This window comes from Luteimicrobium sp. DT211 (assembly GCF_049844995.1).
Classification (GTDB): Bacteria; Actinomycetota; Actinomycetes; order Actinomycetales; family Cellulomonadaceae; genus Luteimicrobium.
The window spans coordinates 1-55142 of sequence record NZ_JBNCMC010000001.1; the positions used below are offsets into that span (position 1 = coordinate 1).

The window sequence follows — 55142 nt, forward strand, 5'->3', positions numbered from 1 at the left end:
CGCACTTCCATCCTGCCGCCAGGACCTACCCCTTCCTCACGCCCGGCCCCGTGTCACCAACGTCATGAACCACAACAGCTAGGGTCGCGCCGTGCGGTTCCTCGCGGTGACCCAGCGGTACGACGACGTGGACGTGCTCGCGCACGTCGACGTCGAGCTCGCGGGGCACGTCGTCGTCCGCGGTCCGAACGGGTCGGGGAAGTCCACGCTGCTGCGGATCGCGGCGGGCGCGCTCGAGCCGACGGCCGGGCGGGTCGTGGGGCGTCCCCGACACGTGGGCTACGTCCCCGAGCGCTTCTCGCCGCCGCCCGGGATGCGCGCGGACGCCTACCTGCACCGCACGGGCCGCCTCCTCGGGCTCGACGCCGACGCCGCCGCCCGACGCGCGGGGGTGCTGCTCGAGCGGTTCGCCGTCCGGCCGCGGCGGGACGCGCGGCTCGGCGACCTGAGCAAGGGCAACCGACTCAAGGTCGGGCTCGCGCACGCCTTCCTGGCGCCCGTCGACCTCGTGGTGCTCGACGAGCCGCGGGACGGGCTCGACGACGACGCCGCGGCGGTCCTCGACGAGCTCGTGGGCGAGGCGGTCGCCCGGGGCGCGACGGTGCTCCGCGCCGCTCACGACGACGTCGCCACCGGCGCGACGGTCCTGTGGGTCGGCGGCGGCCGGGTGGTCGTCGAGCCCGCCCACGGTGACGCCGGGGCCGCCGACGGTGACCTTCCGTTCGCCGACGGCGAGGTCGCGGCGCTCGTGCGCGAGCCGGGCGGCACGACGCGGACGCTCGTCCTCGCGGCGGGCGAGCGCGACGCCGCGCTGCTCGACGTGCTGCGCCGGGGCGGCTCCGTGCTCGCCGTCCGCCCGACAGCCGCCCGGGCCCCGCACCCGGCGGACGAGGACGCCCGGTGAGCGCCGTCGTCGGCTACACCGTCGCGCGCTGCGGCCGTGGCCAGGTCTGGGTGGCGCCGTGGCTGACGTTCGTCGTGGCGGCGGCCCTGCTCGACGCGCCGTCGGGCCGGGCGAGCGACGCCCTGGCCCTCAGCACGGTGGTGCTCGTCTTCACCTCGGCGTGGCTGACCGTCGCGACGGCCGGGTCCCAGCCGCCCGAGCAGGCGGGGGTGCTCGCGGCCGCGGTCGGCGGCGCCCGGCGCGAGCGGCTCGGCACCCAGCTCGCCTCCGCGGTCGGGGGTGCCGTCGTCGTGCCGGTGTCGTTCCTCGTGGCCTGGGTGGAGTCGCGCGACCCGGCGCACCCGGCGTCGCTCGCCCACGGCCTGACGGCGACGCTCGTCGTGACGGCGCTGCTCGCGCACGTCGTGGCGCTGGTGTGCGGGACGGTCGTCGGTGCCGCGTTCGCGCGGCCGCTCGTCACGAGCCGCACCGTCACGCTGCTTCTCGTCCTGCTCGCCGGGGTGCTCCTCGTCATCGTGCCGGGCGCCCCCGTCTCGGTGGCCGTCGACCGGACGGCGCACCCGACGCCGGCCGGTGCGGCCGTGGTCGCGGCGACGGCCGCGGCGGTCGTCGTCGTGGGCGCCGGGATCGCCTGGTGGGCGGCGGGCCGGGCCGCACGCCGCGGCTGAGCTGCACCAGCCTGTCGGGCGATCAGGATCCGAAGCAGCGCGGTACGTCCTCCGTGTTCGGGAAACCCTCAGGCTCCGCGGACAGCGGAACTGGCGGGTTGGACGAAATGCACCTACCGTGTTCGTGAAACGTGCTGGTTCCGCTGCCGACGGAACAACGCCGACAGTCGAACGGAGGCGCAGAAGTCATGGCAACCGACGAGATGCCGACGACGGCCGACGTAGGGCGCCGAGTCGTCGACCTCCTGCGTGAGCGCCTTCCGGAGACCTGGAAGCTCAGGGACACGACTGCACCGGACCGGAATTCGCCACGATTCGATCTCTCGATCCGCCTCGAGGGCCCCGACGGACGAGCGGTCCGCCTCCTGGCAGATGTCAAGCAAGTGGTCGAGCGCCGCGACGTCGCACACCTGGCTGGCCAGCTCCGCTCCAGGGCCGCGGGCTCCGAAGACACACCCGTCGTGGCGGCGCGCTACATGTCGGCGTCCGTGCGAGAAGCCCTGGCACAGGCTGGACTCTCCTACGTGGACGCTACCGGGAACATGCGCATCACCGTCGACTCCCCCGCCCTCTTCATCTCCGATCGGGGCCAGGAGCGCGACCCGTGGCGCAAGGGGCGCCCGAGGGGCACCCTCAGCGGAGAGCCCGCCGCCCGCGTCGCCCGAGCCCTGCTGGACTACGACCGTCGTTGGTCGGTCCGTGAGCTCACCGCCACCTCGGGCGCGTCCACGGGCGCGGCATACCGGGTCCTGGAGTACATGCAACGCGAGGCGCTCGTCGTCAAGGGGGACAGGCGCTACCGCGTCACCGACTGGGAGCAGCTGCTGCGTGCGTGGAGCAGGGACGCGTCCTTCCAGAAGACGACCCGGGTGACGACGTACATCGAACCGCGCGGACTGGACGCCTTCTTGACGAAGGTCGCCCAAGGGTCGCCCTTTCCCGTGGCGGTGACAGGCTCCGTCGCCGCCACGGAGTGGGCGACGTACGCACCTGCCAAGGCCGCCTACGTCTACGTGTCCTCGATCCACGAGGCCTCCGAGCGGTGGGGTCTGCGGCCCAACGCGGCTGCGCCCAACGTGATCCTTCTGGAGCCCCGGACGATCGGCGACGTCCCGTTCCGGAACACCACGCCGGCCGAGGGCGGCTATCCCGTCGCCGCCCCTGCCCAGGTGGCGGCCGACCTGCTGAACGGCCCAGGGCGCGAACCCGCCGAAGGCCAACATCTGATCGACTGGATGAGGGCAAACGAGGAGCGCTGGCGTCATGCCTGACGAGCTCACCCTGGCCCGGCTGGGCCTGCTCGACGCGCTGGAAGCGCTGCAGCTCCACCTCGACGCGCTGGTCATCATCGGCGCGCAGGCCGTCTACCTTCACACGGGGACGACCGAGATCGCCCTCGCTGAGTTCACCACCGACGGCGACATCGCCGTCGATCCTGACCTGCTGAGCTCTGACCCACACGTCGAAGAGGCGATGAGCGCGGCAGGCTTTGCGCCCGATCCGCGTCCGAGTGCGGTCGGCTCGTGGATCTCTCCACGCGGTGTACCGGTCGACTTGATGGTGCCCGACGCCGTCGCGGGAGCGGGGCGTCGCAGCGTCCGCGTGCCACCGCATGACTCGAAGGCGATGCGGAGGGCGCGAGGAATCGAGGCTGCATTGATCGACCACTCCACGATGGCGATACGGGCTCTCGACCCTGCTGCCGACCCTCGGGAGTTCGAGGTCTCCGTTGCCGGACCCGCTGCGCTCCTGGTAGCCAAGCTCCACAAGATCCGCGACCGGATCGAGGCGCCGGCGAGGCAGGACAACAAGGACGCTCACGACGTCTACCGTTTGCTGCGCGCGGTCGAGACCCAGGACTTCGTCGATGCGCTCCACCGGCTTCTGGCAGAGAACGTCAGCGCCACCGTGACCCGTGAGGCCCTCGTCCAGCTCGACCAGCTCTTCGCGCACGGGGCACGTGCGCGGGGCGCCCTGATGGCAGGCGCTGCTGAAGAACTGGTGGGCGACCCGGTTCTGGTATCCGAGAGTGTCGCGCTGCTCGCACAAGACCTGCTCGAGGCCATGGGGTCCTCATAGGCGCCCGCTGCTCCGGCGCGCGGCCGAGGACTCCCCAGCAGTCGCCCACGTCATCCGACGGCGGCGCGGCCTCCGGGGCGTGCCGCGACCAGCTGCCGGACGCCGTCGGCGAACGCGACGCCCGGCGCCCAGCCGGTCTCGCGGCGCAGGCGCTCCGACGACGCCGTCACGTGCCGGACGTCGCCCAGCCGGTACTCGCCGGTCACGACGGGCGACGGGCCGCCCGTGGCGGCCGCGAGCTCGGACGCCAGCTCCCCCACGGTGTGCACCTCGCCGCTGCCCACGTTGAAGGCGCGGGCCGACCCGGGCGCCTGGTCCCCGGTCCAGCCGACGGCGACAAGGTTGGCGGACGCGACGTCGTCGACGTGGACGAAGTCGCGGCGCTGGCCGCCGTCCTCGAAGACGCGTGGCGCCCGGCTCCGCGCGAGCGCGTCGAGGAACAGCGCCGCGACGCCCGCGTACGGGGTGCCGGCGGGCAGGCCCGGCCCGTACACGTTGTGGTACCGCAGCAGCGCCACAGTCCCGCCCGTCACGCGCGCCCACGACGACGCGAGGTGCTCCTGGTGCAGCTTGGTCGCCGCGTAGACGTTGCGGGGGTCGAGCGCCGCGTCCTCGGTCACGAGGACGGGGACGAGCGGACGCCCGTCCGGCCCGAGCGGGTCGAACACGCCGCGCTCGAGGTCCTCGGTGCGGCGCGGCGGCGGCTGGCACGGGGGTCCCGACGGGTCGGCGGCGGTCACGTACCGGCCCTCCCCGTAGACGACCATCGAGGACGCCACCACCAGCCGCGCGACCCCCTGGCGGGCCATCGCGGCCAGCACGCACGCCGTCCCGGTGCCGTTGCTGGCCGCGTAGTCCGGCGCGTCGTCGAACGACACCCCGAGCCCGACCTTCGCGGCGAGGTGCACGACGGCGTCGGCGTCCCCCACGGCGGCGTCCGCGACGCCCGGGTCGCGCACGTCGGCGACGACGAGCTCGACGCGCGGGTGGTCGGCGAGCGCCGCGAACGCCTCGGACGCCCGGCCCGCGGCGTGCACGTCGGGCCGCAGCGAGTCGACGACGCGGACGGACCACCCGTCCTCGAGCGCCGCACGGACGGTGGGCGTGCCGACGAACCCGGCGCCGCCGGTCACGACGAGCAGCCCGCTCATGCGGCACCGCCCGCCGGCTCGAGCGCGAGCACCCGCCGGCTCGCCTCGCGCGGGACGAGCTCGCGTGCCTCGTACCCGTCCGGGACGGCGGCGACGACCGCGGCGAGCAGGGCGAGCAGTCTCGGCTGCGCGGCCGCCATGCGCTCGAGGACGAGGGCCGCGTCCGCCGCGTCGGCGTCGCCGGGAAGCACGCCGGCGTCGGTGTCGGTGACGAACGACAGGTTGACGAGCCCGAGCCCGAGCTCGGCGGCGAGCACCGTCTCGGGGTACTGGGTCATGTTGACGATGTCGGCTCCCGCGGCGCGGTACCAGAGCGACTCCGCCCGCGTGGAGAACCGCGGCCCCTGCACGACGACGGTCGTCGCGGTCTCCCGGACCTCCTCGCCGGCGGCGCGCAGGGCCGCGAGGGCGGCGGACCGCAGCACCGGGCAGAACGGGTCGGCGGCGGCGAGGTGCTGGACGCCAAGCGTCGCCTCGCCGTCGAAGTAGGTGTCCGCACGGCCCGACGTCCGGTCGATCAGCTGGTCGGGAACCACGAACGAGCCGGGCACGAGGGCCGGGTCGAGCGAGCCGACCGCCGTCGAGGAGACCACGGCCCGGACCCCGAGCGAGGCGAGCGCCCACAGGTTCGCCCGCGCGTTCACCCGGTGCGGCGGGAGGGTGTGGCCCGCGCCGTGCCGCGCGAGGAACGCGACGGTCCGCCCGCCGAACGTCCCGACGCTCAGAGGACCCGACGTCGGGCCGTACGGCGTCGGGACGTCGAGCTCGGTGGCGCTCCCGGCGTCGAACAGCCGGTACAGGCCGGAGCCCCCGACGACGGCGACGGTGGGCTTGGGGTCGGGGGCGGTCATGCGGTCCTCCAGGTGAGAAGCGGGACGGTGCGAGAGGTGGGTGCGAGCCGGCGGGCGGCCGTCACGCCGAGCACGACGACGAGCGCCACGCCCATCGCGGGTCTCACGACCGCCATGCGCGGGTAGAGCTCGCCGGCGGCGAGCGCGGCGGGCACGACGAGCCACTCCCACCGGTGGCTCAGGGCCACGAGCGGGACGAGCAGGAGCGCGTACCAGGCGTTCGACGGGCTGACCAGCAGCAGCGTCCCACCGACGAGCGCGACCTGCGCGTGCCAGGGCGCGTCGGGGTCGGCGCGCCACCAGCAGACGACGGCGAGCGCCCCGAGCAGCCCGACCGCGACGACGGTGGCCGCGGTCCCCGGGAGGAACCCGAGCAGCGCGAACCGGTTCCCGCTGCCGTAGCCCTCCTCGTCGAGATAGCCGGGCAGGAACCCGAGGACCCCCGTGCCCGCCCCCGCGACGTACGGCACGTAGACGAGCGCGAACGTCGCGACCGCGACCGCGGCCGTACGCCAGCCGTCCCGGCGCAGCAGCGGCGGCCCCGCGATCGCGGGGACGAGCTTGGTCGCGACGGCCAGGCCGAGCAGCGCGCCGGTCGTGACGGCGCGTCGCACCCCCGCCGGCCGGGTCGACGCGAGCGTCGCCGCGAGGACGAGCGCCGCGCCGAGCACGTCGACGTGCGAGTTCGTCACCGCCTCCGACGCCACGAACGGGCACCACCCCCACACCGCGGCCCAGCGCGCGCCGAGCCCGCGCCGCCGCAGCGCGACGAGCAGCCCGCCCGTCACGCCGAGGCTCACGGCGAGCCCGCCCACCTGCAGCGGCCAGTACGCCGCCGACGACGGCACGGGCGCCCGCACGGCGGCGAACCACGCCTCCGCGACGGGCGGATAGATGGTGGGGACGTGCGACCGGTTGATCGCGGTGCACAGCGGCTGCCCGGACGGGACGGTCGTCGTCGGGTCGATCCGCTCCTCGGGGCAGATCGCGACGCCGTCGGCAGTGGTGCCCGCCGGCGCCGGGAAGAGCCAGTCGGTGCGCAGCGCGGCGAGGGCGTCGTCGGTGGGGACGTACGCGTACGGCGAGATCCCCGCGTCCTGGACGATCCCGTCCCACGCGTAGCGCGCCGAGTCGGTGCTGAGGTTCGGCGGGCCGGCGAGCGCGGCCAGGCCGACGGCGAGCGAGCCCGCGACGACGAACGGCACGACCGCGCGCTCCGGGACGCGGCGCAGCGCGAGCAGCGCGACCACGAGGACGGCCCAGCCCGCCCCGACGGCGACCAGCGCGTGCGGCCGGTCGGCGTGCACGAAGCCGTGGACGCGCGTGCCGACCACCGTGACGACGGTCAGCAGCGCGACGGCGACCGCCGCGAGGACGGCGGCGAGCGTCGTCGAGCGGGGGGACGAGGTGCGCACACCACGATCGTGCCGCGCGGCCCGGGGCGAACCGGCCGGAACCGGCCCCTCGTTCGTGGACCGTAAGATCTGGCGGGCCTCGCGGCCCACGGCCCGCCGCACGATGAGGGCATGAGGTTCGAGCGGCTCCGCACGACCGCCGGCGCGCACGGCCGCGCCGCGTCCGCGCGGGCCCAGACGGCCCTCGCCCACCCCGCGAGGTCCGCCCGCACGACGGTCGTCGTCGGGCGCCTGCTCGGCGCCGCGTTCCTCGTGTGCTTCGCGACCGGGCTGTACAGCCACTTCCTGCAGGACCCGCAGCCGTGGATGTGGTTCCCCACCTGGCCGTCGAACCTCTACCAGCTCACGCAGGGCGTGCACGTGGCCACGGGGATCGCGAGCATCCCGCTGCTCCTCGCCAAGCTGTGGACGGTGTACCCCCGGCTGCTGCAGTGGCCGCCCGTGCGCGGCGCGCTGCACGCCGTCGAGCGGCTCCTCGTCGGGCTGCTCGTCGCGGCGGCGCTCGTCGAGGTCGCCACCGGGCTGCTCAACACCTACCAGTGGTACCCGTTCCGGTTCCCGTTCCGCGGCACGCACCTCGCGCTCGCGTGGGTCGTCGTCGGGGCGCTCGCGATCCACGTCGCCGCGCAGCTCCCCACGATCGTCCGCCACTGGCGGCGCGAGCGCGCCGTCGCGGGGGGCGCCGTCTCACGCCGCGGCTTCCTCGTGGTCGTCGGGTCGAGCGTGGCCGCCGTGGTGCTGCTCACGGCGGGGCAGTCGTTCGGCGTCCTGCGGCGCGCCAACCTCTTCGCGCCGCGCGTGCAGGGCCTGGGCCCGCAGGGGCTGCCGGTGAACAAGACGGCCGCGGCCGCGCGCGTGCACGACGCCGCCACCGACCCGGCGTGGACGCTCACCGTCGCGCACGGCGGCCGCTCCGTCGCCCTCACCCGGTCCGAGCTCGCCGCGCTCCCGCAGACCGAGGTCGAGCTGCCGATCGCCTGCGTCGAGGGCTGGACGACGTTCGCACGCTGGCGGGGCGTGCGCGTGGCCGACCTGCTGGCGCTCGTCGACGCCCCGCCCGGCGCCGCGGCGCGCGTCACCAGCCTCGAGCCGACCGGGCCCTACCGCACCAGCGACCTCGACGCGGCGTTCGCGCACCACCCGCGGACCCTCGTCGCGCTCGACCTCGCCGGCGAGCCGCTCGACCTCGACCACGGCTACCCGGCTCGCCTCATCGCGCCAGCGCGGCCCGGCGTCCTGCAGACCAAGTGGCTCACCCGGATCGAGACGACGTGACCGAGACCCCGCCCGCCCCGACGCCCGGCCGTGCCGTGCGGGTCGCACGCGTGCTGCTCTGCGCGGCCGGTGCCGCGTGCCTCGCCGTCGGCGCCTGGAAGCTCACGGCGCTGCACGCGTACCAGCTCCGCTCGCTCGCCGCCTGGCTCGTGGCCGCGGTCGTCATGCACGACGGCGTCCTCGTCCCGCTCGTCACCGTCGCCCTGGTCGCGGGTGGCGTCGCGCTCCGGCGGCTGGCCACCCGCGGCATCGCCGGGCACCGGTGGCGGGCGCCGCGTGGCTCGGGCGTGCTCGTGGCCGGGTGCCTGGCGGTGGGCGGTGTGCTCACGCTCCTCGCGCTGCCCGAGCTCTACGCACAGTCGCTCGGGCCCGCCAACCCGACCGTCGTGCCGGGCGACTACGGGCGCCGGCTCGCCCTGACCTGGCTGGTCCTCGGGCTCGTGGCCGCGGCCGGCACCCTCGCGCTCATGGCGCGCGGGCGGGCTCGACGGCGCCGTCGGTCCGCCGGCGGCCGCGCACGACCATGATCACCAGCCCCAGCACCAGCCATCCGGCGGCGACCTCGAGCGCGAGGTGGCTGGCCAGGACGAGCACCGCGACGACGATCACGGTGCCGACGACCGGCACGACCGTGTGGAGCACGCGCCGCTCGGTGCGGCGGCCGACCACGTAGTACCCGACGACGGCGGCGTGCAGGAACACGAAGGCGGTCAGCGCGCCGACCGTGACCATGGACGAGAGCAGGTCGAGGCCGTCCGACCTGAGGGAGGCGGCGACGGCGATGACGAGCGTCGCGACCGCTGAGACGAGGATCGCCGGCAGGGGCACGCCGGTGCGACGGCTCACCACGCCGAGCCGGGCCGGCAGCTGCCCGTCACGCGCCATCCCGTACATGAGGCGGCTCACCGCGGCCTGCGCCACGAGCGCGGACAGCACGGGCCCGATCGCGCGGACCGTGGTGACCGTCGTGCCGAACCACGACCCGATCGAGTCGCCCAGCATCGTGTAGAAGATCGTGCCCTGCTGCTCGGGATGGGCGGCAAGCTCCGCGGGCGTCGTGGTCGTCAGGAGCGCGCCGAGGTACGTCTGGAGGACGAAGAGGGAGCCGGCGAGGACGAGGCAGAAGATGAGCGCCTGGCCGACGCGCCGCGGCGAGCCGGTGCTCTCCTCCGCGAACGTCGCGATGGCGTCGAAGCCCAGGAAGGCGAGCGCCGCCACCGACACGGCGCCGAGCACGCCGGTGAGCGTGAACCCGTCGAGCCCGGTCAGCGGCGACAGCCACGGCCTCGCCGGGCCGTCGTGCACCAGCACGACGACGGCGCCCACGCAGAAGGCCGCCAGCACGAGGATCTCCACCGCCAGCGAGACGAGCCCCACGGTGGCCGCGAGCTTCACGCCGCTGAGGTTCAGCGCCGTGATGATGAGCACCGCCGCCGTGGTGAACACCCACACGGGCACCGCCGGCACGAGGGCGTGGGTGGCGATCCCGCTGAACAGCGCGGCCAGGCTCGGGATGAAGAGGTAGTCCAGGCCGATCATCCAGCCGGCCATGAAGCCCGGCCGGCGCCCCAGCCCCGCGGTCGCGTAGGCCGAGACGGACCCCGCCCGCGGGACCGCCACGGACATGCGCGCGTAGGACCACGCCGTGAACGCCATCGCCAGGGTCGCGACGAGGAACACGAGCGCGACCGCGCCGTTGCTGCGCGCGTCGAGCACGCCGAAGGTGCCCATCGGCGCGGTGACGCCGATGAACAGGAGCCCGTAGATGATGAGGTGGCGGAGGGAGAGGCTCCGGTGGAGCGTTCCCTCGGGCGCGGCGGCTGCGGTCGCCTCGGGCACGGGACGGGGCTCGGTGGACGCGGTGCTCAGCTCCTCGATCGTTCACGGTGGGCGCGCTGGCGCGCCGCTCGGACGGCGGCGCGGACGACCGCCTCGCCCGATCGTCGCGCACCGCGTCGCCCAACGCGCGCGAGCCGTCCCGGATTCCCCTCCCCGTCAGCGGACGGGACGGAGCGGGACGAGCCCGACGAACGTCCGCCCGTCGCGCACCCACCGGGAGCCGCCCGCGAGGCCGGCGGCCGCGGCGTGCCCGACGAGCGCGTCCGCCCCGACCTCGGCCCACGCGAACGGCAGGCTCCGGCGCCCGGCGTCGTCGGTCACGACCGCCTCGAAGGCCCGGTCGCGCGCCGCGTCCGGGTGGGTCTCGACCACCACCGCGCCCCACGGCGCGACCAGCTGCGCACAGCGCGACAGCAGTCCGGACGGGTCACCGCCGATGCCCACGTTCCCGTCGAGCAGCAGCACCGTCCCCCAGCCCCGCGCCACGGGGACGGGCCCGAACACCGACCGGTGCAGCACCGGCAGCCCGCGGTCCCGCGCGACGGCGACCGCGGCCGCCGCCACGTCGATGCCCAGCGCGGGCATCCCCTCGCGGAGGGCCGCGTGCACCATGCGTCCCGGGCCGCAGCCGACGTCGAGCACCGGCCCGCGGGCGCGGCGCAGCACCTCGAGGTCGACGGCGTCGGCGGGCCCCGCGTAGCGGGCGACGTCCAGGACGCTGTGCCCGGTCGGGACCGGGAGCGCGGAGGCCGGGGGCCGGTGCCCGCCCGTCGGCGCCAGCCGGAGCCGGCCCGCACCCGCGGCGAGCGCCGCCTCGTACGGCCGCCCGCCGCCGGCAGCGAACTGACGTGGGTCGGGGCGGGCCGTGCCCGCTGGGTGCACGGCGGCGTCCAGCGCGGTCACGACGCCGCCTCCGGCGCGAGCTCGAGGCACCCCAGCTCCTCGGCCGCCCGCGCGACGCGCCCGCCGGGGGCCGCGCGGGCGACCGTCCGCAGGTCGTCGACCGTGTCGACGTCGACGAGCTCGTCGAGCAGCCGGACGCGCTGGCCCGCGCGCTCGAGCCGCTCGCGCTGGCGCGCGCCGGTGTCGTCGCGCGACATCGGGACGCCGCGGACGAGGTCGCCGCGCCGTGCGCCAGCACCGAGCCCGAGAGCCCAGTACCCGCCGTCGGCAGCGGGCCCCAGCCAGGCGTCGGGCTCGTCGGCGGCTCCCGCGAGTCCCGCGAGCGCGGGGGCGAGGTGCGCCACCGTGACCTGCGGGGTGTCCATCCCCACGAGCAGCAGCGGGCCGCGGACGTGGTCGAGGAGCCAGCCGATCCGCGCGTCGAGCAGGCCGGGCGCCTGGGGGACGACCTCGTAGCCGGCCGCCTCGTCCGGCACGTCGGCGGCGGACCCGTCGAAGTACAGCACCCGCCGCCCGACGAGGGTGTCGCCCGGCGAACCCGCGCCCGGCCCTGCGTCGCCCAGGGCCTCGAGGGTGTCGGCGAGCGCGGCAGCGGCGACCCGGGCGGCGCCGGCGAGGGTCAGCGGAGGGTGCAGCCGCGTCTTGACCCGGCCGGGCACGCAGGCCTTGGCGATCACCACGAGGGTCGTCACGCGGGCACCTCCCGCAGCAGCCGCGACATGTCGCGCACGGCCGTGACCGTCCCCCGCACGGTGCCGGTCACCTTGGACCGGCCGACGCGCGGCCGGTAGCCCACGTCGACCTCCGCGATCCGCCAGCCGGCGTCCGCGGCCCGGAGGAAGAGCTCGAGCGGGTAGCCGCTGCGGCGGTCGACCAGCCCCAGCGCCAGCAGCGCGTCGCGACGGGCGGCCCGCATGGGGCCGAGGTCGTGGACCCGCCGGCCCGTCCGACGGCGCAGCTCGGCCGCGAGGACGGCGTTCGCGAGCCTCGCGTGCGCGGGCCAGGCGCGGCGCGCGTCGGGCCGGCGACGACCGAGGGCGAGGTCGGCGCCGCCGTCGCGGACCCGGTCGACGACGCGCGGCAGCTGCGCGAGGTCGAACGAGCCGTCGGCGTCGCAGCAGGCGACCACGTCGGCCGTGGCGGCCAGCAGGCCCGCGTGCACGGCGGCGCCGTAGCCGCGGCGCTCCTCCCGCACGACGACGGCGCCGTGGGCGCGGGCGACGGCGGCCGAGCCGTCGGTCGAGCCGTTGTCGACGACGATCGCCCGGTAGCCCGCCGGGAGCCGGCGCAGCACGCCGGGGAGCGCGGCGGCCTCGTCCAGGCACGGCAGCACGACGTCCACCGACGGCGGCGGAGCGAGGGGGGACGGCCCAGGTTCGGTCACGAGTTCGACGCTACGGACGGTCGGCTCCCGGCGGCCCGGCCAAAACCTTACGAACCGCGGACGGTCGGGCCGGTGTGCCGCCCGGGCCCCGTCGGGACGCTGCGCCGTGCCTACGCTGGGCTGGTGGTCCCGCCCCCCGTCGCCCCGCGCGACGACCCGTTGACGGACCGTCGCGTCCTGGTCGTCGAGGACGACCCGACGGTCCGCGAGGTCGCGTGCTCGTACCTGGCGTCGGCGGGCTTCCTCGTCGACGAGGCCGCCGACGGCGTCAGCGCGCTGCGCGTGGCGGCCCGGGTCCGGCCCGACCTGGTCGTGCTCGACCGCATGCTCCCCGGCATCGACGGGATCGAGGTGTGCCGCCGGCTCCGTGCCGAGCGCGCGACCCCCGTCGTGATGCTGACGGCGCTCGGCTCCACCGAGGACCGCATCACGGGCCTCGAGGCGGGTGCGGACGACTACCTCGCCAAGCCGTTCTCGCCGCGCGAGCTCGTCCTGCGCGTCCAGTCCGTGCTCCGGCGGACGGTCGACGACCTGACCCCGGAGTCGGCGTTCGACCTCGGCCCGTTCCGGCTCGACCCCGCGCGGCGCACGGTCACGAAGGACGGGCGCCCGCTGTCCCTGTCGGTGCGCGAGCACGACCTGCTGGCCTTCCTCCTCAAGCACCCGGACCAGGCGTTCAGCCGCGACCAGCTCCTGCGCGCCGTCTGGCGGTGGGACTTCGGGGACCTGTCGACCGTGACCGTCCACGTCCGGCGGCTGCGCGAGAAGATCGAGGACGACCCGACCCGCCCCACGTGGCTCACGACCGTGTGGGGCGTGGGCTACCGGTTCGGCGCGTGACCGGGGACCGGAGGCAGCCATGATCCCGCTCGGCGACCTGGGCGTCATCGTCCTGACCGCGCTGGTGTGCGCCGTCGTCGTGGGCCTCGTCGGCCTGGGCGTGCTGCGCCTCGTGCGCGGCGCCTCCGTCGCGACCCAGCTGTGCGTCGTCGTCCTCTCCGCCGTGGTGGCGGTGGTCGCCGGCATGGTGGCGGTCGCGCGTGCCATGTACCTGTCGGGCCACGACCTCGTCGTCGCCATGTGGGTGGCCGGGGTCGCGGGGCTGGTGGCGGTGCTCGTGGCGCTCGTCCTCGGCCGGGGGCTGGTCCGGGACGTCGCCCGCGTCCGAGCCCTGGCCCGCGAGGTCGGCGACGGGCGCACGGTCCACGCCGACCGTGGCGCCGTGAGCTCGGAGCTCGCCGCGCTGTCGGGAGAGCTCGCCGCGACGAGCGAGCGCCTCGCCCGCGCCCGCGCCGAGGCCGAGCAGGCCGAGCGGTCGCGCCGCGACCTGGTGGCGTGGATCTCGCACGACCTGCGCACCCCGCTCGCGGGGCTCCGCGCCATGGCCGAGGCGCTCGAGGACGGGCTCGCCGAGGACCCCGACCGCTACCACCGGCAGATCCTCACCCAGGTGGACCGGCTGTCCGGCATGGTCGACGACCTGTTCGAGCTGTCCCGGATCCACGCCGGGACGCTCGCCCTGTGCCTCGAGCCGGTCGCCCTCTACGACCTGGTGAGCGACGCCGTCGCCGAGGTGTCGCCGCTCGCCCGGGCCCGGTCCGTGACGCTGCGCCAGTCCGGCACGACGGACGTGACCGTCGTCGGCGACGCGCGCGAGCTGGCCCGCGTCGTCGGGAACCTCCTCATGAACGCGCTGCAGCACTCGCCCGCCGGCGGTGAGATCGTCGTGTCGACGACCGCCGAGCCGCAGGGCCGCGCGTCGGTCAGCATCGTCGACGGCGGCGGCGGGATCCCCGAGGCCGACCTCACGCGCGTGTTCGAGGCCGGCTGGCGCGGGTCGGCGGCGCGCACCCCCGCCGGCGCCGACGCCGCCGACCACGTCCGCGCGACGGGCGCCGGGCTGGGGCTCGCGATCGCCCGCGGCATCGTCGAGGCGCACGACGGCGGCATCCTCGTCCGCAACGTGCCGGGGGGCTGCCGCTTCGACGTGCTGCTGCCGCGGCTCGCGCGCGAGACGATGGCGGGGTGACGACCTCCCCCGACCCCCAGCTCGTGCTCGTCCGCCACGGCGAGACCGAGTGGTCCCTCAGCGGCCAGCACACGGGCACGTCCGACATCCCGCTGACCTCGCACGGCGAGGAGCAGGCCCGCGCCGCGGGCGCGCTGCTCGCCTCGCGGGTCACCGCGGGCCAGCGCTTCAGCACCGTGCTCACGAGCCCGCGGGTGCGCGCGCGGCGGACGGCCGAGCTCGCGGGGTTCGCGGACGCCGTCGTCGACGAGGACCTCACGGAGTGGGACTACGGCCCGGTCGAGGGGCGGACGTCCGCGCAGGTCTCCGCGGAGACCGGCACGGACTGGGAGATCTTCCGCGACGGCGTGCACGTCGTCGGGCCCCTGCGCGCGGCCGTGCCGCACCCGACCGCGGGCGAGACGCTCGACGACGTCGCGGCCCGCACGGCGCGCGTCGTGCAGCGGGTGCTGCCCACGCTCGAGGCAGGCGAGAGCGCGCTCGTGTTCGCGCACGGGCACGTGCTCCGCGTCCTGGCGACGACGTGGCTCGGCCTGCCGGCGACGACGGGCGCTCTCCTCGAGCTCGGCACCGCCTCGGTCTCGCTGCTCGGGTTCGGGCACGGCGTCCGCACCCTCGAGGGCTGGAACCTCCCGTCAGCCCCGTGAGTGCTCAGGCGACGCCGAGGTAGGCGGACTTGACCGCCGGGTCCGCGAGCAGCTCCTGACCCGGCCCCGTCGTGGTGACCTCGCCCGTCTCGAGGATGTACGCGCGGTCCGAGCGGGACAGCGCCTGCTGGGCGTTCTGCTCGACGAGCAGCACCGTCGTCCCCTGCGCGTGGATCTCGCTGACGATCCGGAAGATCTGCTGGATCACCATCGGCGCGAGGCCCATGGAGGGTTCGTCGAGGAGCAGGAGCTTCGGCCGCGCCATGAGCGCGCGCCCGATCGCGAGCATCTGCTGCTCGCCGCCCGACATGGTGCCGCCCACCTGCGTCCTGCGCTCGGACAGCCGCGGGAACAGCTCGAACACGCGGTCGAGGGTCTCGTCGTGCTCGGCCTTGGTCTTGAAGGTCCGGGCGTACGCGCCCATCTCGAGGTTCTCCATGACCGTCATCCCGGGGAAGACGCCGCGGCCCTCGGGCGCCTGCACGATGCCGGCGATCACGCGCTCGTGGGCCTTCATGCGCGTGATGTCGCGGCCGTCGAACCGGATGGTTCCCGTGGACAGCGGCCGGATCCCGGAGATGGCGCGCATCGTCGTCGTCTTGCCGGCGCCGTTGGCGCCGATGAGCGTGACGAGCTCGCCCTCGTCGACGGACAGCGAGATCCCGCGGACCGCCTCGATCCGCCCGTACGCGACGGAGACGTTGTCGAGCTCAAGCAGTGGCATCGTCGGGCACTCCCAGGTAGGCGGCGATCACGGCGGGGTTCTCGCGGATCTCGGCCGGCAGGCCCTCCGCGATCTTCCGGCCGAACTCGAGCACGACGATCCGGTCCGTCACGCCCATGACGAGCCGCATGTCGTGCTCGATGAGGAGGACGGTGAAGCCGTCGTCGCGGATCTTCCGGACGAGGTCCTGCAGGTCCTCCTTCTCCGCCGGGTTGAACCCCGCGGCCGGCTCGTCGAGGCACAGGAGCTTGGGCTCCGTCGCGAGTGCACGGGCGATCTCGAGGCGCCGCTGGTCGCCGTACGGGAGGTTGCGCGCCTGGTGGGTGGCGCGCGCGCCGATCCCGACGAACTCCAGCAGCGCCATGCCGCGGTCGATGGCGTCGCGCTCCTCGCGGCGGTGCCGCGCGCTCCGGAAGATCGCTCCCGGCACGGACGTGCGGTGCCGGGCGTCCGTCCCGACGACGACGTTCTCGAGCGCCGTCATGTCGCTGAACAGGCGGATGTTCTGGAACGTGCGGGCGATGCCGAGCCGCGTGATCTCGTTGCGCTTCACCCGGACCAGCGGGCGGTCGTCGAACACCACCCGGCCCGACGACGGCCGGTACACGCCCGTCATCGCGTTGAACGCGGTCGTCTTGCCCGCTCCGTTCGGGCCGATGAGCCCGAGGATCTCGCCGCGCCGGATCTCGAACGACACGTCGTCGAGCGCCGTGAGGCCGCCGAACGTGACGCTCACGCCCTCCATGCGGAGCAGCGGCTCGCCGACCTCCGCGTGGACCGTCCGGTCGGCGGCGACGATCCCCGCGACCGTCGCCTCGTCCGCGAGGTCCGCGTTGACCGTGGCGAGGTCGACGTCGATCTCCTCGACCTCGCCGTCGGGCAGGTCCGCCTCGCGGGTGTCCTCGGCGGTCATGATCTCGTCGTCGGGCGCGAGGTACTGCTCGTTGCTCTCCGCGCCGGCCCGGATGCTCCCGGGCCCGTTCGGGTCGCTCATCGGTCGCCTCCCTCGATCGTCCCCGGGCCGTCCGGCACGGGCTTCGCGCCCGACGCCGGACCGTCCCCGCCCCCGACCGGCGCCAGGGCCGCGCGTCGGGCGGCCTGGTAGAGCTGCCGCGAGTACGCGAGCAGCTTCTGCCGGGCCGGAAGCAGCCCTTGGGGCCTGAAGATCATCAGCACGATGAGGGCCAGCCCGAAGAAGAGGTACTTGTAGCTCGCGATGGCGTCGCCGTCGATCGAGATGCCGAACAGCTCGGTCCGGCCGAGGAAGAAGTTCGGCAGGTACACGATGAGGAACGCCCCGAGGATCACGCCGAGCTTGTTCCCCTGGCCGCCCAGCACGACCGCGCAGAGGAAGAACATCGAGTTGATGACGTTGAAGCCCTCGGGCGAGACGAACTGCACCTGCCCCGCGTAGAGCGCCCCGGACAGGCCGCCGATCCCGGCTCCGATGACGAACGCCCAGAGCTTGAACTTGAACGTCGGCACGCCCATGATCTCCGCGGCGTCCTCGTCCTCGCGGATCGCGACCCACGCCCGGCCGACGCGCGACCGCTCGAGGTTGCCCACGACCAGCAGCACGATGACGATCAGGACGATCGACACCCAGAACCACCACAGGCCGGAGTTCCACGGTGCGTCGCTGTTGCCGGCCGAGAAGACCCCGGTGGGGTGGGCGTCGCTCGACCCGGCACGGGGGTATGCGACCTTGGTCAGCCCCTGGCCGCCGCGCGTGAGGCTCGTCAGATTGTCCGCGAGGAGGCGGACGATCTCGCCGAAGCCCAGGGTCACGATGGCGAGGTAGTCGCCGCGAAGCCGGAGGGTCGGGGAGCCGAGGATCAGTCCGGAGATCGCCGTCACGGCGATCGCGATCGGGACGCAGAAGAGCCACGCCCAGCGCTCCGAGAGCCACTGGTCGGTGAGGTTCCAGGGACTGTCGGGGCTGGTCAGCAGCGCGACGGTGTACGCGCCGATGGCGTAGAAGCCCACGTAGCCGAGGTCGAGCAGCCCGGTCTGGCCGACGACGACGTTCAGGCCGATCGCGACGAGCGCGATCATGCCGAACTGCGCCATGACGCCGCCGAAGTCCGTCCCCACGGTCGTGAGCACCGGGATCCGGAGCACGGGGAGGAACGCGACGAAGACGATGAACGGGATCCCGATCAGCCACTGGGTCGGCCGCGCCTGGGCGTCCCACCAGAGCCTGAACCGGTCACCCACGCCGTGGTAGGGACGGCTGCCGCCCGTCGTCGTGGTCCTGCTGGTCGTGGTCGTCATGCGCGCGCCCTCCCGAGAGACTCGCCGAGGATGCCGGTCGGCCGGAACAGGAGCACCAGGACCAGGACGACGAACGCCACGACGTCGCGCCACTCCGTCCCGAAGAGCGCCTGCCCGTAGAGCTCCATGACGCCGAGCAGGAGCCCGCCGAGCAGGGCGCCCCGCAGGTTGCCGATGCCGCCGAGCACCGCGGCCGCGAACGCCTTGATCCCGAGGATGAAGCCCCCGGAGTAGATGATCCCGTTCGGGATCTTGAGGCTGTAGAGCATCGCGGCAGCGCCCGCGAGCACCCCGCCGAGCAGGAAGGTCAGCATGATGACCCGCTCCCGCGAGACGCCCATGAGGGTCGCCGTGACCGGGTCCTGCGCCACGGCGCGGATCCCCCGGCCGAACTTCGTCGCGTTGACGAACCGGTCGACGAGGAACGCGAGCACGAGCGCCGCGACGACGACGACGATGTCGACGTTGCTGACGTCGGCCCCGCCGAACGTGAAGACGGTGACCTCCTGGACGAGGCGGATCGGCTGCTGCGCGGTGGTGCCGCCGAAGTTGCCGCCGGTGAGCTTCGGGAGCACGAAGTGGACGAACTCCTGGAGCACGAACGACGCGCCGATCGCGGTGATGAGGAAGGTCAGCGACGGCGCGCCGCGCTTGCGCAGCGGTCGGTAGGCGACGCGTTCCAGGCCGACGGCCGCTCCGCCCGAGACGGCCATGCCGCCGATCATCGCGATCAGCAGGTACATCACGGTCAGTGCGGTGCCCTGGGCGTAGGCGTCGCCCTTCGGGACGAACCCGAGCGCCCACAGGACCGCGTACTGCCCGAACATGCCCAGCATGAAGATCTCGGAGTGCGCGAAGTTGATGAGTCGCAGGACGCCGTAGACCAGCGTGTAGCCGACGGCGATGAGGGCGTAGATGGCGCCGTACGTGAGTCCGTCGACGGTGAGGGACCAGAAGTTGGAGAACAGGCGGTGGGTGTTGAAGTCGATGACGCCGTCCGCGGCGAGCACGGAGTGCGCGGTGTGGGCGGAGGCGAGGACGTCAGGGAGCAGAAGGGCGCTCATGGAGCTCCTCGGGATGGATCCGGTGCAAGGTCACGACGCCGCGACGGCCGGGCCCTCGCGGACCCGGCCGTCGCGATCGGTCACTTGACCTGGTAGATCCAGATGAGTGCGGAGGACAGCTCGCCCGTCGAGCTCCACTGGTAGTGGCGGGCCAGCCCGTCGCCCGAGTAGCTCTTGACGTAGTCGACGAGCTTCGCGCGGTCCGTGATCCCCGAGTCGATGCCCTTGAGCATGATCGTCGCGAGGTCGTAGCCCTCGACCGAGTACACGCCCGGCGTCGCGCCGCTGTTGGTCGTCTTGTAGTCGGCCGCGAACTGCTCGGGCGCCGGCCCGCAGGGGCAGGAGAGCAGGGCGTCCTTGGATGCGCTGCCCGCCTGCTTGACGAACTGCGGGTCGTTCGTGCCGTCAGCCGAGACGAACGTCGCGGTCACGCCCGACGAGCGGAGCTGGGACGCGAACGGCGCCGCCTCGGCGTAGTAACCGGCGTAGAAGATCGCGTCGGCGTCGGCGCTCTTGATGCTCTGCACCGTGGCGGAGAAGTCCTTGTCACCCGTCTTCACGCTCGCCGCGCAGTCCCTGTCGGCCGACGAGCCGAGCGCTTCGGTCACGGCCTTGGCCAGCCCGACGCCGTAGTCGGAGTCGTCCTGGACGACGCAGACCTTCGTGAACTTCTTGGTGTCGACGAGGTAGTGCGCCACGGCCGGGCCCTGGACGCCGTCGTTCGCGAGTCCGCGGAAGAAGTTGGTCCAGCCGTTCTTGGTGAGGTCGACGTTGGTGGCGGACGCCGTCAGGGACAGCAGGTTCGCCTGGTTGAAGACCTGGCCGACCGCCGCAGTCTCGCCCGAGAACGCCGGGCCCAGTAGGCCGATGACGTTCTTGTTAGACACGATGGTCGGCGCGACCTGGGTGGCCTTCTGGGGCGTGCCCTCCGTGTCGTAGCCCTTGAGCTGGACCTGGCAGTCGGCGTTCGCCTTGTTGTGCGCCTCGACGGCCACCTTCGCGCCGTCGATGATGTTGATGCCCAGCGCGGCGTTCGGGCCCGTCAGGGCCCCCGCCATGGCGATCGTCGTGGTGGCGGCGCACTTCGCCTTGCCGTCACCGGCGGGGTCGGCCGCGTTCGACGAGTCCGCCGCGGGGACCTCCTTGCCGGACTCGTCGATCTGGACGATCGGCTGGATCGAGAGGTCCGCGGAGCTCGTGGTGCTCCCGCCCGTCGAGCCGCCCCCACCGCCCGAGTCGTCCTTCGAGGCACACCCTGCGACAAGCAGGGCGGACGCCATCGCCATGGCGACGGCGGCGGTGGGAAGACTGCGACGCATCTGGTTCCTCCAAGGTCGTGAACCTCTGTCGGGCGGAGCTCGAATCGCTGACGACGGGCAAGCCGACGTGCCGAGCAAGTTACTCCCGCCTCGGCGCGAAGAACAGACATCTGCGGCCGCGTGTCGAAATCGTGATTGAGCGGAAACAACGCAGAAACCGCTCTGCCGGAATCCCGACGCGTTCGCCCGGGCCGCCGATCCGCCGAGTGGCGCAGGTCACAGCGGCGTGGTGCCCGATCCGCGCTCGAGACGGGCGACGACTCCCCAGCATCACCGGCAGGACGCCGGTGCGCGTCGTCGTCGACCCGGGCGGTCGTCGTCTCACGTGGTGGACGACACGGAGCCCGATCACTCTGGGCCTGTCGAAGGCAGGCGACCTCCGGTACAGTGTTCGGCGAGTGCTTGCTTGTCTTCTTCACCGGAGTCGACGACGAACACCGTGCATGCGCCCTCGAAGGTCGAGGGCGTGTACCGACTCCTGAAGGAGATCCCCATGGCTACTGGCATCGTGAAGTGGTTCAACGGCGAAAAGGGCTACGGCTTCATCGCCCCCGACGACGGCTCCGCCGACGTCTTCGCGCACTACTCGGCCATCCAGTCGACCGGCTTCCGGTCGCTGGACGAGAACCAGCGCGTCGAGTTCGACGTGACGCAGGGCCCGAAGGGCCCGCAGGCGGAGAACATCCGCCCGCTCTGATCTGAGCACCGGCGCCCGCAAGGGCACCACGAACGAGCCCGGCATCCCCTTGGGGGTGCCGGGCTCGTCCCGTCTCCGCACCTCAGCGGACCGAGACGGTGCGAACCCGCTGCCGCCAGGGCGAGCGAGGACGCGGGCCAAAGGCGGCATGGAACCGCCGGAGGCAAGCCGAACGCCTGGGCCCCCGGGGGCGAGGTGCGCCGCGCCGTGGGCCGAGCTGAGCCGAGGGCACCGGGGGGCTCGGGGAGACCTGAGGTCGGGTCGCGCCGCGGAGGTGAGCCGAGAGCGCCGGGGCTCGGGGGAAGGGGCGCGCGGTCGTGGCTGGGTGGGCGGGAAGCCGAGCGAGGAACGAGCGAGGCGGATGGAAGACCGCGCGCCCTTCCCCCGAGCCCCGGCCCCAGCCACGAACCGACCACCCCTACAGCACGCTCGCCAAGAACTCCCGTGTCCTCGCCTCGCGCGGATCGTCCAGCACCTCCGCCGGAGTCCCGCGCTCGACGACGACGCCCTCGGCCATGAACACGACCTGGTCGGCGACCTCGCGCGCGAACCCCATCTCGTGCGTGACCACGACCATCGTCATGCCGCTCTGGGCGAGGTCGCGCATGACGGCGAGGACCTCGCCCACGAGCTCGGGGTCGAGCGCTGACGTGGGTTCGTCGAAGAGCATGAGCTCGGGGTCCATGGCGAGCGCCCGGGCGATGGCGACGCGCTGCTGCTGCCCGCCGGAGAGCTGCGCGGGGTAGTGCTCGGCACGGTCGGACAGCCCCACGCGGCGGAGCAGCTCGTCGGCGCGGGCGCCGGCCTCGGCCTTGGAGCGCCGCAGCACCTGGATCTGCGCTTCCATGACGTTCTGCCGGGCGGTCATGTGGGGGAACAGGTTGAAGCGCTGGAACACCATGCCGATGCGGGCGCGCTGCCGGGCGATGTCGCGGCTGCTGAGCCGGAAGAGCGCGGGCTTGCCGCCGCGGGTGCCCTCCCGGTAGCCCATGAGCTCGCCGTCGACCCGCACCCGGCCGGCGGTGATGTCCTCGAGCTCGTTGATGCAGCGCAGGACGGTCGACTTCCCGGACCCGGAGGGCCCGAGGACGACGCACACGCTGCCGCGGGGCACGACGAGGTCGATGCCGCGCAGGACGTGCAGGTGCCCGAACTCCTTGTGGAGGCCGTCGATCTCGACCATGGGACCGGGCCCGCCGGCCGCCGGCGCGTCGGCCTGGCTCATCGCGCACCTCCCGCGCCGCCGCCGTGCGGTCGGCCCATGTCGTCGAACACCGCGATCTCGGGCGTCGTGCCGGCTTCCGCGATCGCTTCCTGGCGGAGCGCGCGCCCGCCCGGGCCATGCCCACGTCGGCCGCCACCGCCACGACCGTGCTCGTCGAACCCGCGCCCGTAGTACCGCTCGAGGTAGTGCTGCCCGACCATGAGGACGCTCGTGATGGCGAGGTACCAGATGGCGGCGACGACGAGCAGCGGGATGGCCTGGAACGTGCGGCTCGCGATGGCGTTGGTGGCGAACTGCAGGTCGAGGGTGAAGGGGACGGCGAGGACGAGCGACGTCGTCTTGAGCATGGAGATCGTCTCGTTGCCGGTGGGCGGGACGATGACGCGCATGGCCTGCGGCAGGACGATGCGGCGGAGGATGGTGGAGTCCTTCATGCCGAGCGCACGCGACGCCTCCTCCTGTCCACGGTCGACGGACTGGAGACCTGCCCGCACGATCTCCGCGAGGTACGCGGCCTCGTTGAGCCCGAGCCCGAGGATCGCGGCCCGCGACGCGGTCACGAGCTCCGTCGTCGTGAAGTGGAACCATTCCGGGCCGAACGGCACGCCGAGGGAGATCTTCGGGTAGAGGACGGAGATGAGGCCCCAGAACACGAGCTGCGTGTAGATCGGGGTGCCGCGGAAGAACCAGATGTAGACCCAGCTGGTGTACCGCATGACGGGGTTCTCGGACCGCCGCATGATCGCGAGCAGCACCGCGAGGACGATGCCCAGGACCATCGACGCGACCGTGAGCCACAGCGTCCAGCCGACGCCCCGGACGACCTGCTCGTTGAAGAGGTACTTCCCGACGGTCGGCCAGTCGAACTTGTCGTTGGTGACGAGCGCGTGCACGACCATCGCGGCGAGCACGAGCACGACGACGGCGGAGACCCACCGGCCGGGGTGACGGACGGGGACGGCGTGGATCCGGTCGGGGACCGGGTCGCCGGAGGGCGGGACGGCGGGGCCGGGCAGCGCTGCCCGGCCCCCTGCGAGGTCGCTCATGGGACTCAGTCTGCCCCGGTCGTCAGCCGACCGAGGGGTTGAGCTCGGCGGTCGTCACAGCGCCGGCCTCGTTGCCCCAGGCCTTGAGGATCTTGCCGTAGGTGCCGTCGCCGATGAGCTTCTGGACCGTCTTCTGGATGACGTCGGTGAGCGGCTGGTCCGACTTCGAGACCACGATGCCCTGCGGCGCGGTCGCGAACACGTCGCCGAGCTGCTCGAGCTGGCCGTTCGTCTGCGAGAGCGCGTACGCGACGATCGGCGAGTCCGCGTACATGGCGTCGAGCTTGCCGCCGACGAGGTTGGTGGTGACGTCGGCCTGCGAGTCGTAGCTCAGCCCGTCGATCTTGGACTTGCCGGCCGCGGTGCACTTCTTCGACAGGTCGCCGAGCTCGTCGGCCTCGACCGTGCCGGTCTGCACGCCGACGGTCTTGCCGCACAGGTCGTTCTGGTCGACCTTTTTGGGGTTGCCCTTCTGGACCGCGAACGCCTCGCCGGCCTGGAAGTACTCGATCATGTTGACCTGCTTGGCGCGGTCGGGGTTGATCGTGAACGACGAGACGCCGATGTCGTAGCGCGAGCCGATCGACGGGATGATGTTGTCGAACTTCGACGTCTGGATGTCGGGCTTGAGGCCGAGGGTCGCCGCGATCGCCTTCACGAGGTCGACGTCGTAGCCGACCGGCGTCTTGCCGTCGTCGCCGATGTACTCGGCGGGCGCGTACGTGGTGTCGGTCCCGACGCGCAGGGTTCCCGCGCTCTTCACCGCGTCCGGCACGGCCGACGCGAGGGTGTCGTCCTTGGCGACCGAGCTCGGGTCGAACGTGGAAGCGGCGCCCGAGGGCTTGCTGCCGGACCCGCCGTCGTCGGAGTCGGAGCAGCCGGCGAGCACGACGGCCAGGGCCGCCGTGGCCACGAGGGCGGTGCTGATGGTTCGAGTGCGTCGCATCGTTCCTCCTGAGGTCGCGCCGCAGCGCGTACGGCCCGACGCCGCACCTCGCGGCGTCGCGCGTCACAGTATGCGCGTCTTGTTACCGCCGCGTAACCACGGTCCGCACCCCGGGAACCTCGCTCACGAGGACGCCAGGTGCTCGAGCGCGACGCCCTTTCCGGTCGCGGTGGCCCGGATCCCGCCCTCGGACCCCCCGCTCGCGGGAACGACGTCCGCGCCGGTCAGCGTGACGCCGTCGGGCAGGTCGAGAGGGACCTTGAGCCCGTCGACCGTGCTCGCGAGACCGCCGGGCAGGGAGTCCGCGGACACGGTGGCGCCGGCGACCTTCGCGGCCTTGACGTCGACGGCGAGCGCGCCGTCCGTCACCTTCGGCTCGAGGACCAGCCCGACGCCGATCCCGAGGACCTTGGTGGTGGCGACGAGGCCGTCGTCGGTGGCCTCGATGGTGACGTCGGCCTTGCTGCGCGCGGCGACCTGCTGCTCCAGTGCGGAGACGGGGACGGTCGCCTCGACGGTCCCGTCGTCGACGACGTAGGGCGAGGTGAGGCTGACGCCGCTGCCCTCGACGTCGACGTCGGTCACGGTGGTCCCTCCGAAGCTCGCGGAGCCGGCGCGCACGGTGACGTCGTCGAGCGAGCCGCTCCAGAGCTGGGTGAGGAACGGGAAGCCGTGGATCTTCGCGGAGACGTCGCGGGCGTCGGACTGGGCCGTCGCCTCGTGCGCGAACGAGCGCTCGAAGGCCCACGCGGCCACGCGGTCCGCCGCGACGGCGAGGAGGGCGAGCACGACGACGGTGATCAGAAGCCTGCGGAAGAAGCGCACCCCCGGTACGGTACGGGGCCCGGCCGGGTGGGACGATCGGCGGGTGGCCGCCTCCGTCGACCCTTCACCGGACTCCCCCGCGCGCAACCCGACCCGCGCCCCGGGCGCGCGGGACCTCGCGGCGCTCGACGCGCTCGTCGTCGGGTGCACGGCGTGCCCGCGGCTGGTGGCCTGGCGCGAGCAGGTGGGCCGGGAGCGCCGGGCGGCGTTCGCGGACGAGGAGTACTGGGCGCGGCCGGTGCCGAGCTTCGGGGACCCGGCGGCGCGGATCCTCGTGGTCGGGCTCGCGCCCGCCGCGCACGGCGGGAACCGCACGGGCCGGATGTTCACGGGTGACAGGTCGGGCGACTTCCTGATCGCGGCGCTGCACCGCGCGGGGCTCGCGTCCCAGCCGACGTCGGTGTCCCGCGGCGACGGCCTCGAGCTCACGGGTGCGCGGCTCGCGGCACCGGTCCACTGCGTGCCGCCGGAGAACAAGCCCACGCCCGAGGAGCGCCGCACGTGCTCGCCCTACCTGGCGCGCGAGCTCGAGCTCGTGGCGCCGAGGGTCGTCGTCACGCTCGGGGCGTTCGGCTGGAACGCGACGCTCGACGTGCTCGCCGGCAACGGCTGGGCCGTCCCGAGGCCCCGGCCGCGGTTCGGCCACGGCGCCGAGACGGTGGTTTCACGTGAAACGTCGGAAGAGGGTGTCGGCCCAGGTCAGCTCACACTTCTGGGCTGCTTCCACCCGAGCCCGCACAACACGTTCACGGGTCGGCTCACCCCCGACGACATGGACGCGCTGCTCGCCCGCGCGCGAGCGCTCGCCGCGTCATAGGTTCGAGACGTGCCGATGACGCCGGACGCACCACCCGTGAGCGTGGGGGTCCTGCGCGAGCACGACGGCGCGGGCGGGCCCGCCTCGTCGGGCGCCGGCGAGCGGCGCGTCGCCCTGGTTCCCGAGGTGGCAGGCAGGCTCGTGCGCGAGGGGTTCGCGGTCGTCGTCGAGCGCGGCGCGGGATCCGCGGCCTTCTTCCCTGACGCGGCCTACGAGGCCGCGGGCGCGGTGCTCGGCGACCGGTCCGTGGTGCTCGCGGCGGACGTCCTCGCGTGCCTCCGCGTGCCCGACGCCGGTCTCTCGCCCTCGCTGCACCCCGGCCAGGTGGTCGTGGGTCTCCTCGCGCTCGGTGGCCACGCCGAGGAGGCGCACGCGCTGGCCGCTGCCGGGGCGGTCGCGCTCGACCTCGCCCTCCTCCCCCGCACGCTGTCGCGGGCCCAGGCGATGGACGCGCTGACGTCGCAGGCGTCGGTCGCGGGATACCGCGCGGCGATCGTCGCGGCAGAGTCGTTCGGCCGGTTCTTCCCGATGATGATCACGGCGGCCGGGACGGCGAAGCCCGCGCAGGTGCTCGTCCTCGGGACGGGCGTCGCGGGCCTGCAGGCGATCGGCACGGCCCGGCGCCTCGGCGCGCAGGTCACGGGCTACGACATCCGGCCCTCGTCCGCGGACGAGGTCCGGTCGCTCGGCGCCACGTTCCTCCGGCTCACGAGCGCGCCCGAGGGTGCCGGCGAGGGCGGGTACGCGCGCGAGCTCACCGAGGACGAGCGGGCCGCCCAGCAGGCCGAGCTCGCGGGCCACGTGGCCCGGTTCGACGTCGTGATCACGACCGCACAGGTCCCGGGCCGCCGACCGCCCGTCCTGGTCACCGCGGAGACGGTCGCCGCGATGCGGCCGGGCAGCGTCGTCGTCGACCTCGGCGCGAGCGCCCTCGGCGGCAACGTCGAGGGGTCCGTCCCCGACGAGCGCGTCGTGACACCGGGCGGCGTGACGCTCCTCGGCGCGGGCAACCTCGCGTCCGAGCTGCCGACGGCCGCGTCGTCCGCGTACGCGCGGAACGTCGCGGCGGTGCTGCGCGCCGTCGTGCGGGACGGGCGGCTCGACCTCGACGCCGACGACGACGTGATCCGGGCCATCCGCGTCCCGGCCCTCGAGGAGGTCCGCGCATGACGCCGGAGCTCGCCTCGTCGATCAGCATCTTCGTGCTCGCGCTGCTGGTCGGCTTCGAGGTGATCAGCAGGATCCCCACGACCCTGCACACCCCGATGATGTCCGGTGCCAACTCGATCCACGGCGTCGTCCTGGTCGGCGCGATCCTCGTCGCCGGCCTGGCGAACGACCCGCTGGGCTACGTCCTCGCCTTCCTGGCGGCCGCGTTCGCCGCCATGAACGTGGTCGGCGGCTACGTCGTCACGGACCGCATGCTCGGCATGTTCCGCGGCAGGACGTCACCGTCGACGGACGGGGCGTCACCATCGGCGGAGGTGAGCCGGGCGCGCGAGGAGTCACGGCGGGTGGACCCGGCGCCCGCTGATGGGGACCCGAAGGCGACCCGGACGCCTGAGGCGGGGCGGGATGCGGCTGCGACCGACGGTGGGAAAGCTGTCGTGGCGGACTCTGCTGACACCTCGGGAGCCGAGCGAGGAACGAGCGAGGCGGATGGAAGGCCGAGCACGTCGGGCGCAGCCGCATCCCGCCCTGCCGTCGGCCCCTCCCGCCGCCGCCCCGACCCGAACGAGAACGAGAACGAGAGCGACCGATGAGCACCACCCTCACGATCACGTGGCTCGTCTACCTCGCCGCCGCGGTCTGCTTCGTCCTCGGTCTCCACCTCATGCGCTCCCCCCGCACGGCGCGCCGCGGGAACCTCGTGTCGGCGTCGGGCATGGGGGCGGCGGTGCTGGTGACGGCCCTGCTGCTGCTGGACGAGGACGGCGGCGGGGTCGGGTGGCACGGGGGCGTGTGGGCGGGGGTCGCGCTGGGCGGCGGGATCGTCGTCGGGGGCGGGTACGGGCTGTTCGCGGCGCGGCGGGTGCGGATGACGGCGATGCCACAGCTGGTCTCGCTGTTCAACGCGGTCGGCGGCGGGGCGGCGGCGACCGTCGCGCTGGCCGACGCCTCGCGGGAGCTCGCGGCGGGCGGTTGGGACGGGCTGTCGGCGGCGTTCTCGGTGCCGGTCGCGCTGGACGTGCTCATCGGGGCGGTGACGTTCTCGGGGTCGCTGGTGGCGGCGGGCAAGCTGCAGGGCCTGGTGCGGGGGGCGCCGATCACGTTCCGCGGGTCACGGTCGCTGGCCCTGGTGTCCGCGGTCGCCGCCGTCGGGGCGGGCGTGGTGGTCGTGGTGGCGGGCGCCGGCTCGGGCGACGGCGCACGCACCGCCACGACCGTGGCCCTCGTGGTGGCTCTCGTCGCGGCGCTGGCGTTCGGCGTGCTCATGGTGCTGCCGATCGGCGGTGCGGACATGCCGGTCGTCATCTCGCTGCTCAACGCGTTCACGGGCCTCGCGGTGGCGATGGCGGGGTTCGTCGTCGACAACGAGGTGATGATCGTTGCGGGCGCGCTCGTGGGGGCGTCCGGGTCGATCCTCACCAAGCTCATGGCGGACGCGATGAACCGGTCGGTCGGGTCGATCCTGCTGGGCGGGTTCGGGACCGGCGACGCGCCGTCGGGCGGGCCGGTCCCGGGCGGCGGGGCCGGCTCGGCCGTGCGGACGGTCGACGCGGACGACGTCGCGATCCAGCTCGCGTACGCCCACCGCGTCGTCCTGGTCCCGGGGTACGGGCTGGCGGCGGCCCAGGCGCAGCACGAGCTCGCCGACCTCGCGAACCTGCTGTCCGCCCACGGCGTCGCGGTGTCGTACGCGATCCATCCGGTGGCGGGGCGCATGCCGGGCCACATGAACGTGCTGCTCGCCGAGGCGAACGTGCCGTACGAGCAGATGAAGGAGCTCGAGGAGGCCAACGCGGAGCTCGACCAGTGCGACGTGGCGCTCGTGGTGGGCGCGAACGACGTGACCAATCCCGCCGCCCGGCGGCCCGGCACAGCGATCTCCGGGATGCCCATCCTCGACGTCGACCACGCGCGCTCCGTCGTCGTCGTGAAGCGGTCCATGGGCCACGGGTACGCCGGGATCGACAACGAGCTCTACGCGGACCCGCGGACCGGGATGCTGTTCGCCGACGCGAAGGACGGCCTCGGTCAGCTCGTCGCGGCCGTCAAGGAGTACGTCACCGCGGCGTGACCCGCCTCGCAGCCAGGCGGACCGCGCGGTCGGGCGCCGCACGGCGCGCCGCCCTCACCGTCTCCAGCCGGGCGAGCACCTCCATGCGGCGCAGCTCACGCTCCCATGGTCCCGGCAGCGCCGGGTGTGCTCGGTGCCTTGTCATGGTGGTCATCCGTTCCGTCCCCTGCCGACGCCGGCTCGCCCCGGCGCCTCGTCCCGTTCGTGTGGGACGGCGCCTTTCGGGGGCGCCGTCACAGCAAGGGAGCGTCGGGCCCGTCCGCTCGTGACGGCGTCGACCAGGTGAGACGTGGGTGAATCAGTGGATCAGGTCCCGCCAGTTCTCCGGCACACGGTCCGCCGGCCCGGGCGTGCCCTGGTCCGACGGGTGGGCGAGCGGCGGCGTGAGCTCCGGTCCCGAGGTGTAGTCGTCGGTCCGGTAGTCCCACCACCAGTCCTCGCCCGGCTCGTACGACCGCATGATCGGGTGCCCCGTCTCGGCGAAGTGCCGGGAAGCGTGCTGCGCGGGCGAGCTGTCGCAGCAGCCGACGTGCCCGCACTGCGCGCACCGTCGCAGGTGGACCCACCAGCCGCCTGCCGGGTCGCACTCGGCGCAGCCGGGACCGGTCGGCGGCGCGGTCGGGTCGATCCCCGTGTCGTGCGATGCGCTCGACGATGCCATGGGCTTCTCCTCTCGACCGTCCCTACCGTAGGCCGGGGCGCGCGTCCCGGCAGCGCGGGAGGTCAGCCGTTCGCGAGGACCGCGATCCGCTCGACGTCGCGCCGGTACATCGCCGCGTGGGCGGTGAGGTCGTGGCGGCCGGTCGTGGCGGCGCGGTCCTCGGTGAACGCGGCGAGCTCCTCGAGCCGGGCGACCATCGTCCGCAGGACGTCCGTCGGCGTGATCGGGTCCCAGCCGTAGACCTGGACGATCCGGTTGAGTCGGGCGCTGCGCTCCGCGTCGTCCCCGCTCCAGCCGGCGTCCTCGACGAACGGGGCCAGGCGGTACGCGAGGTACGCGAGGTCCCAGACGCGCGGGCCGGGCGACGCGGTGTCGAAGTCGATCAGCCCGACCATGCGGCCGCCCCGGAACACCATGTTGTAGGGCGCGACGTCGTTGTGGCAGACCACCTCGACGGGCTCGTGGACCGGCAGGCGCCAGCCGGGCGAGGACGCCACGAAGCCCTCCGACGCGTCGTGCAGACGGCGGAGGAAGAGGACCGCGTCGTCGAGCACCTCCGCGCTCCACAGCCACGCGGGGCCGTCGTGCGGGACGTCGCCCTCGAGGTAGGAGACGATCTCGCGCCCGCGGTCGTCGACCCCGAACGGCTCCGGGATCCCCCTCATGCCCGCGGCACGCAGGTGGCGCAGGTAGGACTGGATCGTCGTGGTCCACGGGCCGGCGGCGCGGCGGACCGTGTCACCGATCCGCAGGACGGGGGTCGTGTTGCCGCCGGGCAGGTGTTCTTCGATCATCGCGTCCATCGTGCCTGACGAGACGGCATTCGCGAATTCGCGTCTCGCCCTGAGGCGCCCGAGGCGACGGGGGTCGACGCCGCTCCTGGGGACGGTCGCCGCGGTGCACAGGGCGCGCACCTGTCAGCCCGGGGCGGGGCCACGCTCGGGCACGCTCGCCGGGTGACGCCTCCCCCACCCCGCCGCCCGGCTCCCCGCGCCCGACGACGGACCCGCACGGCCGGCGCGCTCGTCGCCCTCGCGGCGGTCGTCGCCCTCGCGTCGGGGGTGCCCTACGTGGTCGCGCACGCCCGGGCGGCGCACTATCCCGTGGCGGCCGCCGAGCTCGTGCGGGCGGAGCGCGAGCTCGCGGCCCTGCCGGTGCGGGAGCGGGCGTCGTCCGACGGCTACACCCGGGAGCAGTTCGGCCAGGCCTGGGAGGACGTCGACCACAACGGCTGCGACACGCGCAACGACATCCTCCGCCGGGACCTCGAGGAGCCCACGTACAAGTCGGGCGGCGACACCTGTACCGTCGAGTCGGGCGTCCTCCGCGACCCGTACACCGGGCACACCATCGACTTCCGGCGCGGCCCTGACTCCGGAGCCGTCCAGATCGACCACGTCGTCGCCCTGGCCGACGCCTGGCAGACCGGCGCCCAGGACTGGCCCGCCGACAAGCGCCTCGCGCTCGCCAACGACCCGGCCAACCTCCTCGCCGTCGACGGCCCCGCCAACCAGGACAAGAGCGCCGGCGACGCGTCGACCTGGCTCCCCCCGAACGCCGGCTACCGGTGCGCGTACGTCGTCCGGCAGCTCCGCGTGAAGGCCGCCTACGGGCTGTGGGTCACGCGCGCCGAGCACGACGCGATGGCCCGGACCCTGCGCGGTTGCGTGCCCGCCACATGACCCGGTCAGCGCGTCAGTCGGACCGACGCCTCCGCCGTGTACGAGAGGAAGGTGATCGACTCCTGCAGGTAGAGCTCCACCGTCTCCGCCGTGTGCGAGGTGTAGCCGATCGACACGTCCTGGCCGATCACGAGCTCGTGGTCGCCGCCGCGGGTCGAGACCAGGTAGGCGCCCCGCAGCGCCGGCGCCCAGACGATCTCGCGGTCCACCATCCGCTCCAGCTGGTCCCGGATCGGGAAGCCGTGGTCGCGCGTCTCCGACACCGCCGTGTACAGGTCCGCGTCCAGGACCAGGGCGTACGGGCCCTCGACCCCCGCCAGCCGCAGCTCCGTCACCGCGTGCGCCACGGCGTCGGGCAGCTCGCGCGGGTCCTCCGGCACCGGCACAGGCGCGTTGTCCGACCCGGGCCCCAGGCCGCCGATCCGCGCCGCCTCGTAGCCCTCGAAGATCGCGCGGTCCTCGACCCGGGCCAGCACCGTCGCCGCGTCCTTCACCGGCTGCCAGTCCGAGTCCCGCGACCCCCGCAGCACGTCGTCGACCGCCTGGCGGTCCACCGAGAACGGCACCCGCAGCTCCACGAGCGGCGCGACCTCCCGCAGGCGCGACCGCGTGCCCTCGTGCGGGGCGTCGATCGCCGTCACGTGGCCCGTGTTCGCCGCCGCCGTCTCCAGGCCCAGCGGACCCGACACGTCCACGACGCGGCGGCCGGCCACGTTGCGGCGGAACGTGCGCGACGCCTCCTCCGCGATCTCCGACCAGGCCGCGTCGCTCACGGGGGCCAGCCAGCGGTGGAGGTTCGACGCCCCCACGACCTGCGCCACCGGCTGGACCGTCACCTGGGGGTCGTTGCTCGTCATTGGGGTTCCTCTCTCAAGCTGCCGATGCGGAGGTCGTCTTCGCGGCGGTCCGTCTCGCCGCGGATGCCTTCGGGGGCGGGCGGGACCGGGCTGCTCAGCCCACCGTCCGCCTCGCTCGCGCTCGACGGGCCGTCGGCGGCGATGCGAGTCAGGTCGGTGGACGCGACGGTAGGCGCATCGCCCTCGGCCATCGACTCCAGGAGCTCGAGCGACGGTACGAAGAACAGGGAGCCCGTGACCGCCGTGGAGACGTCGAGGATGCGGTCGTAGTTGCCGGGCGGGGCGCCCACGAACATGCGCTCCAGCATCAGCTCGGTCACGGACGGGTCGTCGGCGTACGCGATGAAGAACGTGCCGTACTCGCCGGTGGACGGGTCGCCGAAGGCCATGTTGTCGCGCAGGATGTCGTGCTCGACACCGTCCTCGTCGACGATCGTGTTGAGCGAGACGTGCGAGCTGGACGGCTGGTCGTCGTCGTCGAGCTCGACGTCGTCGAGCTTGGTCCGCCCGATGATCCGCTCCTGCTCCTCGACGGGGAGCGCGTGCCACGCCGCCAGGTCGTGCACGTACTTCTGCACGACGACGTAGCTCCCGCCCGCGAAGTCCGGCTCGGCGTCGGGCCCCACGATCGCTGCGGCTGCGGCGTCCCTGCCCGTCGGGTTCTCCGTGCCGTCGACGAAGCCGAGGAGGTCGCGGGAGTCGAAGTAGCGGAAGCCGACGGTGTGGTCCTCGACCACCACGTCGTCGCCCAGGGCGTCCATGAGCAGGCGGGTCAGCTCGAACACGAGGTCGGCCCGGTTCGCACGCACGTGGAACAGCAGGTCCCCGGGCGTCGCGACGGCGTCGTGGCGCGCGCCCTGGATCGCCCGGAACGGGTGCAGGTGCGCCGGGCGGGGGCCGTCCTCCTGCACGCGGTCCCAGTACCGCGACCCGAACCCCACGATGCACGTGAGCCCCGCCTCCGACTGACGGAAGCCGACCGCGCGCACCAGCGACCCGACGTCGGCCGCGACGTCGAGCACCCGCGCGTCGGCGCCGGGCGTGTCACGCACGCTGACGACGAGGAAGACGGCTGACGTCGTGAGCGTGCCGAGCACCGCCTGCGGCTCGGGCACGTCGGCGGGGATCCCCGGCGAGGCGCCGATCCCTTCGATCGCGTTCAAGGGCACGGCACGAGCCTGTCATGCGTGGGGGCGAGCCGCCTACCCGGGCTCACGTCGCGGGCGCCTCGTCCGTGACGTCGGCGACCGTCGCGCCGAGGACGCGCACGGCGTCGTCGGCCGCGAGGCGGACCCCGACCCCGTGCGCTCCGCCGCCGAGCGAGATCGTGCCCTGCACGCGCTCGTCGGCGACCACGGGCCAGGACCTGCTCGCGCCGAACGGGGTGATCGTGCCGCGCTCGTACCCCGTGACGTCCTTCGCGACGGCGGCGTCCGGCATCGACAGCCGCGAGACGCCGAGCAGCGCGCGCAGCTTGGGCCACGAGATCGTCCGGTCGCCCGGGACGAGGACGAAGAGGTAGTCGTCCTCCCCGCGGCGCACGACCAGGGTCTTCACGATCCGGCTCGGCTCGACGCCCTGCAGCTCGGCCGCCTCCACGAGCGAGCGCGCCCGCGCGTGCTGCGTCAGCTCGTACGGGATCCCGGTGGCGTCCAGCGCGGCGACGACGGTCTCGGTGCTCATGGTGCCGAGCGTAGGTCGTCCGAGGGGACCCGTCAGGACGACTCGGTCTCGCGCGCCGTCGGGGTGGCGGTCGGCGTGGCCGTGGGGGTCGGCGTCCCGCCCGTGTCGCCGCCGTCCCCGTCTCCGGTCGGGGTGCCGCCGGCGCCCGAGTCGGCGGGTCCGGTCGAGACCGTGAGCCTGACGATCTCGTCGGGGTCGACCGTCGTGCCCTCGCCCGGGTCGACCGAGATGACGAGGCCCTTCGCGACGTCGTCGCTCGCCTGCTGCGCCACCTCGTAGGACACGCCCGCGGCCTTGAGCGCCTTCTCCGCATCCGGCTGGGTCGCGCCGACGACACCGGTGGGTACCGCCGGACCGCTCGAGACGACGATCGCGACGGTCGACCCGACCTTGACCGCGGCGCCCGCGCCCGGCGTCGTGCTGATCACCGCGCCCTTCGGCACGTCGGCCGAGGGCTTCTCGGTCGGTTCGCCGACCTTCAGGCCGAGCTTCTCGAGCTCCGACTGCACGGCGGCGAGGTCCGCGCCGACCAAGTCCTTCGGGATCGTCACGGTCGCCGCGGGCTTCGGGCCCTGGGAGACCACGAGCTTCACCGTCGAGCCGGTCTTGACCGCGGCGCCCTCGGCCGGGGCCACGCTCACCACCGAGCCCTCCGGGACCGTGGCGGAGTACGCCTTCGTCGGCTCCGCGACCTTCAGCCCCAGGCCCACCAGCTTCTTCTGCACCCCGGCGAGCGGCGTGCCCACGAGCCCGTCAGGGATCGTGACGGTCGTCGGCGTCGGCGTGGGGGTCGGGGTAGGCGTCGGAGTGGGTGTGGGCGTCGGCGTCGCCGTGGGCTTCGGGGTCTTCGGGGCCGTCGGCGTGGTGGGCTTCGAGGGCGTCGGGGTGGGTGTGGTCGCGTGGTGCGACGGCCCCGGCGGGACGTCCTCGACGTCGACGGGCGACGCGGCACCCGTGTACCCGGCGATCGGGGTCCCGGTCGGCAGGACGCCGCCCGAGTAGAACTCGAAGTGCCAGGGCTCGGGCTTGCTGCCGTCGAGGTGCGCCCACGACGGGTTGTCCCAGCCGTACGCGGGGCCGTGCTGCCGCATCCAGGCGTACTCGGCGGACCGGCCGGTCGAGATCGGGTAGCCGAGGTCGACGGCGAGGCCCCAACCGTGGTTGGACGTACCGGGCACGGCCGCGAGCGCGGGCTTCGTCTTCCGGAGCTCGATCTGGACGGCGATCGACCGGTAGGAGTCCGTCATCGCGATCGGGTGGCCGAACTGCTTCTCGAACAGCTTGTCGAGCGCCTCGAGGCGGTTCGCGGCGTCGCAGCGCAGCATCTGACCGGGTGCGAAGCTCAGCGGGCACAGCGCCGACGCCGGGATCTCGCCGTTCCGGTAGCCGTCGACGCTGGTGCCGTACTGGGTGGCGAGGGCTTGAAGCTGCTGGGCGAGGCTCCCCGTGACCGCGGTCGCTCCCGACGCCCCGGCGACTCCGTCCGGCCCGGTGACGCCGGTGAGGCCTGCGGCGGTCTGGTCCGCGTCGATGGCGTCGAGCCCCGTCGCGAGCCGTTCGGCCGCCGCCACGACGTCCGCCCAGGTGACCGGCGTCGTGGCGTCGCGGTCGTCGGGGTCGGGGAGCGCCGGGTCGTCGGTCGTGCCCTGGGCCGCGCCCGTCGAGCCGTCGGACGTCGCCGAGGCGCCCGGCGCCGCCAGCACCGGCGGCGTCGTGCCGATCGTCGGCGTGGTCGTGCTGGGCGACGTCGGGCCGGAGGGCGTCGGGGCGCTGCCGACGACGCCGGCCACGCCGCCGCTGCCGACGCCGGCGCCGCTCGCCGCGACGCCCGACGGGCTGGTCGGCACGGTCGTCGACGGCTGCTCGTCCGCGCCGGCCGTGGGCACCGAGGACGGCGCGGGCGTGGGCCCGGCGGACGGCGTCGTCGTCGGCACCGCGGACGGCGTCGCGCTCGGCACGACCGCTGGCGAGCCGCCGTCGCCGGACGGCGCGGGCGACGGGACGGCGCCGGTCACCGCGGTCGCGGCCGGGGTGGGAAGGTCGGCCTGCGCGCCGGTCGCGCTGGTCGCGTCCGTGGCGGCCGGGGTGCCGGCGGGGCTCGTCGGGTTGGCCTGCGGGACGCCCGAGGCCGCGGACGGGTCGGCCGCCGGTGCGGCCGCCTGGTCGGTGGCCCCGGCGGAGGCGGTGGGGTCGGCGGCCGCAAGCACGCCGGACCCGGTCCCGACCACGCCGGGCGTCGGGAGCGATCCGCTCGGGGCGCTGCCGCCGTCGGCGAGGACGTCGGTCGTCGCGGCGTCGCTCGGCGTCGTCGGTCCGGCCGTGCTGCTGGGGCTCGCGGTGCTCCCGGGCGTGGGGACCGTGGTCGGGCTCGCGGTCGGCGCGGGCGTCGCCGTCGTGCCGGCGCCCGTCGAACCGGATCCCGTGGTTCCCGTGCCGGTCGCGGTGGACGGCGTCGTCGTCTTCCCGACGACCTTGTCCCACGGCGACGTCGTCAGCGGGTCGGGCGGCGCGAGCGGGCTCACCGGAAGGTCGACGGGCGGGGTGAGGGCCGCGGTCGCGGCGGTCTGCGCGTCGTACGTCACGAGCAGCATGCCGGTCTCGCTCGCGGCCTGCGCCACCGGTCCGCCGACGGCGTCGGGGTGCGCGGCGAGGTAGTCGTCGGCGCGCGACAGGACCGCGAGGACGTCCTCGCGGTCCATCGTCGGGGTGGGGGGCGCCACCTCGGGCACGGTCGCCACCGTGGTGGCGCCGGACGTCGGCAGGGCGATCGTGGTGGCCGACGCCGGCGGCTCGCCCGGGTGGGCGCTCGCGGCGCCCAGGGCGCCCAGCGACGCGGCGGCGGCCAGCGCGACGACCGCGCTCGCGCGTCGTCCTGGCCCGATCGGAGGCTTGCGTGCGGTGCGACGGATCGGCATGACTCCCCTGGATGGTGCGACTTCACGCCCGGTGACCGCGGTCACACTTCGGGCGTCTCTCCCAGCCTGCGCCATCTTCGCGCTGCTCGCCACGTCGCCTGCCACGCCTGGCACCCTACGTCCTCGAGATGACCCGTGTGACAACGCTGCCGTCCCGAACCTTTCACCCCCGCGTCACCCGGGCGACGCCCGGCGGTCAGCGTCCGACGCGCGACATGTCCTCGTACCGCGCCCCAGCGACGTACCGCGCCCCAGCGACGTTCTCGGGCCGGAACGTCGCGTCGAGGGCCGCACGGTCGTCGTCGGACAGCCGGAGGGCCGCCGCTCCCACGTTGTCCTCGAGGTAGCGCTCGCGGCGGGTGCCGGGGATCGGCACGACGTCGTCGCCCTGCGCGAGCACCCACGCCAGCGCGACCTGCGCGGGCGTGGCGCCGTGCGCGTCCGCGATCCGCCGCACGACGTCCACGAGCGCGAGGTTGGCGTCGAACGCGTCGCCCACGAACCGCGGGTTGGTCGCCCGGAAGTCGCCGTCGGCCAGCTGCTCGCGCGTGACCGTCCCCGTCAGGAACCCGCGACCCAGGGGCGAGTACGGCACGAGGCCGATGCCGAGCTCGCGCAGCGTGGGCAGGATCTCGGCCTCCACGTCGCGGCTCCACAGCGAGTACTCGGTCTGCAGGGCGGTCAGCGGGTGGGCGGCGTGCGCCCGCCGGACGGTCGCGGGCCCCGCCTCGGAGATGCCGAGGTGGCGCACCTTCCCAGACTGGACGAGCTCGCCCAGCGCGCCGAAGGTCTCCTCCACCGGGACGATCGGGTCGACCCGGTGCTGGTAGTAGAGGTCCACGTGGTCGAGGCCGAGGCGCCGCAGGCTGCCGTCGACCGACTCCCGCACGTAGGCGGGGCTCCCGTCGACGGCGCGGTCCACGGGCCGCGGCCCCGTGACCTTGATGCCGAACTTGGTCGCGACGACGACGTCGTCCCGGTCCACCCCCGAGCTGCGCAGCGCCCGGCCGAGCAGCTCCTCGTTGGTGTGCGGGCCGTACATGTCGGCGGTGTCGAAGAGCCGCACGCCGAGCTCGAGGGCCCGGTGGATCGTGCGGACGGACTCGGCGTCCGTCGTCGAGCCCGTCCCGGAGGACGCGCCGTAGAACGCGGACATGCCCATGCAGCCGAGGCCGAGGGCGGAGACCTCGAGCGCGGCGTCGCCGGTGCCGAGGACGCGGGTGGGGAGGACGGAGCTGGTGTCGGTGGTCATGACGCCGAGCGTGGGCCTTCGAGCGCGCTCGAGGTCAAGGGCGCGGGCCCGCGGCGGGTCGGCCGGCGACGAGGCGCTGCTCGTAGATGCCGATCTTGGCGTCGATCGCGTGCAGGTTCTCGCGCGTCGCCTCGAGCTCGGCGAGCACCCGCTCCCGGTGCGCGCGCAGCAGCGTGAGCCGCTCGTCCTCGTTCCCGCCGCCCGCGCGGCAGAGGGCGGCGTACTCACGGAGCTCCGCGATCCCCATGCCCGTCCCGCGCAGCCGCGTCAGCATGACGATCCAGCTGAGGTCCGCCTCGGAGTACCGGCGATGGCCCGACGGCGCCCGGTCGACCGGGTCGAGCATGAGCCCGTCGCGCTCGTAGTAGCGCAGCGTGTGGACGGTGAGCCCGGTCGCTGCTGCGGCGTCGGCGATGCTGAGGCCCGGGTGCACGGCGGTGGAGGTCACCCACCTAGTGTGCGCCGGCCACTGGCTACTGTGACGACCCATGGACCTGCTGAGCACTGCCACCGACCGCGACGTCGCCTTCACCGCTGCCGTCCTCGGCGTCGCCGGTTTCGCGTGGTTCGGGTGGGCGCAGGAGGCGCCGCCTGCGTCGTGGCGTCTGCCGCTCGGGATCGCGGCGGGGCTGTGCTTCGCGGCGGCGGTCGTCGGAGGCATCCTGGGGGTCCGCTGGTGGGACCACGCGACGGCGCTCGCCACCCAGGCCGACGGCATCCGGTTCGGGGTGATCGTCGCTGTCGAGGTCGCCCTGTGCGCCGCCGGGGCGATGGTGCTCGCCCGCACGGGGCACGAGGCGTGGCTCAGCGCCTGGATCTGCGGCGTCGTCGGGATCCACTTCGTGCCGCTCGCCCGGGTCTTCCGCGATCCCGGGCTCGTGGCCCTGGCCGTGCTGCTGGTCGTCGTGGCCGTCGGGGCCTGGGCGTGGGGGCGCGGGTCGAGCCTCACGCCGAGCGCGCTCGTCGGGGCCCTGGCCGGCTCCGTCTTCGCGCTGTTCGTGGCGCGGGCGCTCGTGACGCTCGCCGTCGGCGACGAGCCGAGGTCGACCGCACCCTAGGCCGCGCCGCGCGACAGGGCCGCGGCGTTCCCAGGCGCCTGCGGCAGCATGGGTGCCATGCCCACCCGAACCGACACCCTCGCTCACGTCCACGACACCACCCACCGGTCCGGCGTTCCCACCGCCCGCCGCGGGCGACTCGGGTGGCGCGCGGTCGGGGGCGCCGTCGTCGGGCTGGGGCTCCTCGCTCCCCTGGCGGCGTGCAGCGACGACGGGTCCGTGAACACCGACGCGGTGCGGCAGCTCGTCACCGACGCGGCCGACCAGACGCAGCAGATCGGGTCCGACGTCAAGCGGCTGTCGAGCGAGCTCGGCTCGATGAAGACGCAGGGCGACGCCGCGCTGGCGCAGGCGCAGGACGCCGCGGACCAGGCCCGCCGGGCCCTCGACGACGCCCAGAAGTCGACCTCGACGCTCTCGGCCGCTGCCCGCCAGCGCCTCGACGACGCCTACGACGACCTCGAGGAAGCGCGCGCGAGGCTCGAGACGCTCAAGTCGAAGCTCCCGACGGCGAGCCAGGCCCGCGCCACCATCGACGACGTCGAGAAGCAGCTCGACAGCCTCGCCACCTCGGTCACGAAGACGGTGGGCTGACGACCTCGCCGTCCAGCCCGTCGAACACCGTGACCACGGTGCGCCAGTAGGTCGCGCCGTCGCGCGTGCGGGTCACGAGGCCCCGGTCGACGAGGTCCCGGCGGATCCCGACGGGGTCGTCGACGAGGTCCGTGAGGCGGTCCGTCAGCGCACGCTCGGTCACGGGGTCGTCGAGCACGAGGACCCGGGCCGCCAGGTAGGCGAGGACCAGGTCGCGGTCCGCGGCGCGCCGCGGCAGCCGCTCGAGGCGGCCGCGCACGAGGAAGCGGCTGGGGTCAGGAGTGCTCACGCAACTACTCTCGCACCGCCCTCCACCGAACCTCCACGAGTTTGTAACCCCTACTCTGATTTCTCTCTGTCTTCTCGCAGGAATGCACGGCAGACTGGTCGCGTGACGTCGCCGCTGACCTCGGGCCCGACGTCGTGGCGCGGGGATCCGGCCACGACGTCCCTCGCGGCGCGCTACGCCGCCGCCGGCCTCCTCACCGTCGCCGCGATCCTCTTCCTCGGCGGCAGCCACGACGCCCTCGCCTCCGCGCTGCACGACGCGCGGACCCAGACCGCCGCCCTCGACCTCGACCTCGCGCGGGTCGACGGGGAGATCGACGCGCTGTCGGCGACGCTCGCCAACGAGGTCACCGACGCCGTCGAGTCCGCGCGGGCCGCGACCCTGTCCGCGGAGGAGGCGCTCGCCGGGGCGGCGGAGGACGTCACGGACGCCACCGACGAGGCGCGCACCGCCCTCGCCCTCTCCGACGCACAGGTCGCTCTCGAGGCCGCTGCCGCCCAGGTGCGGCACGTGCGTGGCCAGGTGGGCAGCGGCGCGGTCGGTGAGTCCCTCACCGAGCTCCTCGCGCACCTCGACGCCCTCCGCCTGGGCGAGGGCTGACGCCGCAGCCCGGACACCGGGGGCACCCCGGGGCGGCCACCCGCGAGCGCCGACGCGCCGCGGTGCGTAGCGTCGGGGCGTGACGCCGAGCATCGATCCTCCCGTTCCGCAGCTGCCGCGCGCCTGGTCGTGGGCCCGTTCGGCGATCGCCACGCGGGGACGCCGCGGCCCGCTCGCGCCGCACGACCGCTGGCCGGGGCTCGCCCGGCTCGACCGTGAGGTCGCCGCCCGCACCGACGCCGTCGACCTCGGACCCGCCGCCGACGCCGCGCTCCGCCGCCTCAGCGGGCTCGCCAACCGGTCCGTGCTGTGGGCGGTCGCCGGCGCGGCGCTCGCCGTGACCGGTCCGACGGGGCGTCGCGCCGCCGTCCGCGGCGCGGCCACCCTCCTCGCGGCCAGCGCCGTCGCCAACCTCGTCGCGAAGCCCCTCCTCGGCGGCGAACGGCCGGCGGCCTCAGGGCTCGACGCGCTGCGCCGCCTGACCGGCCAGCCGACGTCGGGATCGTTCCCCTCGGGGCACAGCGCGTCCGCGGCGGCGTTCACGCTCGGCGTCGCGACGGAGTGGCCGGCGGCGGGCGCCGTGCTCGCCCCGGTGGCTGCGGCGGTGGCGTACTCGCGCCTCCACGTCGGCGCGCACTGGTTCTCCGACGTGCTCGGCGGGGTCGCGATCGGCGCAGGCGCCGCCGCGGTCGGGAGGATCGTGGCACCGCGGGAGACGCGACGGCGGCCGCCGCCCGCCCCCGCCCCGGCCGTGGACCTCCCGGCGCTGCCCGACGGCGAGGGGCTGTTCGTGGTCGTGAACCCGGCCTCGGGGCCCGACGACACCGACGCGGCGGCAGCCGTCCGCTCCGCACTCCCGGCCGCGCGGGTCCACGAGCTGTCCGAGGACGACGACGTCGCGCGGCTCGTCGCGGACGCCGTGGCCGGCGGTGCGCGGGCCGTCGGGGTCTCGGGCGGGGACGGCACCGTGGGCTCGGTCGCGGCGGGTGCCCGCGCCCACGACGTCCCGCTGGTCGTGTTCCCGGGCGGGACCCTCAACCACTTCGCGAAGGCGCTGCACCTCGACGGGCGGGACGTCGACGACCCGGTCGCGCTGGTCGCGGACGCGGTCCGGTCGGGCACGGGCGTCGCGGTCGACGTGGGCGAGCTCGAGGTGCGACCGGCCGACGGCGAGGTGGTGAGGCGCACCGTGCTCAACACCTTCGCGCTCGGGGCCTACCCCGAGCTCGTCGCCCGGCGCGAACGGCTCGAGGCGCGCCTCGGCAAGTGGGCCGCCGCGGTCGTCGCGGCGGTCCGCACGCTCCCCGGCGCCGAGCCGCTGCCGGTGGGCGGACCGTCCGGCGAGCGCGACGTGTGGTCGCTGTTCGCCGGCATCGACCGCTACGCCCCGCGCGGCCCGGCGCCCGTCGAGCGGACCCGGCTCGACGACGGGATCCTCGACGTCCGGTCCGCGCTCGCCGAGCGGCGGCCGAGCCGCACGCGCGTGCTCGCGCGGACCGTGCTCGACGGCGTCGGGTCGGGCCTGGCCGCGCGGGTGCCGCGCACGCGGTCGTGGCTCGCGACCGCGGCCGACGAGGTCGAGACCCTCGAGCTCGTCGTCACCGCTGGGACGACCCTCGCGCACGACGGCGAGACGCTCGTGGTGGGCGACCCCGCGTCGTCGGCGGGCCCCGTGCGCCTGCGCCTGACGCTTAAGCCGGCCGCGCTGCGCGTGTACGCGCCGGCCGACGGCACTGCACCCACCCGTGCGAACGACGGAACAGCGGCGAGGGCCGCGGAGTTGAGGCAGGCATGACGCTGGAGCTCGGTCTCGACACGTTCGGCGACGTCACCGCGCAGGCCGACGGCACCCCGAAGCCCGCGGGCCAGGTGATCCGCGACGTCGTCGAGGAGGCGGTCCTCGCGGACCGGGTCGGCCTCGACTTCTTCGGGGTCGGGGAGCACCACCGGGCCGACTTCGCGGTCTCGGCGCCCGAGGTCGTGCTGGCCGGGATCGCGGGGCGGACGGAACGGATCCGGCTCGGCTCCGCGGTCACCGTGCTCTCCTCGGACGACCCGGTCCGGGTCTACGAGCGTTTCGCGACGCTCGACGCCGTGTCCGGCGGGCGCGCCGAGGTCATCCTCGGGCGCGGCTCGTTCGTCGAGTCGTTCCCCCTGTTCGGGTACGACCTCAGCGAGTACGAGGACCTCTTCGAGGAGAAGCTCGAGCTGTTCGACGCGCTCCGCACCGAGAAGGCCGTGTCCTGGGCCGGATCGAAGCGCGCGTCGCTCAAGAACCAGCACGTCTACCCCAAGACCGAGCGCGGGTCGCTCACCGCGTGGATCGGCGTCGGCGGGTCGCCCGAGTCGGTCGTCCGGACCGCCCGGTACGGGCTGCCCATGATGCTCGCGATCATCGGCGGCGAGCCCGCCCGGTTCCGGCCGTACGTCGACCTGTACTGGCGGGCGCTCGGCGAGTTCGGGTGGTCGTCGGAACCGGGCGGCGGGCCGGGGCGCGTCGGGATCCACTCGCCCGGACACGTCGCGGAGACCGACGAGCAGGCGCAGGACGAGATCTACGAGCACTTCGAGGCCATGAACAACCGGATCGGCGCCGAGCGCGGCTGGCCGCCGTACAGCCGCGACCGCTTCCGGCACGACGCCGGACCCGACGGCTCCCTGTACGTCGGGTCGCCCGAGACCGTGGCCCGGAAGATCGCGGCGACCGTCGACCTGCTCGGCGCGACGCGCTTCGACCTCAAGTACTCGACCGGGACGCTCCCGCACGAGACGCTGATGCGCTCCATCGAGCTCTACGGGACGCAGGTCGCCCCGCGCGTGCGCGAGCTCCTCGCCGAATAGGGCCACGTAGCCGGGCCGAGCTGCTCGTCGCAGCGAGGCGCGGTGTGGCGATGCCCGGCGCATGGTCGGCGCCCGCAGACGTCATCAGCGCCCGGACGTGCCGTGCTCGGCGACGAAGCGCTCCACGCGGCGGTCCGGGACGAGCCAGATCAGCGCCGCCACCACGAACACCCCGACGGCGACGTACGGCACCCAGAAGGCCGCGGCGATCCCGACGAGGTACAGGATTGGCGAGAGCTTGCCCTTCCAGTCACGGCCGAGGGCGCTCGCGAGCGGCCCGTCCGAGCCCTGCTGGCTGATCAGGGCTCGCTGCAGCAGGAAGTACGCCACCGCGGCAAGGAGCAGGTCGATCCCGTAGACCGCCGTCGGGACGGGGTCGAAGCCGGACTCGTCCATCCACGACGTCGTGAACGGCAGCAGGGAAAGCCAGAAGAGCAGGTGCAGGTTCGCCCACAGCACCCGCCCGTCCACCTTCGACGCGAGCTGGAGCATGTGGTGGTGGTTGTTCCAGTAGATCCCCACGTACACGAACGACAGCAGGTACGTGAGGAACGTCGGGGCGACGTCGCGCAACGCCTCCCACGACGAGCCCTCCGGCACCCGGAGCTCGAGCACCATGATCGTGATGATGATGGCGAGGACGCCGTCGCTAAACGCCTCCAGGCGCGACTTGTTCACGCCCCGGACCTCAGGGTGCCGCGCGGACGAGGTCGTCCCGCGCGATCTGGTCGCGGGCGACGCCCTTGAGGAGCAGCCCGACCGACGCCCCGGCGCTCGCTGAGTCCACCTGCCTGCGCAGGGTCTCGATCCCGGTCACGGCGGTGGTCGCGACCACGACGCCGTCGCGCACGATCTCGACCGTTTCGTCGCGGCGGACCGTCCCCGTGGCGACCGTGCCGGTCGCGACCGTGCCGCGGCCCGTGATGCTGAAGACGTCCTCGACGGCGAGGGTGAACGGCTCGACGACGGGCGCGTCGTCCTCCGGCGCGCTCCCGGTGGCCGCCGGCGCCTCGGCCGGGGCGACGCTCGTCGTCGCGGCCATCCCGGGCACCGGGGCGTCCGGGGAGGCCGTGAGGAAGGGCTCACGCTTGCGGCGGAACAGTCCCATGCGCCGAGCCTGCCACACGACGGCCGCGCAGACGCCGGAAAGGAAGTCAGGAGAGGCGAGCGCGAGGGCCGACCGCGGCGGCTGCACTGCTCGCGGCAGCGACCCGCGCGGCGGCCGACGTCGAGGCGTCGATGATCCGCGGTGCGTCCGGGCGGGTCGCGTCGACGACGAGGGACGCCCTCTCCCACGGTCGTGCGGCCTCGAAGTAGAGCTGCTGCGCGCCCCGGTAGCGCCCGTGCCGGGCGTCGTCCGGAGCGAGCCCGTCCCGCTCGGACATCCGCCGTGCCGCCTCGTCGAAGGGCACGTCAAGGAAGACCGAGAAGTCCCAGAGTCCGGCGAGCCCGTCGCGGTGCAGGAACGTGCCCTCGACGAGGACGAGGGCGCCGTCCGGCGCGCCCGACGGTCGGAGGACCTCGGCCGTGAGCGCGGCGACATCGTACGCGTCGAGCCAGAAGCCCTCCGGGGAGTTCCTCCCGCGGGCGTGACGGACGGACGGCGGGTTGAAGAAGTCGTCACCGTGCACGACGACGACGGGCGCGGTGAACCGCTCGGCGAGTCGAGAAGCGAAGCGCGTCTTGCCGCTCGCGCCGACGCCGTCGACGGCGACACGCGGCGAGGCCCTCTCGGTGGCAGCCCGGGTCAGCAGGGCGACGATCGTGTCGAAGTCGTCACACATCGCTCGCGGCGGGCTCCCTCGCGGCTTCGACGAGGATCGCCCGCACCTCTGCTTCGAGCGAGCGTCCGTGTGCCGCGGCGCGGGCTCGAAGCTTGGTCATGAGCTCGTCGTCGATACCGCTAACCGTGATGGTCGCCATCGCGCGCCTCCCCGTCGTCCGTGGCGATCGCCACGCTACCGACGTCGACGCCGCGACGGCACCCGCTCCGTCCAATGAGGTTGCGCAGCCTTGCGAGAATGGAAGCCCGTGAGCACCGAATCCCCCACCCCGACGCCCGAGCCAGGGCACGGCGGTCCCGCGCGCCCCGAGACCGGGAGCCGGCCGAGGCGAGGGCGCGGCAGGGGCCGGGGGAAGGGTCCCCGCGGCGGCCGGCCCGCGACGCCCCGGGTGAGCACAGCCCACCTGGAACGCATGCGCGCGAGGCGCGAGGCCGTCGTCGTGCCTCCCATCACCTACCCCGAGCAGCTGCCGGTCAGCGCGCACCGCGACCAGATCGCCGCGGCGATCCGGGACCACCAGGTCGTGATCGTCGCGGGCGAGACCGGCTCCGGCAAGACGACGCAGCTCCCCAAGATCCTCCTCGACCTGGGTCGCGGCCGGGCCGGGCAGGTCGCGCACACGCAGCCGCGACGCCTGGCGGCCCGGAGCGTGGCGGAGCGCATCGCCGAGGAGATCGGCACGCCGCTCGGCCAGACCGTCGGCTACCAGGTGCGGTTCACGGACGAGTCGTCGGACGACACGCTCGTCAAGGTCATGACCGACGGCATCCTGCTCGCAGCGATCCAGCGGGACCCGCAGCTGCTCGCGTACGACACGATCGTCGTCGACGAGGCGCACGAGCGGTCCCTCAACATCGACTTCCTGCTGGGCTACCTGTCGCGCCTGCTGCCGCAGCGCCCGGACCTCAAGCTCGTCATCACGTCCGCCACGATCGACTCCGAGCGGTTCGCGAAGCACTTCGGGTCCGACGACGTCCCTGCACCCGTCATCGAGGTGTCGGGCCGCACGTACCCGGTCGAGCTCCGGTACCGGCCGCTGACGGGCGACGCGACCGCCGACGGGAAGAAGCGGGAGGACCGCGACCTCGTCACCGGCATCGTCGACGCCGTCGACGAGCTCATCGCCCACGACCGCACCCGCCACGACCCGGGGCCGGGCGACATCCTCGTGTTCCTGTCGGGCGAGCGGGAGATCCGCGACGCAGCCGACGCGCTCACCGGGCACTTCGGCGATCGGACGCACGACGCCCGGCAGCCGGGCTACGTCGAGATCCTGCCGCTGTTCGCGCGGCTGTCCGCGGCCGAGCAGCACCGCGTGTTCGCGTCCCACCCCGGACGGCGCATCGTCCTCGCGACGAACGTCGCCGAGACGTCGCTCACCGTCCCGGGGATCCGGTACGTCGTCGACCCCGGGACGGCCCGCATCTCGCGGTACTCGCGGGCGTCGAAGGTGCAGCGCCTGCCGATCGAACCGATCAGCCAGGCGAGCGCCAACCAACGCTCCGGCCGGTGCGGCCGCGTGTCCGACGGCGTCGCGATCCGCCTCTACTCCGAGGACGACTTCCAGGCCCGGCCGCCGTTCACCGAGCCCGAGATCCTGCGCACCTCGCTCGCCTCGGTGATCCTCCAGATGATCTCCGTGGGCGTCGTGTCCACGCCCGACGACGTCGCCCGGTTCCCGTTCGTCGACCAGCCCGACACCCGTGCCATCCGCGACGGCGTGCAGCTCCTCACCGAGCTGGGCGCCCTGGAGACGGGGTCAGCCGACGGCGCGCACTCGACGCTGCTCACCGACGTCGGGCGGCAGCTCGCGCAGCTCCCCATGGACCCCCGGCTGGCCCGCATGATCGTGGAGGGTGCGCGCCGCGGCGTCGCCCGGGAGGTCACGATCATCGCCGCGGCCCTGTCCATCCAGGACCCCCGCGAGCGCCCCACGGAGGAGCGCCCCCAGGCCGATCAGCTCCACGCCCGATTCCAGGACCCGACCTCCGACTTCCTGACCTACCTCAACGTGTGGTCGTACGCGCGCGAGCTGCAGCACGATCTGTCGGGCAGCCAGTTCCGCCGCCGCGTCCGGTCGGAGTACCTGAACTTCCTGCGCATCCGCGAGTGGCAGGACCTGGTCACCCAGCTCCGCGACACGTCCAAGCCGCTGGGCATCCGCTGGGGCGACCCGGCCCGAGCCCACGCCACGTCCCCCTCGGCGAACGGGACGTCACCGTCGGCGGAGGCGAGCCGGACGCCGGAGCCCCCCCAGCGGACCGAACCCGCGCGCGCTGAAGGGGGCGCGAAGGCGACCCGGACGCCCGAGGCGGCGGGGCGGGATGCGGCTGCGACCGACGGTGGGAAAACTGTCGTGGCGGACTCTGCTGACACCTCGGGAGCCGAGCGAGGAACGAGCGAGGCGGATGGTAGCCCGAGCGCCGTCGGCCCATCCCGCCGCAGCCCCGACCAGAGCTCGACGACCGACCCCTACAAGCGCGCGTGGGACGGCGACACCATTCACAAGGCGCTCCTCGCCGGGCTCCTGTCGCAGGTGGGGATGCAGCAGACGGCGGACATCAAGGCGTCCGCGCGTACCGGTCGCGACGCGGCGCAGCTCAAGCGCATGGCCCGTCAGGCGCGCAACGAGTACCTGGGTGCGCGGGGCATCCGGTTCGCGATCTTCCCGGGCTCGCCGCTGAACAAGAAGCCGCCGGCATTCGTGATGGCGGGCGAGCTGGTGGAGACGAGCCGGCTGTGGGCGCGCGACGTCGCCCGGATCCAGCCGGACTGGGCGGAGGAGGTCGGCGCTCACCTCGTGAAGCGCACGTACTCGGAGCCGTCCTGGTCGAGCAAGCGCGGGGCGGCGACGGTCCGCGAGAAGGTGCTGCTGTTCGGGGTGCCGATCGTCGCCGACCGCCAGGTCCTGTACTCCCGCGTGGACCCGGAGGCGGCGCGCGAGCTGTTCGTCCGGCACGCGCTCGTCGAGGGGCAGTGGACCACCCACCACACGTTCTGGTCGGCGAACCAGCGCACCCTCGAGGAGGCCGAGGAGCTCGCCGCCCGCTCCCGGCAGCGGGGGCTCGTCGTCGACGACGACGTCCTCTTCGAGTTCTACGACGCCCGTATCCCCGACGACGTCGTGTCCGCACGGCACTTCGACCAGTGGTGGAAGACCGCCCGCCGCCGCAACCCGGACCTCCTGACGTTCACGCTCGACCTCCTCGTCCCGACCGCCGACGAGATCGACACCTCGCTCTTCCCGGAGCGCTGGCCGCAGGGCGACCTCGAGCTCCCGCTCACCTACCAGTTCTCCCCCGGCACCGACGCCGACGGCGTCACCGTCCACATCCCCCTGTCCGTGCTGCCGCGCGTCCAGCCGGACGGGTTCGACTGGATGGTCCCGGGGCTGCTCGACGAGCTCACCGTCGCCACCGTCCGCGCCCTCCCCAAGGCCGTGCGCGTCCAGCTCGTCCCCGCGCCCGACGTCGGCCGCGACATCGCCACCTGGCTCCGCGCCAACACCCCCGCCTGGGACGACATGGCCCGCGCCGGCGACATGGCCGAGCCGTTCCGCGTCGCCTTCACCCGAGCCGTCCGCGACCTGCGCGACGTCGACGTCCCCGACGACGCGTGGGCCGGCGTCCCCGAACGCCTCCCCGCCCACCTGCGCCTCACCTACCGCGTGCTGTCCGAGCCCGAGCGTGGGGTGGTGAGCGTTCTCGGGGAGGGCAAGGACCTCCTGGAGCTCCAGCGTCGTCTCGCGTCGCGGGCGGAGGCCGCGGTGCGGACGGCCGTGCGGGTCGCGTTGGAGGCGGCGGCTGCGGAGGCCCGCTCGTCGGGTCCGGGTCCGGGTCCGGGTCCGGAGGGGGAGGCTGCGCCCGACTCGCTCGGCCTACCATCCGCACCCCTCGTTCCTCGAGGTGCTCCCGCCAGCCCCACCACGGCCTTCGCTTCCTCGGGCGCAGCCTCCCCCTCCTCTGCCGGATCGTCCGGCTCTCCGCTCGGTGCGTCCGACGACGGATCCACCAGCTCGTCCGCCGGGTCACCTTCGCGTGGCTCGGGCCCCGCTGGGGCGGCGCAGCAGGGTGGGGGCGCACCCGGGGAGCCTGCTTCGGTGCTCGTGCGGGAGGTGGCCGTCGTCACGGGCTGGGCTACCGATCTCGGCGGGGTCGAGGGTGGCGTGCTGCCCGAGGTCGTCGAGACGCGGGTCGGGGCCGGGACCGTCGTGCGGGGGTATCCCGCGCTCGTCGAGGAGCCGGACGCCAAGGGTGCACCCGTCGTGGCGCTGCGGGTGCTCGGGGATGCGGCGAGCCAGGCTGTCGAGCATGCGCGCGGGGTCAGGCGGCTGCTGCTGCAGGAGGTCGGGCTCGCCGGTGCTCGGGTGACCAGCCGGTGGACGGGGACGCAGGCGCTGACGCTGGCCGCCAGCCCCTACCGGAACACCGAGGCACTGGTCGCGGACGTGCAGCTGGCCGCCGTCACCACGCTCGTGCCCGACGCCGCCGACGTGCGGGACGCCGCCGCGTACGCCACGGTGCGGGACCGGCTGCGGGCCGAGCTCGAGGACGAGGTGTTCCGCGTCGTCGGGCACGTCGTCGCCGCGCTCACCGCCGCGCGGAACCTCGACGGCGAGATCCGGGCCGCGACGTCGATGGCGCTGCTCAACACCCTCACCGACCTGCGGGACCAGATGGCGGGGCTCGTGCACGACGGGTTCGTGTCGCAGACCCCGCCGCGCCGCCTGCCGCACCTCGTCCGGTACGTGCGCGCGGCGTCGTACCGGCTCGAGAAGGCCCAGAGCAGCCCCCACCGCGACGCCGAGCTCGCGTGGCGCGTCCACGACGTCGAGCAGGCGCACGAGCGCGCCCTCGCCGCCTACGCCGCCGGGCGACCGGACCCGGCGCGCGCCGCCGACCTCGCCGAGGTCCGCTGGCTCATCGAGGAGCTGCGGGTGTCGCTGTTCGCCCAGCAGCTCGGCACCGACGGGCCCGTAAGCGAGAAGCGGATCCGCAAGCTCCTCGAGCCCGGGGGCTGGTGAGCCGCTCCCTCGCGAGGTAGACGGGCCGCCCGCGAGCGCCCTTGGCCCGTCAGACGTGCGTGCGGGCCGTGAGCGCGAGTCCCTCGCGGTGCCGGTGGACGGTGAGGTAGCGGACGCCGTCCTTCCCCGCGACGATCCGGCGGCGCGAACGCCTCGGCAGCCAGACGACGTCGCCCGCGCCGACCGCCACGTCGCCGCCCTCCGTCACGATCGTGGCGGCGCCGTCCACGACGTGGAAGAGCACGTCCACGTCCGGGCCGGCGTGCTCACCGATCTCGCCGCGCGGGGGCAGGGCGACGACGTTCGAGTCGAGGTCGCGCTCGCGCAGCCGCAGCGACCACACGGCGCCGCCCGTCGAGGGAACGGTGGCGTCGTCGTCGGCCGGGCGGGTGCTGGTCACCACGCGCGGGAGCGCGGTGGACGTCAGGCGCCCGACGCGGACCCTCGCGTCCCCGGCCTCGGTGGGCTCGCCGTCCCAGGTGTACGAGCCGGGGAGCTCCGACTCGAGCGCGTCGCGGAGCGGGGCGGGATCGTCGTCGGCGACGAGGACCAACGACCCGCCCACCGGCAGGACGCGGAACGCCGCGAGGACCGTGGGCCGCCGGTCGGCCTCGCGCACGTCGCGGAGGTCGAGGACGGGAGTCGAGGAAGGGTGCGCCATGGCCACCATCCTGTCGCGCTCGGGCGTCGCTGAGTGTCACCCCACGGGAGAGCCGGGGTCGGTTCGGGGGGCGTCCCCGATGGTCCCGGCCGAACCCGCGCGCCTACCGTCGAGCATGAGCACGACAGCCGCCACCCACCCCTCGCTGTCGCGGCCCCGCACCGGCCGCATGATCGCCGGCGTGTGCGCCGGGCTCGCCCGCCGGTTCGGCCTCAGCCCGACCCTCGTCCGCGTGCTGGCCGTCGCGTCGGTGCTGCTGCCCGGACCGCAGGTGCTGGTCTACGTGATCCTCTGGATCATCATGCCCACCGACCGCGACTGAACCCCGCCGGCCTCGTCGACGGAGGAACGTCGTCCGGACCGTGAGACCGCACGCCTTGAGCCTTGACTATCGGAAACTTTCGGAAAGACGATGGTGCCTGCCACGGAGCACCGACGCCCCGTGGCACGGCACCGCACCGGGCACGGACGCCCGGGCGACGCCACGTCCGTACGAAGGAGTCACGGCATGAGCTCTGCACCCTCCCCCGCCCCCGCCCGCCGACGTCGCCGGCGCGCCATCGCGTTCGGCGCCGGCATCGTCGCCGTCGGCGTCGTGGCCGCCCCGCTGGCCGCGTCCGCCCACGGCCACCAGCCGCCCGGCCACCCGTCGACGCAGGACGACACGCTGCGCAGCCTCGCCGCGTCGTCGGGCCTGCGCATCGGCGCGGCGATCAACACCGACAAGCTCGGCACCGACGACGCCTACACGACGATCGCCGCCGACCAGTTCTCCACGGTCAGCCCGGAGAACGTCATGAAGTGGGACACGATCGAGCCGACGCAGGGCACGTACAACTTCGCCCCCGCCGACAAGCTCGTGGCGTTCGCGCAGCAGAACGGCCAGCTGGTGCGCGGGCACACGCTCGTCTGGCACAACCAGCTCCCGTCCTGGCTGACGGCCGAGGCGGCCAGCCTCTCCGCGGACCAGCTGCGCGCGATCCTCAAGAAGCACATCCAGACCGAGGTCTCGCACTTCAAGGGCAAGATCTGGCAGTGGGACGTCGTCAACGAGGCGTTCAACGACGACGGCACGCCCCGCGACGACATCTGGTCCCAGAAGCTCGGCGACGGGTACATCGCCGACGCCTTCCGCTGGGCGCACCAGGCCGACCCGAAGGCCAAGCTCTTCTACAACGACTACAACATCGAGTACACGGGCGCGAAGAGCGACGCCGTCTACGCGATGGTGAAGAAGCTCCAGGCCCAGGGCGTGCCGATCGACGGCGTCGGGTTCCAGGACCACCTCGACACCCAGTACGGCACGCCGAACCTCCAGGAGACGATGCAGAAGTTCGCCGACCTCGGGCTCGACACCGCCGTGACCGAGGCCGACGTGCGCACCACGCTCCCGGTCACCGCAGTGGAGCAGACCGCCCAGAACAGCATGTGGTCGCAGTCGCTCGCGGCATGCCTGCTCGTCAAGCGCTGCATCTCGTTCACGATCTGGGGCATCGACGACGGCTCGTCGTGGGTGCCGAGCACGTTCCCGGGCGAGGGCGCGGCCCTGCTCTGGGACGACCAGTACCAGCCCAAGGCGCAGTTCTCCGTCCTGCAGCAGACGCTCGAGCTCGCCGCCGGCGCGCCGCACCGCACGCGCTGACGCGCCCGACCGGCCCGCGCGGCATCACGCCGCGCGGGCCGGTCAGGCCCGCTCGCCCAGCAGCTCGAGCTGGCGCAGGTCGAGCGTGCCCCTGAGCACGCGGAGCCGGACCGGTCCGGGGCCGCGCAACCCGCCCAGCAGGAAGGCGCGGGTCTGCCGCGGCCAGACGAACCCGACGCCGTCGCGCCGGTCGAGCTCGACCCAGGTGTCGCCGTCGGCGCGCTCCAGGACCCAGGACAACCCGTCCGCCGGCGCGCCGAGGCTCACGGTGTACAGGTCGACGGAAGCGTCCGCCGCGAGCTCGTACCCGGCCCAGTCCCCCGGCCGCAGGACGATCCCCGCGTCCGAGCTGTCGTCGAACACGAGCGCGGGGTCGCCGACGGAGGATCGCGCGTGCTCCCTCGCCCCGGCCGGGTCGGCGTGGTCCACGAGGCGGGCGGGCGCCGACCCGCGCGGCGTGACCGCGAACGGCGCCGCGTCCGGGCCGGTACCCCAGGTGGACGGCTCGGGGCCGAGCGCGATCTCGATCTCCACCCCTGCGCGCAGGGTCGCGACCGGGATCGCCAGGCGGTGCCACGGCCGCCCGTCCACCGTGACCGACTGGACGTACACGTTCTCCGGGGCGAGGTCGCGCGCCACGACCGTCGTCTCGCGGCCGCCGTCGAGGTCGAGCGTCGCCCTCGCGACCGCCGGCGCCGTGAGGAGGAGCTCGCCGCTCCCGGGCGCGAGCGGGTAGAGGCCCAGGACGGCGAAGACGTACCAGGCGGACATCTCGCCGTTGTCCTCGTCGCCCGGGTAGCCCTGGCCGATCTCCGAGCCGAGGAAGAGCCGGCGCACGCTGTCCCGGACGAGCTCGTGCGTCTTCCAGGGCGCACCCGTGAACGCGTACATGAACGGGGCGTGGTGGGCCGGCTGGTTCGAGAGCGCGAACATCCCGCGCCGGACGTTCCGCGCCTCGGTCATCTCGTGGATCACGGAGCCGTACGTCCCGGCGATGCTGGCGTCGCCGGTCTCCTCGGTCGCGAAGTACGCGTCGAGCTTGGCCTCCAGCGCGTCCGGCCCGCCGTGGAGCGCGGCGAGGCCGTGCCCGTCGTGCGGCACCGAGAACGCCATGCCCCACGCGTTCGTCTCGGTGTAGTCCCCGCCCCAGATGCGCGGGTCGAAGGTCCGGGCGGGACGGAACCGGCCGACGTCGTCGCGCCCGACGAAGAACCCGGCGTCGGGCGCGAACAGCGTCGCGTAGCGCAGGGCCTTGGCCCGGAAGTAGACCTCGTTGGCCCGGAGCTCCTCGCGGCGAGGGTGGTCGACGGGCAGGTGATCGAGCAGCCACGCGGACGTCACCGCGAGGCCGTAGTCGGTCAGCGCGCCCTCGAGGGTCCACGACAGGCCCTCGTGCGTGCCCGTCGAGACGTAGCCGGTGAAGATCGCCCGCCCGTTGTCCGCGCGGCCGACCCGGCTGTCGGGGCTGACGGTCGTCGCGTTGCGCAGGCCCGAGTCGTACGCCGCCAGGACGTCGCGCACGGGCACCCCGCTCGCGAGCGCGTCCGCGACCACGAGGTCGCTGCTCGTCCCCACCATCGAGTTCACCGGCCCGGGAGCCGACCACCGGTCGATCCAGCCGCTCGCGCGGTAGTGCTCGACGAAGCCGTCGAGCAGGTCGGCCGCGAGCTCCGGCGCGAGCAGCCCGTACGCGGGCCAGCACGTGCGGTAGGTGTCCCAGAAGCCGTGGTTGACGGTCGACCGGCCGTCGCGGACGACGCAGCCCGTCCGGGTCGGCCCGTGCGCCGCGGGCGGTGGCGTCGAGGCGTCGGCGTGGATCCAGCGCGGCCGCTCGGCCGTGCCCGCGTTCTCGCTCGCGTCGTTCGGGTAGAGGAAGAGCCGGTACAGGCTCGATACGAAGGCGACCCGTCGGCCGCGGTCGGGCTCGTCGATCCGCACGCGGCCGAGCAGCTCCTCCCACCGGGCGGCGGCCTCGTCGACGAGCTCGTCGAACGTCGTCGACGGCGGCGCCTCCAGGTCGAGCGACCGCTCCGCCTGGTCGAGGCTCACGAAGGACGTGGCGACCCGGACGGTCACGGTCCCGTCCGGGCCGGGTGGTGTCGCGAGGACCGCCGAGACGTGCGGACGGTCCGGGACCGCCGCCTCCCGGTGCCAGGCGACCCCGCCGTCCACCCGCGCCACGAAGTACATGCGCGGCGCGTTCGCCTCCAGACCCGGCCGGGCGCCGTCGGTCCAGCCGCGCACGTGCACCGTGCCGTCCGGCGTGACCTCGACGGA

At 74.2% G+C, this 55142-nt stretch carries 54 protein-coding genes (1 of these 54 running past the window's edge); 23 read left to right on the top strand and 31 right to left on the bottom strand.

Annotated elements, in window-relative coordinates; genetic code table 11:
* Nucleotides 1-91: 91 nt before the first annotated feature.
* The 4 genes from ACLQ14_RS00005 (at nucleotide 92) to ACLQ14_RS00020 (ending at nucleotide 3651) form a co-directional block, all read left to right on the top strand.
* Complete coding sequence (locus tag ACLQ14_RS00005) at nucleotides 92-904, top strand: ATP-binding cassette domain-containing protein (protein WP_425808575.1); 813 nt, start codon at nucleotides 92-94, stop codon at nucleotides 902-904.
* Entirely contained in the window at nucleotides 901-1572 is a 672-nt protein-coding gene (locus tag ACLQ14_RS00010) for a hypothetical protein (RefSeq protein ID WP_425808577.1), read from the top strand. Before ACLQ14_RS00005 ends, ACLQ14_RS00010 begins: the two co-directional genes overlap by 4 nt.
* A gap of 188 nt (nucleotides 1573-1760) precedes the next feature.
* Nucleotides 1761-2843: a hypothetical protein gene (locus tag ACLQ14_RS00015; protein WP_425808579.1), complete on the top strand. Its 1083-nt coding sequence runs from the start codon at nucleotides 1761-1763 to the stop codon at nucleotides 2841-2843.
* A complete protein-coding gene (locus ACLQ14_RS00020; protein WP_425808581.1) occupies nucleotides 2836-3651 on the top strand; it encodes a hypothetical protein in 816 nt (271 codons plus the stop codon). Before ACLQ14_RS00015 ends, ACLQ14_RS00020 begins: the two co-directional genes overlap by 8 nt.
* 50 nt (nucleotides 3652-3701) lie before the next feature.
* Here the strand turns inward: ACLQ14_RS00020 and ACLQ14_RS00025 are convergent, their stop codons facing one another.
* Genes ACLQ14_RS00025 through ACLQ14_RS00035 form a run of 3 tightly spaced genes read right to left on the bottom strand, consistent with a single transcriptional unit; the run spans nucleotide 3702 to nucleotide 7068 of the window.
* Nucleotides 3702-4802 carry an NAD-dependent epimerase/dehydratase family protein gene (locus tag ACLQ14_RS00025; RefSeq protein WP_425808583.1) on the bottom strand — a complete coding sequence of 367 codons (1101 nt, stop codon included), beginning with the start codon at nucleotides 4800-4802 and terminating at the stop codon, nucleotides 3702-3704.
* Nucleotides 4799-5653, bottom strand: a complete 855-nt coding sequence (locus ACLQ14_RS00030; RefSeq protein WP_425808585.1) for an MTAP family purine nucleoside phosphorylase — start codon at nucleotides 5651-5653, stop codon at nucleotides 4799-4801. Before ACLQ14_RS00030 ends, ACLQ14_RS00025 begins: the two co-directional genes overlap by 4 nt.
* Nucleotides 5650-7068 carry a glycosyltransferase family 87 protein gene (locus ACLQ14_RS00035; RefSeq protein WP_425808587.1) on the bottom strand — a complete coding sequence of 473 codons (1419 nt, stop codon included), beginning with the start codon at nucleotides 7066-7068 and terminating at the stop codon, nucleotides 5650-5652. The genes ACLQ14_RS00030 and ACLQ14_RS00035 overlap by 4 nt, the downstream gene beginning before the upstream one ends.
* A 111-nt stretch (nucleotides 7069-7179) precedes the next feature.
* Here ACLQ14_RS00035 and ACLQ14_RS00040 point away from each other — a divergent pair, with 111 nt between their 5' ends.
* Together ACLQ14_RS00040 and ACLQ14_RS00045 are read left to right on the top strand one after the other, a co-directional pair.
* On the top strand, nucleotides 7180-8343 hold the full coding sequence (locus ACLQ14_RS00040) for a molybdopterin-dependent oxidoreductase (protein WP_425808589.1): 1164 nt from the start codon (nucleotides 7180-7182) through the stop codon (nucleotides 8341-8343).
* Complete coding sequence (locus ACLQ14_RS00045) at nucleotides 8340-8870, top strand: hypothetical protein (RefSeq protein WP_425808591.1); 531 nt, start codon at nucleotides 8340-8342, stop codon at nucleotides 8868-8870. Before ACLQ14_RS00040 ends, ACLQ14_RS00045 begins: the two co-directional genes overlap by 4 nt.
* Here ACLQ14_RS00045 and ACLQ14_RS00050 read toward each other — a convergent pair.
* The 4 genes from ACLQ14_RS00050 to ACLQ14_RS00065 form a co-directional block, all read right to left on the bottom strand.
* Nucleotides 8809-10182, bottom strand: a complete 1374-nt coding sequence (locus ACLQ14_RS00050) for an APC family permease (RefSeq protein WP_425808593.1) — start codon at nucleotides 10180-10182, stop codon at nucleotides 8809-8811. The two genes, ACLQ14_RS00045 and ACLQ14_RS00050, sit on opposite strands and share 62 nt — an antisense overlap.
* Nucleotides 10183-10338: 156 nt before the next feature.
* Entirely contained in the window at nucleotides 10339-11085 is a 747-nt protein-coding gene (locus tag ACLQ14_RS00055; protein WP_425808595.1) for a class I SAM-dependent methyltransferase, read from the bottom strand.
* Nucleotides 11082-11777, bottom strand: a complete 696-nt coding sequence (locus ACLQ14_RS00060; protein WP_425808597.1) for a TIGR04282 family arsenosugar biosynthesis glycosyltransferase — start codon at nucleotides 11775-11777, stop codon at nucleotides 11082-11084. Before ACLQ14_RS00060 ends, ACLQ14_RS00055 begins: the two co-directional genes overlap by 4 nt.
* Entirely contained in the window at nucleotides 11774-12469 is a 696-nt protein-coding gene (locus ACLQ14_RS00065; RefSeq protein WP_425808599.1) for a glycosyltransferase family 2 protein, read from the bottom strand. Before ACLQ14_RS00065 ends, ACLQ14_RS00060 begins: the two co-directional genes overlap by 4 nt.
* Before the next feature lie 123 nt (nucleotides 12470-12592).
* On the opposite strand from ACLQ14_RS00065, the gene ACLQ14_RS00070 reads away from it, so the two are divergent.
* The 3 genes from ACLQ14_RS00070 to ACLQ14_RS00080 are packed head-to-tail and all read left to right on the top strand — an operon-like array spanning nucleotide 12593 to nucleotide 15145.
* Nucleotides 12593-13309 carry a response regulator transcription factor gene (locus ACLQ14_RS00070; protein ID WP_425808601.1) on the top strand — a complete coding sequence of 239 codons (717 nt, stop codon included), beginning with the start codon at nucleotides 12593-12595 and terminating at the stop codon, nucleotides 13307-13309.
* Between the two features lie 19 nt (nucleotides 13310-13328).
* Entirely contained in the window at nucleotides 13329-14498 is a 1170-nt protein-coding gene (locus ACLQ14_RS00075) for a sensor histidine kinase (protein WP_425808603.1), read from the top strand.
* Complete coding sequence (locus ACLQ14_RS00080; RefSeq protein ID WP_425808604.1) at nucleotides 14495-15145, top strand: histidine phosphatase family protein; 651 nt, start codon at nucleotides 14495-14497, stop codon at nucleotides 15143-15145. The genes ACLQ14_RS00075 and ACLQ14_RS00080 overlap by 4 nt, the downstream gene beginning before the upstream one ends.
* A 4-nt stretch (nucleotides 15146-15149) precedes the next feature.
* Here ACLQ14_RS00080 and ACLQ14_RS00085 read toward each other — a convergent pair whose 3' ends face one another.
* From ACLQ14_RS00085 to ACLQ14_RS00105, 5 genes are all read right to left on the bottom strand, one after another.
* Complete coding sequence (locus tag ACLQ14_RS00085) at nucleotides 15150-15869, bottom strand: ABC transporter ATP-binding protein (protein ID WP_425808606.1); 720 nt, start codon at nucleotides 15867-15869, stop codon at nucleotides 15150-15152.
* On the bottom strand, nucleotides 15856-16863 hold the full coding sequence (locus ACLQ14_RS00090) for an ABC transporter ATP-binding protein (RefSeq protein WP_425808608.1): 1008 nt from the start codon (nucleotides 16861-16863) through the stop codon (nucleotides 15856-15858). The genes ACLQ14_RS00085 and ACLQ14_RS00090 overlap by 14 nt, the downstream gene beginning before the upstream one ends.
* Nucleotides 16860-18143, bottom strand: a complete 1284-nt coding sequence (locus ACLQ14_RS00095; RefSeq protein ID WP_425808610.1) for a branched-chain amino acid ABC transporter permease — start codon at nucleotides 18141-18143, stop codon at nucleotides 16860-16862. The genes ACLQ14_RS00090 and ACLQ14_RS00095 overlap by 4 nt, the downstream gene beginning before the upstream one ends.
* Entirely contained in the window at nucleotides 18140-19207 is a 1068-nt protein-coding gene (locus tag ACLQ14_RS00100; protein ID WP_425808612.1) for a branched-chain amino acid ABC transporter permease, read from the bottom strand. Before ACLQ14_RS00100 ends, ACLQ14_RS00095 begins: the two co-directional genes overlap by 4 nt.
* 80 nt (nucleotides 19208-19287) lie before the next feature.
* A complete protein-coding gene (locus ACLQ14_RS00105; protein WP_425808615.1) occupies nucleotides 19288-20526 on the bottom strand; it encodes a branched-chain amino acid ABC transporter substrate-binding protein in 1239 nt (412 codons plus the stop codon).
* Between the two features lie 493 nt (nucleotides 20527-21019).
* Between ACLQ14_RS00105 and ACLQ14_RS00110 the strand changes: the two genes are divergently transcribed.
* Entirely contained in the window at nucleotides 21020-21223 is a 204-nt protein-coding gene (locus ACLQ14_RS00110) for a cold-shock protein (protein ID WP_284292806.1), read from the top strand.
* 418 nt (nucleotides 21224-21641) lie between these two features.
* On the opposite strand, the gene ACLQ14_RS00115 is transcribed toward ACLQ14_RS00110, so the two are convergent.
* The 4 genes from ACLQ14_RS00115 to ACLQ14_RS00130 all read right to left on the bottom strand — a co-directional run bounded on the left by ACLQ14_RS00115 (nucleotide 21642) and on the right by ACLQ14_RS00130 (nucleotide 25265).
* Nucleotides 21642-22448 carry an amino acid ABC transporter ATP-binding protein gene (locus ACLQ14_RS00115; protein WP_425808617.1) on the bottom strand — a complete coding sequence of 269 codons (807 nt, stop codon included), beginning with the start codon at nucleotides 22446-22448 and terminating at the stop codon, nucleotides 21642-21644.
* Nucleotides 22445-23494: an amino acid ABC transporter permease gene (locus ACLQ14_RS00120; RefSeq protein WP_425808619.1), complete on the bottom strand. Its 1050-nt coding sequence runs from the start codon at nucleotides 23492-23494 to the stop codon at nucleotides 22445-22447. Before ACLQ14_RS00120 ends, ACLQ14_RS00115 begins: the two co-directional genes overlap by 4 nt.
* 22 nt (nucleotides 23495-23516) lie before the next feature.
* Nucleotides 23517-24440 (bottom strand): ABC transporter substrate-binding protein, encoded by a 924-nt coding sequence (locus tag ACLQ14_RS00125; protein ID WP_425808621.1) that lies wholly within the window; start codon nucleotides 24438-24440, stop codon nucleotides 23517-23519.
* 123 nt (nucleotides 24441-24563) lie between these two features.
* Nucleotides 24564-25265: a DUF2993 domain-containing protein gene (locus ACLQ14_RS00130; protein ID WP_425808623.1), complete on the bottom strand. Its 702-nt coding sequence runs from the start codon at nucleotides 25263-25265 to the stop codon at nucleotides 24564-24566.
* A gap of 43 nt (nucleotides 25266-25308) precedes the next feature.
* On the opposite strand from ACLQ14_RS00130, the gene ACLQ14_RS00135 reads away from it, so the two are divergent.
* From ACLQ14_RS00135 to ACLQ14_RS00150, 4 genes are read left to right on the top strand one after another with little or no spacing between them, the layout of a single operon-like run.
* Entirely contained in the window at nucleotides 25309-26082 is a 774-nt protein-coding gene (locus ACLQ14_RS00135) for a uracil-DNA glycosylase (protein ID WP_425808625.1), read from the top strand.
* Between the two features lie 15 nt (nucleotides 26083-26097).
* Nucleotides 26098-27252, top strand: a complete 1155-nt coding sequence (locus ACLQ14_RS00140) for an NAD(P) transhydrogenase subunit alpha (protein ID WP_425810166.1) — start codon at nucleotides 26098-26100, stop codon at nucleotides 27250-27252.
* On the top strand, nucleotides 27249-27845 hold the full coding sequence (locus tag ACLQ14_RS00145) for a proton-translocating transhydrogenase family protein (protein WP_425808627.1): 597 nt from the start codon (nucleotides 27249-27251) through the stop codon (nucleotides 27843-27845). The genes ACLQ14_RS00140 and ACLQ14_RS00145 overlap by 4 nt, the downstream gene beginning before the upstream one ends.
* The gene (locus ACLQ14_RS00150; RefSeq protein WP_425808629.1) at nucleotides 27842-29323 is read left to right on the top strand and encodes an NAD(P)(+) transhydrogenase (Re/Si-specific) subunit beta; all 1482 of its coding nucleotides are present in this window, start codon (nucleotides 27842-27844) and stop codon (nucleotides 29321-29323) included. Before ACLQ14_RS00145 ends, ACLQ14_RS00150 begins: the two co-directional genes overlap by 4 nt.
* Before the next feature lie 298 nt (nucleotides 29324-29621).
* Here ACLQ14_RS00150 and ACLQ14_RS00155 read toward each other — a convergent pair whose 3' ends face one another.
* A complete protein-coding gene (locus ACLQ14_RS00155) occupies nucleotides 29622-29984 on the bottom strand; it encodes a UBP-type zinc finger domain-containing protein (protein WP_425808631.1) in 363 nt (120 codons plus the stop codon).
* A gap of 62 nt (nucleotides 29985-30046) precedes the next feature.
* A complete protein-coding gene (locus ACLQ14_RS00160; RefSeq protein ID WP_425808633.1) occupies nucleotides 30047-30778 on the bottom strand; it encodes a phosphotransferase in 732 nt (243 codons plus the stop codon).
* A 162-nt stretch (nucleotides 30779-30940) separates the two neighbouring features.
* Between ACLQ14_RS00160 and ACLQ14_RS00165 the strand changes: the two genes are divergently transcribed.
* Nucleotides 30941-31666, top strand: a complete 726-nt coding sequence (locus tag ACLQ14_RS00165) for an HNH endonuclease family protein (RefSeq protein WP_425808635.1) — start codon at nucleotides 30941-30943, stop codon at nucleotides 31664-31666.
* A 5-nt stretch (nucleotides 31667-31671) separates the two neighbouring features.
* Here the strand turns inward: ACLQ14_RS00165 and ACLQ14_RS00170 are convergent, their stop codons facing one another.
* The 6 genes from ACLQ14_RS00170 to ACLQ14_RS00195 form a co-directional block, all read right to left on the bottom strand.
* A complete protein-coding gene (locus ACLQ14_RS00170) occupies nucleotides 31672-32523 on the bottom strand; it encodes a family 1 encapsulin nanocompartment shell protein (protein ID WP_425808637.1) in 852 nt (283 codons plus the stop codon).
* A complete protein-coding gene (locus tag ACLQ14_RS00175) occupies nucleotides 32520-33692 on the bottom strand; it encodes a Dyp-type peroxidase (RefSeq protein WP_425808639.1) in 1173 nt (390 codons plus the stop codon). The genes ACLQ14_RS00170 and ACLQ14_RS00175 overlap by 4 nt, the downstream gene beginning before the upstream one ends.
* Nucleotides 33693-33735: 43 nt before the next feature.
* Nucleotides 33736-34206, bottom strand: a complete 471-nt coding sequence (locus ACLQ14_RS00180; protein WP_425808641.1) for an aminoacyl-tRNA deacylase — start codon at nucleotides 34204-34206, stop codon at nucleotides 33736-33738.
* A 32-nt stretch (nucleotides 34207-34238) separates the two neighbouring features.
* Entirely contained in the window at nucleotides 34239-37121 is a 2883-nt protein-coding gene (locus tag ACLQ14_RS00185; RefSeq protein ID WP_425808643.1) for a PASTA domain-containing protein, read from the bottom strand.
* Between the two features lie 196 nt (nucleotides 37122-37317).
* Nucleotides 37318-38373, bottom strand: a complete 1056-nt coding sequence (locus tag ACLQ14_RS00190; RefSeq protein ID WP_425808645.1) for an aldo/keto reductase — start codon at nucleotides 38371-38373, stop codon at nucleotides 37318-37320.
* Nucleotides 38374-38407: 34 nt separating this feature from the next.
* Entirely contained in the window at nucleotides 38408-38821 is a 414-nt protein-coding gene (locus tag ACLQ14_RS00195; RefSeq protein WP_425808647.1) for a MerR family transcriptional regulator, read from the bottom strand.
* Between the two features lie 40 nt (nucleotides 38822-38861).
* Here ACLQ14_RS00195 and ACLQ14_RS00200 point away from each other — a divergent pair, with 40 nt between their 5' ends.
* Both ACLQ14_RS00200 and ACLQ14_RS00205 read left to right on the top strand, forming a co-directional pair.
* Complete coding sequence (locus ACLQ14_RS00200; protein WP_425808649.1) at nucleotides 38862-39431, top strand: hypothetical protein; 570 nt, start codon at nucleotides 38862-38864, stop codon at nucleotides 39429-39431.
* Nucleotides 39432-39488: 57 nt separating this feature from the next.
* The gene (locus tag ACLQ14_RS00205; protein ID WP_425808651.1) at nucleotides 39489-40025 is read left to right on the top strand and encodes a hypothetical protein; all 537 of its coding nucleotides are present in this window, start codon (nucleotides 39489-39491) and stop codon (nucleotides 40023-40025) included.
* Here ACLQ14_RS00205 and ACLQ14_RS00210 read toward each other — a convergent pair.
* Nucleotides 40006-40314, bottom strand: coding sequence for a DUF2087 domain-containing protein (locus tag ACLQ14_RS00210; RefSeq protein WP_425808653.1), 309 nt, complete (start codon nucleotides 40312-40314; stop codon nucleotides 40006-40008). The two genes, ACLQ14_RS00205 and ACLQ14_RS00210, sit on opposite strands and share 20 nt — an antisense overlap.
* Before the next feature lie 102 nt (nucleotides 40315-40416).
* On the opposite strand from ACLQ14_RS00210, the gene ACLQ14_RS00215 reads away from it, so the two are divergent.
* The 3 genes from ACLQ14_RS00215 to ACLQ14_RS00225 all read left to right on the top strand — a co-directional run bounded on the left by ACLQ14_RS00215 (nucleotide 40417) and on the right by ACLQ14_RS00225 (nucleotide 43755).
* Nucleotides 40417-40914 carry a hypothetical protein gene (locus ACLQ14_RS00215; RefSeq protein WP_425808655.1) on the top strand — a complete coding sequence of 166 codons (498 nt, stop codon included), beginning with the start codon at nucleotides 40417-40419 and terminating at the stop codon, nucleotides 40912-40914.
* A gap of 79 nt (nucleotides 40915-40993) precedes the next feature.
* Entirely contained in the window at nucleotides 40994-42709 is a 1716-nt protein-coding gene (locus ACLQ14_RS00220) for a bifunctional phosphatase PAP2/diacylglycerol kinase family protein (RefSeq protein ID WP_425808657.1), read from the top strand.
* A complete protein-coding gene (locus ACLQ14_RS00225; protein WP_425808659.1) occupies nucleotides 42706-43755 on the top strand; it encodes an LLM class flavin-dependent oxidoreductase in 1050 nt (349 codons plus the stop codon). The genes ACLQ14_RS00220 and ACLQ14_RS00225 overlap by 4 nt, the downstream gene beginning before the upstream one ends.
* A gap of 84 nt (nucleotides 43756-43839) precedes the next feature.
* Here the strand turns inward: ACLQ14_RS00225 and ACLQ14_RS00230 are convergent, their stop codons facing one another.
* The 4 genes from ACLQ14_RS00230 to ACLQ14_RS00245 are packed head-to-tail and all read right to left on the bottom strand — an operon-like array spanning nucleotide 43840 to nucleotide 45678.
* On the bottom strand, nucleotides 43840-44433 hold the full coding sequence (locus ACLQ14_RS00230; protein ID WP_425808661.1) for a TMEM175 family protein: 594 nt from the start codon (nucleotides 44431-44433) through the stop codon (nucleotides 43840-43842).
* A gap of 10 nt (nucleotides 44434-44443) precedes the next feature.
* A complete protein-coding gene (locus ACLQ14_RS00235; RefSeq protein ID WP_425808663.1) occupies nucleotides 44444-44863 on the bottom strand; it encodes an EF-Tu/IF-2/RF-3 family GTPase in 420 nt (139 codons plus the stop codon).
* Between the two features lie 46 nt (nucleotides 44864-44909).
* Nucleotides 44910-45539, bottom strand: coding sequence for a uridine kinase (locus ACLQ14_RS00240; protein ID WP_425808665.1), 630 nt, complete (start codon nucleotides 45537-45539; stop codon nucleotides 44910-44912).
* Nucleotides 45532-45678: a FitA-like ribbon-helix-helix domain-containing protein gene (locus ACLQ14_RS00245; protein ID WP_425808667.1), complete on the bottom strand. Its 147-nt coding sequence runs from the start codon at nucleotides 45676-45678 to the stop codon at nucleotides 45532-45534. Before ACLQ14_RS00245 ends, ACLQ14_RS00240 begins: the two co-directional genes overlap by 8 nt.
* Nucleotides 45679-45951: 273 nt before the next feature.
* Here ACLQ14_RS00245 and hrpA point away from each other — a divergent pair, with 273 nt between their 5' ends.
* On the top strand, nucleotides 45952-50562 hold the full coding sequence (gene hrpA / locus ACLQ14_RS00250) for an ATP-dependent RNA helicase HrpA (protein WP_425810168.1): 4611 nt from the start codon (nucleotides 45952-45954) through the stop codon (nucleotides 50560-50562).
* A gap of 49 nt (nucleotides 50563-50611) precedes the next feature.
* Here hrpA and ACLQ14_RS00255 read toward each other — a convergent pair whose 3' ends face one another.
* Nucleotides 50612-51223, bottom strand: coding sequence for a DUF2249 domain-containing protein (locus tag ACLQ14_RS00255; RefSeq protein WP_425808669.1), 612 nt, complete (start codon nucleotides 51221-51223; stop codon nucleotides 50612-50614).
* Between the two features lie 115 nt (nucleotides 51224-51338).
* Between ACLQ14_RS00255 and ACLQ14_RS00260 the strand changes: the two genes are divergently transcribed.
* Together ACLQ14_RS00260 and ACLQ14_RS00265 are read left to right on the top strand one after the other, a co-directional pair.
* Nucleotides 51339-51545: a PspC domain-containing protein gene (locus ACLQ14_RS00260; protein WP_425808671.1), complete on the top strand. Its 207-nt coding sequence runs from the start codon at nucleotides 51339-51341 to the stop codon at nucleotides 51543-51545.
* Nucleotides 51546-51731: 186 nt separating this feature from the next.
* A complete protein-coding gene (locus tag ACLQ14_RS00265; RefSeq protein ID WP_425808673.1) occupies nucleotides 51732-52865 on the top strand; it encodes an endo-1,4-beta-xylanase in 1134 nt (377 codons plus the stop codon).
* Between the two features lie 42 nt (nucleotides 52866-52907).
* Here ACLQ14_RS00265 and ACLQ14_RS00270 read toward each other — a convergent pair whose 3' ends face one another.
* Nucleotides 52908-55142: the 3' portion of a GH92 family glycosyl hydrolase gene (locus tag ACLQ14_RS00270; RefSeq protein WP_425808675.1), read on the bottom strand. Its footprint extends 1011 nt past the window's final position; the window shows 2235 of its 3246 coding nt (coding positions 1012-3246); its start codon lies beyond the right edge, outside the window — the gene reads right to left on this strand; the stop codon is at nucleotides 52908-52910.

Excerpts from the sequence above, each read along its gene's own strand:
- ACLQ14_RS00015 (WP_425808579.1), top strand. The coding sequence starts at position 1,761 with ATGGCAACCGACGAGATGCCGACGACGGCCGACGTAGGGCGCCGAGTC.
- ACLQ14_RS00020 (WP_425808581.1), top strand. The coding sequence starts at position 2,836 with ATGCCTGACGAGCTCACCCTGGCCCGGCTGGGCCTGCTCGACGCGCTG.
- ACLQ14_RS00025 (WP_425808583.1), bottom strand. The coding sequence starts at position 4,802 with ATGAGCGGGCTGCTCGTCGTGACCGGCGGCGCCGGGTTCGTCGGCACG.
- ACLQ14_RS00030 (WP_425808585.1), bottom strand. The coding sequence starts at position 5,653 with ATGACCGCCCCCGACCCCAAGCCCACCGTCGCCGTCGTCGGGGGCTCC.
- ACLQ14_RS00040 (WP_425808589.1), top strand. The coding sequence starts at position 7,180 with ATGAGGTTCGAGCGGCTCCGCACGACCGCCGGCGCGCACGGCCGCGCC.
- ACLQ14_RS00075 (WP_425808603.1), top strand. The coding sequence starts at position 13,329 with ATGATCCCGCTCGGCGACCTGGGCGTCATCGTCCTGACCGCGCTGGTG.
- ACLQ14_RS00085 (WP_425808606.1), bottom strand. The coding sequence starts at position 15,869 with ATGCCACTGCTTGAGCTCGACAACGTCTCCGTCGCGTACGGGCGGATC.
- ACLQ14_RS00090 (WP_425808608.1), bottom strand. The coding sequence starts at position 16,863 with ATGAGCGACCCGAACGGGCCCGGGAGCATCCGGGCCGGCGCGGAGAGC.
- ACLQ14_RS00095 (WP_425808610.1), bottom strand. The coding sequence starts at position 18,143 with ATGACGACCACGACCAGCAGGACCACGACGACGGGCGGCAGCCGTCCC.
- ACLQ14_RS00100 (WP_425808612.1), bottom strand. The coding sequence starts at position 19,207 with ATGAGCGCCCTTCTGCTCCCTGACGTCCTCGCCTCCGCCCACACCGCG.
- ACLQ14_RS00105 (WP_425808615.1), bottom strand. The coding sequence starts at position 20,526 with ATGCGTCGCAGTCTTCCCACCGCCGCCGTCGCCATGGCGATGGCGTCC.
- ACLQ14_RS00110 (WP_284292806.1), top strand. The coding sequence starts at position 21,020 with ATGGCTACTGGCATCGTGAAGTGGTTCAACGGCGAAAAGGGCTACGGC.
- ACLQ14_RS00115 (WP_425808617.1), bottom strand. The coding sequence starts at position 22,448 with ATGAGCCAGGCCGACGCGCCGGCGGCCGGCGGGCCCGGTCCCATGGTC.
- ACLQ14_RS00120 (WP_425808619.1), bottom strand. The coding sequence starts at position 23,494 with ATGAGCGACCTCGCAGGGGGCCGGGCAGCGCTGCCCGGCCCCGCCGTC.
- ACLQ14_RS00125 (WP_425808621.1), bottom strand. The coding sequence starts at position 24,440 with ATGCGACGCACTCGAACCATCAGCACCGCCCTCGTGGCCACGGCGGCC.
- ACLQ14_RS00140 (WP_425810166.1), top strand. The coding sequence starts at position 26,098 with ATGACGCCGGACGCACCACCCGTGAGCGTGGGGGTCCTGCGCGAGCAC.
- ACLQ14_RS00145 (WP_425808627.1), top strand. The coding sequence starts at position 27,249 with ATGACGCCGGAGCTCGCCTCGTCGATCAGCATCTTCGTGCTCGCGCTG.
- ACLQ14_RS00150 (WP_425808629.1), top strand. The coding sequence starts at position 27,842 with ATGAGCACCACCCTCACGATCACGTGGCTCGTCTACCTCGCCGCCGCG.
- ACLQ14_RS00155 (WP_425808631.1), bottom strand. The coding sequence starts at position 29,984 with ATGGCATCGTCGAGCGCATCGCACGACACGGGGATCGACCCGACCGCG.
- ACLQ14_RS00160 (WP_425808633.1), bottom strand. The coding sequence starts at position 30,778 with ATGATCGAAGAACACCTGCCCGGCGGCAACACGACCCCCGTCCTGCGG.
- ACLQ14_RS00170 (WP_425808637.1), bottom strand. The coding sequence starts at position 32,523 with ATGACGAGCAACGACCCCCAGGTGACGGTCCAGCCGGTGGCGCAGGTC.
- ACLQ14_RS00180 (WP_425808641.1), bottom strand. The coding sequence starts at position 34,206 with ATGAGCACCGAGACCGTCGTCGCCGCGCTGGACGCCACCGGGATCCCG.
- ACLQ14_RS00185 (WP_425808643.1), bottom strand. The coding sequence starts at position 37,121 with ATGCCGATCCGTCGCACCGCACGCAAGCCTCCGATCGGGCCAGGACGA.
- ACLQ14_RS00190 (WP_425808645.1), bottom strand. The coding sequence starts at position 38,373 with ATGACCACCGACACCAGCTCCGTCCTCCCCACCCGCGTCCTCGGCACC.
- ACLQ14_RS00200 (WP_425808649.1), top strand. The coding sequence starts at position 38,862 with ATGGACCTGCTGAGCACTGCCACCGACCGCGACGTCGCCTTCACCGCT.
- ACLQ14_RS00205 (WP_425808651.1), top strand. The coding sequence starts at position 39,489 with ATGCCCACCCGAACCGACACCCTCGCTCACGTCCACGACACCACCCAC.
- ACLQ14_RS00225 (WP_425808659.1), top strand. The coding sequence starts at position 42,706 with ATGACGCTGGAGCTCGGTCTCGACACGTTCGGCGACGTCACCGCGCAG.
- ACLQ14_RS00235 (WP_425808663.1), bottom strand. The coding sequence starts at position 44,863 with ATGGGACTGTTCCGCCGCAAGCGTGAGCCCTTCCTCACGGCCTCCCCG.
- ACLQ14_RS00240 (WP_425808665.1), bottom strand. The coding sequence starts at position 45,539 with ATGTGTGACGACTTCGACACGATCGTCGCCCTGCTGACCCGGGCTGCC.
- ACLQ14_RS00245 (WP_425808667.1), bottom strand. The coding sequence starts at position 45,678 with ATGGCGACCATCACGGTTAGCGGTATCGACGACGAGCTCATGACCAAG.
- hrpA (WP_425810168.1), top strand. The coding sequence starts at position 45,952 with ATGCGCGCGAGGCGCGAGGCCGTCGTCGTGCCTCCCATCACCTACCCC.
- ACLQ14_RS00255 (WP_425808669.1), bottom strand. The coding sequence starts at position 51,223 with ATGGCGCACCCTTCCTCGACTCCCGTCCTCGACCTCCGCGACGTGCGC.
- ACLQ14_RS00260 (WP_425808671.1), top strand. The coding sequence starts at position 51,339 with ATGAGCACGACAGCCGCCACCCACCCCTCGCTGTCGCGGCCCCGCACC.
- ACLQ14_RS00265 (WP_425808673.1), top strand. The coding sequence starts at position 51,732 with ATGAGCTCTGCACCCTCCCCCGCCCCCGCCCGCCGACGTCGCCGGCGC.